The organism is Bradyrhizobium sp. KZN70725 (genome assembly GCF_055264925.1).
The window spans coordinates 56,620-111,172 of sequence record NZ_JBUYWT010000014.1 but is presented as its reverse complement, the minus strand read 5'-3'; the positions used below and the strand labels follow the sequence as shown (position 1 = coordinate 111,172).

57 protein-coding genes (2 of these 57 running past the window's edge) are annotated in these 54,553 nt (G+C 65.4%); 23 read left to right on the top strand and 34 right to left on the bottom strand.

What is annotated here, in order from left to right:
- A protein-coding gene (locus tag ACZBJS_RS16215; RefSeq protein WP_253588484.1) for an ABC transporter ATP-binding protein/permease crosses the window boundary here: on the bottom strand, nt 1–993 show its beginning. 1,032 nt of this gene lie to the left of the window's left edge; only the first 993 of its 2,025 coding nucleotides appear in the window; the start codon lies at nt 991–993; the stop codon falls past the left edge of the window.
- A 269-nt stretch (nt 994–1,262) separates the two neighbouring features.
- Nucleotides 1,263–3,407, bottom strand: a complete 2,145-nt coding sequence (locus ACZBJS_RS16210; RefSeq protein WP_316395372.1) for a hybrid sensor histidine kinase/response regulator — start codon at nt 3,405–3,407, stop codon at nt 1,263–1,265.
- Between the two features lie 333 nt (nt 3,408–3,740).
- Between ACZBJS_RS16210 and ACZBJS_RS16205 the strand changes: the two genes are divergently transcribed.
- The 3 genes from ACZBJS_RS16205 (at nt 3,741) to ACZBJS_RS16195 (ending at nt 8,781) form a co-directional block, all read left to right on the top strand.
- Nucleotides 3,741–4,028: a FeoA family protein gene (locus tag ACZBJS_RS16205; protein ID WP_057018132.1), complete on the top strand. Its 288-nt coding sequence runs from the start codon at nt 3,741–3,743 to the stop codon at nt 4,026–4,028.
- Nucleotides 4,025–5,899, top strand: a complete 1,875-nt coding sequence (feoB, locus tag ACZBJS_RS16200; protein WP_316395371.1) for a ferrous iron transporter B — start codon at nt 4,025–4,027, stop codon at nt 5,897–5,899. Before ACZBJS_RS16205 ends, feoB begins: the two co-directional genes overlap by 4 nt.
- A gap of 128 nt (nt 5,900–6,027) precedes the next feature.
- Complete coding sequence (locus tag ACZBJS_RS16195; protein ID WP_316395370.1) at nt 6,028–8,781, top strand: bifunctional acetate--CoA ligase family protein/GNAT family N-acetyltransferase; 2,754 nt, start codon at nt 6,028–6,030, stop codon at nt 8,779–8,781.
- 25 nt (nt 8,782–8,806) lie between these two features.
- Here the strand turns inward: ACZBJS_RS16195 and ACZBJS_RS16190 are convergent, their stop codons facing one another.
- From ACZBJS_RS16190 to ACZBJS_RS16170, 5 genes are all read right to left on the bottom strand, one after another.
- Nucleotides 8,807–9,592 carry a succinate dehydrogenase iron-sulfur subunit gene (locus ACZBJS_RS16190; RefSeq protein WP_028337893.1) on the bottom strand — a complete coding sequence of 262 codons (786 nt, stop codon included), beginning with the start codon at nt 9,590–9,592 and terminating at the stop codon, nt 8,807–8,809.
- A gap of 18 nt (nt 9,593–9,610) precedes the next feature.
- A complete protein-coding gene (sdhA, locus tag ACZBJS_RS16185) occupies nt 9,611–11,449 on the bottom strand; it encodes a succinate dehydrogenase flavoprotein subunit (protein ID WP_316395369.1) in 1,839 nt (612 codons plus the stop codon).
- 3 nt (nt 11,450–11,452) lie between these two features.
- Nucleotides 11,453–11,827, bottom strand: a complete 375-nt coding sequence (sdhD, locus tag ACZBJS_RS16180; RefSeq protein ID WP_316395425.1) for a succinate dehydrogenase, hydrophobic membrane anchor protein — start codon at nt 11,825–11,827, stop codon at nt 11,453–11,455.
- A gap of 14 nt (nt 11,828–11,841) precedes the next feature.
- Nucleotides 11,842–12,240 carry a succinate dehydrogenase, cytochrome b556 subunit gene (sdhC, locus tag ACZBJS_RS16175; RefSeq protein WP_028337891.1) on the bottom strand — a complete coding sequence of 133 codons (399 nt, stop codon included), beginning with the start codon at nt 12,238–12,240 and terminating at the stop codon, nt 11,842–11,844.
- 229 nt (nt 12,241–12,469) lie between these two features.
- On the bottom strand, nt 12,470–13,390 hold the full coding sequence (locus ACZBJS_RS16170; RefSeq protein ID WP_316395368.1) for a LysR family transcriptional regulator: 921 nt from the start codon (nt 13,388–13,390) through the stop codon (nt 12,470–12,472).
- Between the two features lie 104 nt (nt 13,391–13,494).
- Between ACZBJS_RS16170 and ACZBJS_RS16165 the strand changes: the two genes are divergently transcribed.
- Together ACZBJS_RS16165 and ACZBJS_RS16160 are read left to right on the top strand one after the other, a co-directional pair.
- A complete protein-coding gene (locus ACZBJS_RS16165) occupies nt 13,495–13,734 on the top strand; it encodes a hypothetical protein (RefSeq protein WP_076834686.1) in 240 nt (79 codons plus the stop codon).
- Nucleotides 13,735–13,747: 13 nt separating this feature from the next.
- Nucleotides 13,748–14,608 carry a sulfite exporter TauE/SafE family protein gene (locus tag ACZBJS_RS16160; RefSeq protein ID WP_316395367.1) on the top strand — a complete coding sequence of 287 codons (861 nt, stop codon included), beginning with the start codon at nt 13,748–13,750 and terminating at the stop codon, nt 14,606–14,608.
- Here ACZBJS_RS16160 and ACZBJS_RS16155 read toward each other — a convergent pair.
- Nucleotides 14,586–15,110 carry a DUF3658 domain-containing protein gene (locus ACZBJS_RS16155; RefSeq protein ID WP_316395366.1) on the bottom strand — a complete coding sequence of 175 codons (525 nt, stop codon included), beginning with the start codon at nt 15,108–15,110 and terminating at the stop codon, nt 14,586–14,588. The two genes, ACZBJS_RS16160 and ACZBJS_RS16155, sit on opposite strands and share 23 nt — an antisense overlap.
- Nucleotides 15,111–15,136: 26 nt before the next feature.
- Nucleotides 15,137–16,666: a malonate--CoA ligase gene (locus ACZBJS_RS16150; RefSeq protein ID WP_316395365.1), complete on the bottom strand. Its 1,530-nt coding sequence runs from the start codon at nt 16,664–16,666 to the stop codon at nt 15,137–15,139.
- Between the two features lie 86 nt (nt 16,667–16,752).
- Here ACZBJS_RS16150 and ACZBJS_RS16145 point away from each other — a divergent pair, with 86 nt between their 5' ends.
- Complete coding sequence (locus tag ACZBJS_RS16145) at nt 16,753–17,514, top strand: SDR family oxidoreductase (protein WP_229192485.1); 762 nt, start codon at nt 16,753–16,755, stop codon at nt 17,512–17,514.
- Between the two features lie 257 nt (nt 17,515–17,771).
- Here ACZBJS_RS16145 and ACZBJS_RS16140 read toward each other — a convergent pair whose 3' ends face one another.
- Nucleotides 17,772–19,172, bottom strand: a complete 1,401-nt coding sequence (locus ACZBJS_RS16140) for an MFS transporter (protein ID WP_316395364.1) — start codon at nt 19,170–19,172, stop codon at nt 17,772–17,774.
- Nucleotides 19,173–19,497: 325 nt separating this feature from the next.
- On the opposite strand from ACZBJS_RS16140, the gene ACZBJS_RS16135 reads away from it, so the two are divergent.
- From ACZBJS_RS16135 to ACZBJS_RS16125, 3 genes are all read left to right on the top strand, one after another.
- A complete protein-coding gene (locus tag ACZBJS_RS16135) occupies nt 19,498–20,052 on the top strand; it encodes a fasciclin domain-containing protein (RefSeq protein ID WP_057020966.1) in 555 nt (184 codons plus the stop codon).
- Between the two features lie 180 nt (nt 20,053–20,232).
- Entirely contained in the window at nt 20,233–20,865 is a 633-nt protein-coding gene (locus ACZBJS_RS16130; protein WP_076834681.1) for a cytochrome b/b6 domain-containing protein, read from the top strand.
- A 10-nt stretch (nt 20,866–20,875) separates the two neighbouring features.
- Nucleotides 20,876–21,661 carry a molybdopterin-binding protein gene (locus tag ACZBJS_RS16125; protein WP_057020964.1) on the top strand — a complete coding sequence of 262 codons (786 nt, stop codon included), beginning with the start codon at nt 20,876–20,878 and terminating at the stop codon, nt 21,659–21,661.
- A 113-nt stretch (nt 21,662–21,774) separates the two neighbouring features.
- Here the strand turns inward: ACZBJS_RS16125 and ACZBJS_RS16120 are convergent, their stop codons facing one another.
- Both ACZBJS_RS16120 and ACZBJS_RS16115 read right to left on the bottom strand, forming a co-directional pair.
- On the bottom strand, nt 21,775–22,983 hold the full coding sequence (locus tag ACZBJS_RS16120; protein ID WP_316395363.1) for a YbfB/YjiJ family MFS transporter: 1,209 nt from the start codon (nt 22,981–22,983) through the stop codon (nt 21,775–21,777).
- Between the two features lie 89 nt (nt 22,984–23,072).
- Nucleotides 23,073–23,936: an EamA family transporter gene (locus tag ACZBJS_RS16115; protein ID WP_316395362.1), complete on the bottom strand. Its 864-nt coding sequence runs from the start codon at nt 23,934–23,936 to the stop codon at nt 23,073–23,075.
- A gap of 262 nt (nt 23,937–24,198) precedes the next feature.
- On the opposite strand from ACZBJS_RS16115, the gene leuB reads away from it, so the two are divergent.
- Nucleotides 24,199–25,311: a 3-isopropylmalate dehydrogenase gene (gene leuB, locus ACZBJS_RS16110; RefSeq protein WP_092086966.1), complete on the top strand. Its 1,113-nt coding sequence runs from the start codon at nt 24,199–24,201 to the stop codon at nt 25,309–25,311.
- Between the two features lie 176 nt (nt 25,312–25,487).
- On the opposite strand, the gene ACZBJS_RS16105 is transcribed toward leuB, so the two are convergent.
- Nucleotides 25,488–25,892, bottom strand: a complete 405-nt coding sequence (locus ACZBJS_RS16105; protein WP_057020960.1) for a hypothetical protein — start codon at nt 25,890–25,892, stop codon at nt 25,488–25,490.
- A 176-nt stretch (nt 25,893–26,068) separates the two neighbouring features.
- On the bottom strand, nt 26,069–26,863 hold the full coding sequence (locus ACZBJS_RS16100; protein WP_316395361.1) for a hypothetical protein: 795 nt from the start codon (nt 26,861–26,863) through the stop codon (nt 26,069–26,071).
- A gap of 116 nt (nt 26,864–26,979) precedes the next feature.
- Between ACZBJS_RS16100 and ACZBJS_RS16095 the strand changes: the two genes are divergently transcribed.
- The gene (locus tag ACZBJS_RS16095; RefSeq protein WP_316395360.1) at nt 26,980–28,014 is read left to right on the top strand and encodes an aspartate-semialdehyde dehydrogenase; all 1,035 of its coding nucleotides are present in this window, start codon (nt 26,980–26,982) and stop codon (nt 28,012–28,014) included.
- Between the two features lie 37 nt (nt 28,015–28,051).
- Nucleotides 28,052–28,612, top strand: coding sequence for a TIGR00645 family protein (locus ACZBJS_RS16090; RefSeq protein WP_316395359.1), 561 nt, complete (start codon nt 28,052–28,054; stop codon nt 28,610–28,612).
- Nucleotide 28,613: 1 nt separating this feature from the next.
- Here the strand turns inward: ACZBJS_RS16090 and ACZBJS_RS16085 are convergent, their stop codons facing one another.
- Complete coding sequence (locus tag ACZBJS_RS16085; protein ID WP_168858194.1) at nt 28,614–29,270, bottom strand: carbonic anhydrase; 657 nt, start codon at nt 29,268–29,270, stop codon at nt 28,614–28,616.
- A gap of 143 nt (nt 29,271–29,413) precedes the next feature.
- On the opposite strand from ACZBJS_RS16085, the gene ACZBJS_RS16080 reads away from it, so the two are divergent.
- Complete coding sequence (locus ACZBJS_RS16080; protein WP_229192521.1) at nt 29,414–30,292, top strand: HpcH/HpaI aldolase/citrate lyase family protein; 879 nt, start codon at nt 29,414–29,416, stop codon at nt 30,290–30,292.
- 169 nt (nt 30,293–30,461) lie between these two features.
- Here the strand turns inward: ACZBJS_RS16080 and ACZBJS_RS16075 are convergent, their stop codons facing one another.
- From ACZBJS_RS16075 to ACZBJS_RS16065, 3 genes are all read right to left on the bottom strand, one after another.
- The gene (locus ACZBJS_RS16075) at nt 30,462–31,250 is read right to left on the bottom strand and encodes a hypothetical protein (RefSeq protein ID WP_316395358.1); all 789 of its coding nucleotides are present in this window, start codon (nt 31,248–31,250) and stop codon (nt 30,462–30,464) included.
- A 93-nt stretch (nt 31,251–31,343) separates the two neighbouring features.
- Entirely contained in the window at nt 31,344–31,946 is a 603-nt protein-coding gene (leuD, locus tag ACZBJS_RS16070) for a 3-isopropylmalate dehydratase small subunit (protein ID WP_028336269.1), read from the bottom strand.
- Between the two features lie 87 nt (nt 31,947–32,033).
- Entirely contained in the window at nt 32,034–32,432 is a 399-nt protein-coding gene (locus ACZBJS_RS16065) for a metallopeptidase family protein (RefSeq protein ID WP_016847635.1), read from the bottom strand.
- Between the two features lie 115 nt (nt 32,433–32,547).
- On the opposite strand from ACZBJS_RS16065, the gene ACZBJS_RS16060 reads away from it, so the two are divergent.
- From ACZBJS_RS16060 to ACZBJS_RS16050, 3 genes are all read left to right on the top strand, one after another.
- Nucleotides 32,548–32,874 carry a hypothetical protein gene (locus ACZBJS_RS16060; RefSeq protein WP_057020952.1) on the top strand — a complete coding sequence of 109 codons (327 nt, stop codon included), beginning with the start codon at nt 32,548–32,550 and terminating at the stop codon, nt 32,872–32,874.
- Between the two features lie 553 nt (nt 32,875–33,427).
- Complete coding sequence (locus ACZBJS_RS16055) at nt 33,428–33,661, top strand: Slp family lipoprotein (protein WP_057020951.1); 234 nt, start codon at nt 33,428–33,430, stop codon at nt 33,659–33,661.
- A gap of 127 nt (nt 33,662–33,788) precedes the next feature.
- Nucleotides 33,789–34,124, top strand: a complete 336-nt coding sequence (locus ACZBJS_RS16050; RefSeq protein WP_063790190.1) for a hypothetical protein — start codon at nt 33,789–33,791, stop codon at nt 34,122–34,124.
- 75 nt (nt 34,125–34,199) lie between these two features.
- Here the strand turns inward: ACZBJS_RS16050 and ACZBJS_RS16045 are convergent, their stop codons facing one another.
- Nucleotides 34,200–34,493: a DUF1330 domain-containing protein gene (locus tag ACZBJS_RS16045; protein ID WP_225163585.1), complete on the bottom strand. Its 294-nt coding sequence runs from the start codon at nt 34,491–34,493 to the stop codon at nt 34,200–34,202.
- 158 nt (nt 34,494–34,651) lie between these two features.
- Here ACZBJS_RS16045 and ACZBJS_RS16040 point away from each other — a divergent pair, with 158 nt between their 5' ends.
- Complete coding sequence (locus tag ACZBJS_RS16040) at nt 34,652–35,218, top strand: hypothetical protein (protein ID WP_316395357.1); 567 nt, start codon at nt 34,652–34,654, stop codon at nt 35,216–35,218.
- Between the two features lie 125 nt (nt 35,219–35,343).
- Here ACZBJS_RS16040 and ACZBJS_RS16035 read toward each other — a convergent pair whose 3' ends face one another.
- The 7 genes from ACZBJS_RS16035 to ACZBJS_RS16005 all read right to left on the bottom strand — a co-directional run bounded on the left by ACZBJS_RS16035 (nt 35,344) and on the right by ACZBJS_RS16005 (nt 41,167).
- The gene (locus ACZBJS_RS16035; protein ID WP_016847629.1) at nt 35,344–35,553 is read right to left on the bottom strand and encodes a hypothetical protein; all 210 of its coding nucleotides are present in this window, start codon (nt 35,551–35,553) and stop codon (nt 35,344–35,346) included.
- Nucleotides 35,554–35,724: 171 nt separating this feature from the next.
- Nucleotides 35,725–37,131: a 3-isopropylmalate dehydratase large subunit gene (gene leuC / locus ACZBJS_RS16030; protein ID WP_316395356.1), complete on the bottom strand. Its 1,407-nt coding sequence runs from the start codon at nt 37,129–37,131 to the stop codon at nt 35,725–35,727.
- Between the two features lie 359 nt (nt 37,132–37,490).
- Nucleotides 37,491–37,871, bottom strand: a complete 381-nt coding sequence (rplS, locus tag ACZBJS_RS16025) for a 50S ribosomal protein L19 (RefSeq protein WP_018269387.1) — start codon at nt 37,869–37,871, stop codon at nt 37,491–37,493.
- A gap of 109 nt (nt 37,872–37,980) precedes the next feature.
- Nucleotides 37,981–38,742 carry a tRNA (guanosine(37)-N1)-methyltransferase TrmD gene (gene trmD / locus ACZBJS_RS16020; protein ID WP_316395355.1) on the bottom strand — a complete coding sequence of 254 codons (762 nt, stop codon included), beginning with the start codon at nt 38,740–38,742 and terminating at the stop codon, nt 37,981–37,983.
- A gap of 9 nt (nt 38,743–38,751) precedes the next feature.
- Nucleotides 38,752–39,498: a zinc-binding dehydrogenase gene (locus ACZBJS_RS16015; protein WP_316395354.1), complete on the bottom strand. Its 747-nt coding sequence runs from the start codon at nt 39,496–39,498 to the stop codon at nt 38,752–38,754.
- Nucleotides 39,495–39,833 (bottom strand): alcohol dehydrogenase catalytic domain-containing protein, encoded by a 339-nt coding sequence (locus tag ACZBJS_RS16010; protein ID WP_316395353.1) that lies wholly within the window; start codon nt 39,831–39,833, stop codon nt 39,495–39,497. The genes ACZBJS_RS16015 and ACZBJS_RS16010 overlap by 4 nt, the downstream gene beginning before the upstream one ends.
- Nucleotides 39,834–39,967: 134 nt before the next feature.
- Nucleotides 39,968–41,167: an MFS transporter gene (locus ACZBJS_RS16005; protein ID WP_253638300.1), complete on the bottom strand. Its 1,200-nt coding sequence runs from the start codon at nt 41,165–41,167 to the stop codon at nt 39,968–39,970.
- A 172-nt stretch (nt 41,168–41,339) separates the two neighbouring features.
- Here ACZBJS_RS16005 and gcvA point away from each other — a divergent pair, with 172 nt between their 5' ends.
- Nucleotides 41,340–42,251 carry a transcriptional regulator GcvA gene (gene gcvA / locus ACZBJS_RS16000; RefSeq protein WP_316395352.1) on the top strand — a complete coding sequence of 304 codons (912 nt, stop codon included), beginning with the start codon at nt 41,340–41,342 and terminating at the stop codon, nt 42,249–42,251.
- 13 nt (nt 42,252–42,264) lie between these two features.
- Here gcvA and rimM read toward each other — a convergent pair whose 3' ends face one another.
- The 3 genes from rimM to ffh all read right to left on the bottom strand — a co-directional run bounded on the left by rimM (nt 42,265) and on the right by ffh (nt 44,770).
- Nucleotides 42,265–42,786, bottom strand: coding sequence for a ribosome maturation factor RimM (gene rimM / locus ACZBJS_RS15995; RefSeq protein ID WP_057020943.1), 522 nt, complete (start codon nt 42,784–42,786; stop codon nt 42,265–42,267).
- A gap of 18 nt (nt 42,787–42,804) precedes the next feature.
- Complete coding sequence (rpsP, locus tag ACZBJS_RS15990; RefSeq protein ID WP_016847621.1) at nt 42,805–43,137, bottom strand: 30S ribosomal protein S16; 333 nt, start codon at nt 43,135–43,137, stop codon at nt 42,805–42,807.
- An 85-nt stretch (nt 43,138–43,222) separates the two neighbouring features.
- On the bottom strand, nt 43,223–44,770 hold the full coding sequence (ffh, locus tag ACZBJS_RS15985; protein ID WP_018269389.1) for a signal recognition particle protein: 1,548 nt from the start codon (nt 44,768–44,770) through the stop codon (nt 43,223–43,225).
- 426 nt (nt 44,771–45,196) lie between these two features.
- On the opposite strand from ffh, the gene ACZBJS_RS15980 reads away from it, so the two are divergent.
- The gene (locus ACZBJS_RS15980; protein WP_463438864.1) at nt 45,197–46,261 is read left to right on the top strand and encodes an MBL fold metallo-hydrolase; all 1,065 of its coding nucleotides are present in this window, start codon (nt 45,197–45,199) and stop codon (nt 46,259–46,261) included.
- A 145-nt stretch (nt 46,262–46,406) separates the two neighbouring features.
- Here the strand turns inward: ACZBJS_RS15980 and ACZBJS_RS15975 are convergent, their stop codons facing one another.
- Nucleotides 46,407–47,147, bottom strand: a complete 741-nt coding sequence (locus ACZBJS_RS15975; RefSeq protein WP_316395350.1) for an SIMPL domain-containing protein — start codon at nt 47,145–47,147, stop codon at nt 46,407–46,409.
- A 5-nt stretch (nt 47,148–47,152) separates the two neighbouring features.
- Complete coding sequence (locus tag ACZBJS_RS15970) at nt 47,153–47,857, bottom strand: GyrI-like domain-containing protein (protein ID WP_316395349.1); 705 nt, start codon at nt 47,855–47,857, stop codon at nt 47,153–47,155.
- Between the two features lie 183 nt (nt 47,858–48,040).
- Between ACZBJS_RS15970 and dapF the strand changes: the two genes are divergently transcribed.
- Both dapF and mtaB read left to right on the top strand, forming a co-directional pair.
- Nucleotides 48,041–48,925 (top strand): diaminopimelate epimerase, encoded by an 885-nt coding sequence (gene dapF, locus ACZBJS_RS15965; RefSeq protein WP_316395348.1) that lies wholly within the window; start codon nt 48,041–48,043, stop codon nt 48,923–48,925.
- 18 nt (nt 48,926–48,943) lie between these two features.
- A complete protein-coding gene (gene mtaB, locus ACZBJS_RS15960) occupies nt 48,944–50,218 on the top strand; it encodes a tRNA (N(6)-L-threonylcarbamoyladenosine(37)-C(2))-methylthiotransferase MtaB (RefSeq protein ID WP_316395347.1) in 1,275 nt (424 codons plus the stop codon).
- 256 nt (nt 50,219–50,474) lie between these two features.
- Here mtaB and ACZBJS_RS15955 read toward each other — a convergent pair whose 3' ends face one another.
- Together ACZBJS_RS15955 and ACZBJS_RS15950 are read right to left on the bottom strand one after the other, a co-directional pair.
- Nucleotides 50,475–51,614 carry a DUF2336 domain-containing protein gene (locus ACZBJS_RS15955; RefSeq protein ID WP_057020939.1) on the bottom strand — a complete coding sequence of 380 codons (1,140 nt, stop codon included), beginning with the start codon at nt 51,612–51,614 and terminating at the stop codon, nt 50,475–50,477.
- 204 nt (nt 51,615–51,818) lie between these two features.
- Complete coding sequence (locus tag ACZBJS_RS15950) at nt 51,819–52,520, bottom strand: RluA family pseudouridine synthase (protein ID WP_057020938.1); 702 nt, start codon at nt 52,518–52,520, stop codon at nt 51,819–51,821.
- Nucleotides 52,521–52,569: 49 nt separating this feature from the next.
- Between ACZBJS_RS15950 and ftsY the strand changes: the two genes are divergently transcribed.
- Together ftsY and ACZBJS_RS15940 are read left to right on the top strand one after the other, a co-directional pair.
- A complete protein-coding gene (gene ftsY, locus ACZBJS_RS15945) occupies nt 52,570–53,517 on the top strand; it encodes a signal recognition particle-docking protein FtsY (RefSeq protein ID WP_038384709.1) in 948 nt (315 codons plus the stop codon).
- Nucleotides 53,518–53,599: 82 nt separating this feature from the next.
- Nucleotides 53,600–54,202: a septation protein A gene (locus ACZBJS_RS15940; RefSeq protein WP_057020937.1), complete on the top strand. Its 603-nt coding sequence runs from the start codon at nt 53,600–53,602 to the stop codon at nt 54,200–54,202.
- 217 nt (nt 54,203–54,419) lie between these two features.
- Here ACZBJS_RS15940 and ACZBJS_RS15935 read toward each other — a convergent pair whose 3' ends face one another.
- Nucleotides 54,420–54,553, bottom strand: the end of a protein-coding gene (locus tag ACZBJS_RS15935; protein ID WP_057020936.1) for a DsbE family thiol:disulfide interchange protein. Its footprint extends 460 nt past the window's final position; only the last 134 of its 594 coding nucleotides appear in the window; the start codon falls outside the window, past its right edge; the stop codon is at nt 54,420–54,422.

Sequence of the window (54,553 nt, the reverse complement as noted above, 5' to 3'; positions counted from 1 at the left end):
GTCGATGCCGTCGCGCTCCTCGGTTTCGCCGCCGAGCAGCGCGATGCTTTCGCCATTCTCCCGCACGCGGGTCAGTATGTAGCGGAATTCCGCTTCCGCCTGGTTCTTGTCCTCGGAGATCTGCACGAAGCTGCGGCCGATCGCCGTGATCGAGCCCGACGCGATCGCAGCATAGATGATCGCGGCAATGACCAGGAAGCCCGGGATGCTGATCGACGAGCCGCCGAGCGTCACCGTCAGCGCGCCGCCGATGGTCCAGAGCACGACGATGAAGGTAACGGCCGAGAGCAGCGCCGACGTCACGCCGGCGATGAAGTCGACCGGAGAATCGGTCGCGATCCGCAGATCCTCCGCGATCCGGTACTCCGGATTCTTGTGATCGCCGTCGACGAGGTTGAGCTGGTAGTAGCGGCCGTTCGTCAGCCAGCGCGACACGACGGCGTTGGTCAGCCAGGCGCGCCAGCGCCGCTGGATACCCATGCGGCCGAACACCTGGGCGACCCCCAGCAGCACGCTGCCGATCGCCAGCGGAAAGAAGATGGCCGTCAGGTGGAAGACACTGGCCGCGTCGCGCTTTTCGATCGCATCGAAGATCGCGCGATTCCAGACATTGATGCCGTACTGAACGGCGACATTGGCGACGATCAGCAGCAGCAGGCCGATCGTGAACAGCCACGCCAGCCGGTCGCCGCTCCGGCCCCAATAGCCGCGCGCGCTGATCCAGAACCGAGTCAGCAAATAGTCCTTGCGCGCCTGTTCGGCTTCTTCGGCGGACAATTCGGGATCGGGTTCGACGATTTCCGGCGGCGGCGGTTCGACATCCTCGCCGCCTTCGGCAATCACCTCGACGAATTCCGACTTCTCATCCCCTTCGCTTGCCGCGGGATCCTTGCGCTCTTGACCGGCCGCCTTTGCGCTCGCTTTCCGAGACGATGAAGTCCTGGCCGACGACGGCCCGTCCGACGATTTGGATTTTGCCTCAGCTTTGCCCATGGCACGATAACGCCAGGCAAATTACCCGGTTCCGCACTGGGACCGGCGGTCAGTCGCGCGGATTGCAACGACTTCAGGGGCTGAGGCCCGCGCATGCGGGCGATCCAGTACGCCGCGACCTCTTGATTCAAGCACAGCCGTCTCTGGGACACTGGATCACCCGCGGTTGATGACAGCGATATTCGATATCTTGAAACGAGACCTATCCTCATCGTCGTCCTGGCTTTCGCCAGGACGACAACGTGCTTGAGATGTGCCGCGCAACTACCTCACTCCGCCGGCGCCTGATCGCGCTTCAGCCGGCGCGAGCGCGTTGCTTTGTGCAGCACGCGCGCGAGCTGCTCGGCCGAATAGGGCTTCTGCAGCAGCTCGAAGCCGCCGCTGCCCTGCTGCGACAGCACCTGGCTGTAGCCGGAGGCGAGCACGATCGGCAGATCGAGGCGCTGCCGGCGGATCTCTTCCGCAAGCTCGATGCCGCTCATGCCGGGCATCACGACGTCGGTGAACACCAGGTCGAACCGGTCGGCGTCGACGGCGAGCTCCTCCAGCGCGTGGGTGGCGTTGTCCACCAGCACGCAGGTGCAGCCGAGCTGGGTCAGCGTGTCGGCGGCAAACTTTCCGACCTCGGCATTGTCCTCGACGATCAGGACCGATGCGTTGGTCCGATCGACCGAGGGCGCGTCCTCGGTGCGCTGCGCTCGCGCGCCATGCCCGCCGACGACGCGCGGCAGATACAGCGTGAATGTCGCACCCTTGCCGACTTCGCTGGTGACGGTCACCTCGCCGCCGGACTGCTTGGCGAAGCCGAACACCTGCGACAGGCCAAGGCCGGTGCCGTGACCGACCTCCTTGGTGGTGTAAAACGGCTCGAAGATGCGGCCGAACAGCTCCTGTGGAATTCCGACGCCGGTGTCGGTCACCGACACCGCGACGTGGCCGGGCGAGTTCGGCGGCGTGCTGGTCGCGGACGGCAGTCTGTCCACGGCGCGGACCGCGATCGTGAGCCGGCCGACGCCGTCCATGGCGTCGCGCGCGTTCACCGCCATGTTGATGATGGCGGTCTCGAACTGGCCGGCATCGGCGTTGACGAGACAGGTCTCGTCCGGCACCTGCGCTGTGATCTCGATGCGCGCGCCGATCAGGGTTGCGATCATCTCGCTCAGGGTGCGGACATTCTGGCAGGCGTCGAACACCTCGGGCTTGAGGGTTTGCCGCCGCGCGAATGCAAGCAGCTGGTTGGTCAGCTTGGCGGCACGGTTCACGGTGTTGGAGATCGCATCGATGTAGCGCTGCCGCCGCGGCTCCGGCAGGTCCGGCCGCCGCAACATGTCGACCGACGCGCGGATCACGGTGAGCAGGTTGTTGAAGTCGTGCGCGACGCCGCCGGTGAGCTGCCCGAGTGCCTCGAGCCGCTGGCCGTGCCGCAATGCCTCCTCGGCCTCGATGCGCCGGTTGGCCTCCTCCTGCAGGCGCTGGGTTCGTCGGAAGGCGAGTGCGAGCAGGCCGAACAGCAGGGCGGTGGCCGGGATCCCGAAGATCAGGTGCTGGGCCATGGTCGACATCCAGCGCGACTGGATCGCCGAGGTTTCAAGGCCGGCACTGACATAGACCGGGTATTCCGCCAGCCGCTGATAGCGCATGCGCCGCTCGATGCCGTCGGCTGGGGATTGGATCGTCATCGTCCCGGCCTCGGGATTGGCGACGATCTGCCGCCCGAGCGGGCCGCTCGGCTCGAACCGGACATCGTGGCCAACGGCAGGGAAATGCGCCAGCACGGCGCCGTCGGTCCGGATCAGCGCCAGGAAGCTGCCCGGCTCGCGGCCGATCCTGGCGTAGAAATTCTCGAAATATTCCGGAAGCACGGAGGCCTGGATCACGCCGGCAAAGCTGCCGTCGTCGCCGTTGCGGCGCCGGCCGACGCTGAAGAACCGCGAGCCCTGATAGGGCGGCCGCGGCGTCAGCACCTCGCCGATATAGGTGCCGATGTCGCCCTGGGCATGGATCCGGAAGTAATCCCGGTCCGAGAAGTCGACGTCGGGGGCCGGCTGCACCAGGCTGTTGACGAGGGCACGGCCGTTGGCATCGAACACCCAGACCGATTTCACCTGGGGAAGCGCCATGGCGACCTGCCGCAGCCGCTCGTGCAGGCTCTTCTCGCGCGCGCCGATATCGGCATCGCCCATGCCGCGGACGACCTCGGTGACCTCGGCTAGGCCCCGATCGATGGTCTCGAACACCTTCAGCGCATGCTCATGGGCGACATCGAGCGTGCGCTGGATCTCCCGGTCGGCGGCCTCGCTGATCGAGATCCAGGACATTGCGGAGGCAAAAACGAACAGCGCCAGCGGAAGGGCCAGCGCGGCGGCCATCATCCATTGCAGCAGTCTCAGCGAATTGCGTTGTGCGGTCTGCACGGGCGCTCCGGCTCCGCGCGGACCATAACGCAAACCGTTGCGCGGGAGGAAGCGAAACGGCGCCGCCGGGCGCGGCGCGGACGCCCGTTCGCCATTCCGCGACCCGTCAAGGTTACCGGAGGCCAACCCGGATCGATCAATTCGCAGCCGGCTCGCGTCCGGGGCAGCACGGGGCGGCTGCGGCGCGGCGGCATCACGACCTCGTTAGCGCCTCGCCGGCAGTCAAGCGGAAAATCGGCCTGGATGGCGCTTCCGGGCGCTGTTTTTAGGAGTTCTAAAACCTCTCATGGGCAAACGCTTGACCCTGTGACTACCTGCTGAAAAACAGGCCGCATGACAGGCGATCCAAACAGCTCCCGGGATGATTTGCAGGACGTCCGGCTCGGACATGCGGATCGCGGTTTTGTCGGAAAGATCATCAGGCTCGATGCGCTCGTGACGGGCTCATCGCTGTCTCCGCAGGAGCTGGAGCAGCGCCTGGTCGAGATGGGATTTGTCGAGGGCGCGCGCGTGGAAATCCTGCATGAAGGCACGATCCGAAAGGACCCGATCGCGGTGCGCGTCGACAACATCACGATCGCGCTGCGCCGGAGCGAAGCCATGGCTGTGATCGTCGAATGACCGCTGCATCCCTGCGCCTGGCGCTGGTCGGCGCGCCGAACACCGGCAAGACGTCGCTGTTCAACAGCCTGACCGGCAGCCGTCAGAAGGTCGCCAACTATCCGGGCGTCACGGTCGAGCGCAAGTCCGGCGGCTTCGTCACGCCCGAGGGCCGCAGCGTGACCGTGCTCGACCTGCCCGGCACCTATTCGTTGCGCGGCCGCAGCCCGGACGAGGAGATCACCCGCGACATCGTGCTGGGCCGCTTCGACGGCGAGGCGGTGCCCGACCTCGTGCTCTGCGTCGCGGACGCCACCAATCTGCGGCTGACCCTGCGGCTGGTGCTCGAGCTGAAGCGCGTCGGCCGGCCGATGATGCTCGTGCTCAACATGATCGATATCGCCAAGCGCCGCGGCGTCACGATCGACATCGACCGGATGTCGCAGGAGCTGGGACTGCCGATCGTGACCTCGGTCGCGGTCCGCAAGGGCGGCATCGATGAGCTCCTGAAGCGGACCGACGAATTCCTCTCCAAGTCGCATGAGGCGGCGGCCAGCGAATGGACGACGCCGACGATCGCCGACCTCAAGGTGGCGCAGCGCGAGGCGGACCGCATCATCGCGGCGGCGGTGACGCTGCCGACCAAGCCCGACACGCTGACCAACCGGATCGATTCCGTGGTGCTGCATCCGGTCTGGGGTCTCGTGATCCTGGCCGTGATCCTGTTCGTGATGTTCCAGGCGGTGTTCACCTGGGCGCAGCCCGCGATGGAGTTCCTGTCGGACAGCTTCGCCGCGCTCGGGCAGCTGATCCACAATTTGCTGCCCGAAAGCTGGAGCCTGTTGCAGAGCTTCCTGCAGAACGGCGTGATCTCCGGCGTCGGCAGCGTGATCGTGTTCCTGCCGCAGATCATCATCATCTTCCTGTTCATCCTGCTGTTGGAAGATTTCGGCTACATGGCGCGCGCCGCGTTCCTGATGGACCGCATCATGGGCGGCGCCGGGCTGCATGGCCGCGCCTTCATTCCGCTGTTGTCGAGCTTTGCCTGCGCCATTCCCGGCATCATGGCGACGCGCGTCATCGACAACCGCCGCGACCGCCTGACCACGATCCTGATCGCGCCGCTGATGACGTGCTCGGCGCGCATTCCGGTCTACACGCTGATTATCTCCGCTTTCGTTCCAGCGACCACGCTGTGGGGTTTCGTCAATCTGCAGGGACTCGTGATGTTCGGCCTCTACGCCGCCGGCATCACCAGCGCGCTGACGGTGTCGGCGATCGCGAAATTCTTCTTGTGGCGCGATCACGCGCCGGCACCGTTCATGCTGGAATTGCCCGACTACAAGATGCCGCGGCCGAAGAGCATCGCGATCGGCGTGTTCACCCGCGCCAAGATGTTCCTGTACCGGGCCGGCACCACGATCCTCTCGATGATGGTGCTGATCTGGTTCCTGGCCTCGTTCCCGCAGGCGCCGGCCGGCGCCGAGGGGCCGGCGATCAACTACAGCTTTGCCGCGATGATCGGCCATGCGCTCGAGCCGCTGCTGCGGCCGATCGGCTTCAACTGGCAGATCGCGGTGGCGCTGATCCCCGGCATGGCGGCGCGCGAGGTCGCGGTCGCGGCGCTCGGCACGGTCTATTCGATCGAGGGCGGCAAGGAGGCGGCGGACCAGATCGGCCAGGTGCTGGCGCAGAAATGGACGCTGGCGACCGCGCTCTCGCTGCTGGTCTGGTACATCTTCGCCCCGCAATGCGCCTCGACGCTCGCGGTGATCCGCCGCGAGACCGGCGGCGCGAAGTGGATGGTGGTGACGTTCATCTACATGCTCGCGCTGGCCTATGTCGCGAGCTTCCTGACCTTCAATCTCGCGCAGGCGCTCGGCCTGCATTGATCGGCAACGCGGTTTCATCATCTCTATTCGAAACTGCGACAGGTGCACGCAGCCAAGCGAAGCGGTAGAGTTGGTCGAGGGCGCGTGAAGCGGCAGGCGCCTCCGCGTGTTCCCTGCGAGACCCTGCAATGTCGACGTACGGCCTGGAGCGGCTATTTTCGCCTCGAAGCATCGCAATCGTCGGCGGCAGCCCGCGTCCGTCGTCGCTCGGCGCGGCGGTGCTCAGGAACATCAGAGCGAGCGGCTTCACCGGCCGCGTCGGCGTCGTCAATCGGAACTATTCTGACGTCGATGGTACCCCGACCGTCCCCGACCTGAAATCGCTGCCATTCGTTCCGGATCTCGTCGTCATCAGCGCACCGGCGGCGGCGGTTCCCGAAATCGTCGCGGAGGCGGCTTCGGCCGGCGTTGCCGGTGCGGCAATCCTGTCGGCCGGTCTTGGCCATGGCGCGGGCTCGCTCGCGGAGACTGCGGGGCAGATGGCGCGACGGCATGGCATGCGCCTGATCGGGCCGAATTGCCTCGGCGTCATGGTGCCGCGCGCCAAGCTCAATGCGAGCTTCGCCTCGCATCAGCCGTCCGACGGGCACGTTGCTCTGATCTCGCAGTCCGGCGCGGTCGCGTCGGCGATGATCGAATGGGCGGCGGAGCGGCGGCTCGGCTTCTCCGGCATCGCGTCGATCGGCGACCAGCTCGATGTCGACGTCGCCGACCTCCTGGATTATTTCGCGCTCGACGACCACACCAGCGCGATCCTGATCTATCTCGAAGCCGTCAAGGACGCGCGCAAGTTCATGTCGGCGGCGCGCGCCGCGGCGCGGCTGAAGCCGGTCGTCATCGTCAAGTCGGGACGGATGGAGCAGGGCGCCAAGGCCGCCGCGACCCACACCGGCGCGCTGGCCGGCTCCGATGCGGTCTACGACGCCGCATTCCGTCGCGCCGGCATGCTGCGCGTCTACGACCTGCGTCAGCTGTTCGATTGCGCCGAACTGCTTGGCCGCGGCTTCGTTCCGCGCGGCAACCGACTGGCGATCCTGACCAATGGCGGCGGGCTCGGCATCCTCGCGACCGACCGGCTGGCCGAGCTCGGCGGCGTTCCTGCGACACTGACGGCGGAGACCATCGAACGGCTCGACAAGGTGCTGCCGCCGGGCTGGTCCTATGCCAATCCGGTCGACATCGCGGGCGATGCCGATGCCGATCGCTACGTGGTGGCGCTCAGCGCACTGCTCGATGATGCGAACAGCGATGCGGTGCTGGTCGCGAATGTGGAAACCGCGGTTGCGCCGGCCCAAGGAATTGCAGAGGCGGTGGCGCAATGCGTCCGCGACCGCAGGACGAAGCGGAGTGCGGTCGCCGCACTGGTGCTCGCGGCCTGGGTCGGCGCCGACGAGCGCACCGGCGCGATCTTCGAGGCGGCACGGATTCCGCACTTCCCGACCGAGGACGATGCGGTGCGCGCCTTCATGTATCTGGTGCGCTATCGCGAGGCCTCGACCGCGCTCGCCGCAACCCCGCCTGGCGTCGCATCGGTGTTCACGCCGGAGACGGCGGCGGCGCGCCACGTCGTCGTGAACGCGCTGTCGGAAGGGCGCGCCTGGCTCGATCCGGCCGAGATCGTCGCTCTGTTCGCGGCCTATCGTATTCCGATCGCGACGACGCTCGTCGCCAACAGTGCCGAGGACGCTGCCGAGAAGGCGGCGCCGTTCCTTGCCGAGGGACATGCGATCGTGGTCAGGGTGTTCTCGCGCGACATCCGGCACGCCTCCGACGTCGGCGGCGTGATCCTCGACCTGCGCACCAAGGACAGCGTCGTTGAAGCTGCGCGGACGGTCATGGCGCGGGCACGAAGTGCGCGGCCCGACGCCACCCTGCAGGGTGTGACGATCCAGCCGATGATCGTGCGGCGCGCGGCGCGCGAACTGATCCTCGGCATCGCCGACGATCCGACTTTCGGTCCGGTGATCGTGTTCGGGCGTGGCGGCCCCGCGGTCGAGGTGATCAACGACAAGGCGCTGGCGCTGCCGCCGCTCGACATGAATCTCGCCCGCGAGTTGATCGGACGCACCCGCGTCTCGCGGCTGCTCGGCGGCTATGGCGATGTGCCGGCGGTCCCGGCCGATGTGGTGCCGCTCACCCTCGTCAAGCTGGCGCAGATGGCGGCCGACATTTCCGAGGTCGCCGAGCTCGACATCAACCCGATGCTGGCGGACGAGAGCGGCGTGCTCGCGCTCGATGCGCGGGTCGCGATCCGCAAGCCGGCGCGGCTGTTTGCCGGCCAAACGCGGCTCGCGGTGCGGCCCTATCCGTCGCAATGGGAAGGTGAGCTTGCGCTGCGCGACGGCTCGCGTGTCACGGTACGCCCGATGCGGCCGGAAGACGAGCCGATGGTCAGCGAGTTCTTCAAGCGCGTCACCGCCGAAGACCTCAGGCTGCGCTTCTTCCATGCGATGAAGGAATTCTCGCACGCCTTCATCGCGCGCCTGACCCAGCTCGACTATGCGCGGGCGATGGCGTTTGTGGCGCTCGATCCGAACACCGGCGAGATGATGGGTGCGGTCCGGCTGCATTCGGACTCGCTGTACGAGAATGCCGAATACGCGATCCTGCTGCAGTCCGATCTCAAGGGCAAAGGGCTCGGCTGGGCGCTGATGCAGCTCCTGATCCACTATGCGCGGTCGGAGGGATTGAAGCGTCTGTCCGGCCAGGTGCTGACCGAGAACACCACGATGATCGGGATGTGCCGCGATCTCGGCTTCACCGTGACGATGGATCCGGACGATCACAGCATCGTCGATGTCGTACTCGACCTCGATCGATCCGGCGTCGATGCGGTCGGCGCCGATATCCTGATCCGGCCCGCTGCGGCTGGCCGCCGATAACAGCGCCAGCCGCGGCTGCAACGGATCAGATTTGGCGTTCGACCAGCTTGAACTTGAGCTCGGCGATCGCTTCGGAGGGGTTGAGGCCCTTCGGACACGCCTTGGCGCAGTTCATGATGGTGTGGCAGCGATAGAGGCGGAACGGATCCTCGAGATTGTCGAGCCGCTCGCCGGTCGCTTCGTCGCGGGAGTCGGTGACCCAGCGGTTTGCCTGCAGCAGCGCGGCGGGGCCGAGGAAGCGCTCGCTGTTCCACCAGTAGCTCGGGCATGAGGTCGAGCAGCAGGCGCACAGGATGCACTCGTAGAGGCCGTCGAGCTTCTCGCGGTCCTCGTGGCTCTGCCTCCACTCCTTCTGCGGCGTCGGCGTCGTGGTCTTCAACCACGGCTCGATCGAGGCATATTGGGCGTAGAAATTGGTCAGGTCCGGGACCAGGTCCTTCACCACCGGCTGGTGCGGCAGCGGATTGACCTTCACCGCACCGCCCGCGCCGACGTCGTGCATCGACTTGGTGCAGGCCAGCGTGTTCTGGCCGTCGATGTTCATCGCGCAGGAGCCGCAGACGCCTTCGCGGCAGGAGCGGCGGAAGGTCAGCGTCGGGTCGATGTGGTTCTTGATCCAGATCAGGCCGTCCAGCACCATCGGACCGCAATCATTGGTGTCGACATGATAGGTGTCGACGCTCGGATTCTTGCCGTCGTCCGGGTTCCAGCGATACACCCGAAATTCGCGCGTCTCGGTGGCGCCGGCCGGCTTCGGCCAGGTCTTGCCGCCGGAAATCTTCGAATTCTTCGGAAGTGCGAATTCAACCATGCTTGCTCGCCTTCGTTCTCAGTAGACCCGCGCCTTCGGCGGGATGTACTGCACGTCATTGGTCATCGTGTAGCTGTGCACCGGACGGTACTCGATCGCGGTCTTGCCGGCCGGATCGATCCAGGTCAGCGTGTGCTTCATCCAGTCCTTGTCGTTGCGGTCCGGGAAGTCCTCGCGCGCATGCGCGCCGCGGCTTTCGGTGCGGTTGGCCGCCGAATCCATCGTCACGACCGCCTGCACGATCAGATTGTCGAATTCCAGCGTCTCGACCAGGTCGGAATTCCACACCAGCGAGCGGTCCGACACCGAGATGTCGCCGACGCCGCCATAGACCTTGTGGATCAGGTTCTGGCCTTCCTGCAGCACGTCGCCGGTGCGGAACACCGCGCAATTGTTCTGCATCACATGCTGCATGCTGTCGCGCAGCTTCGCGGTCGGCGTGCCGCCGGAGGCATGGCGGAAATGATCGAGCCGGCCGAGCGCGAGGTCGGCGGAATCCTTCGGCAGCTCCGGCTGCTTGGCGTTCGCGGTCAGCTTGTCGGCAAGGCGCATCGCCGCGGCGCGGCCGAACACCACGAGGTCGATCAGCGAGTTGGAGCCGAGGCGGTTGGCGCCGTGCACCGAGACGCAGGCCGCTTCGCCGATCGCCATCAGGCCCGGCACCACCGAATTGTCGTCGCCATTGCGCTTGGTCAGCACCTCGGCGTGATAATTCGTGGCGATGCCGCCCATGTTGTAGTGCACGGTCGGCACGATCGGGATCGGCTCGCGGGTGACGTCGACATTGGCGAAGATCTTGGCCGATTCGGAGATGCCCGGCAGCCGCTCATGCAGCACCTTCGGATCGAGGTGGTCGAGGTGCAGGAAGATGTGGTCCTTCTTCTTGCCGACGCCGCGGCCTTCGCGGATCTCGATCGTCATCGCGCGCGAGACGACGTCGCGCGAAGCGAGGTCCTTGGCCGACGGCGCATAGCGCTCCATAAAGCGCTCGCCCTCGGAGTTGACGAGATAGCCGCCTTCGCCGCGGGCGCCTTCGGTGACGAGGCAGCCCGAGCCGTAGATGCCGGTCGGATGGAATTGGACGAATTCCAGGTCCTGCAGCGGCAGGCCGGCGCGCAGCACCATGCCGCCGCCGTCGCCGGTGCAGGTGTGCGCCGATGTGCAGGAGGCGTAGGCGCGACCATAGCCGCCGGTCGCCAGGATCGTGGTCTGGGCGCGGAAGCGATGCAGCGTGCCGTCATCGAGCTTGAGCGCGATGACGCCGCGGCAGACGCCCTGATCGTCCATGATCAGGTCAATGGCGAAGAACTCGATGAAGAACTCGGCCGAGTGGCGCAGCGACTGGCCGTACATCGTGTGCAGCATGGCGTGGCCGGTGCGGTCGGCGGCGGCGCAGGTGCGCTGTGCCTGGCTCTTGCCGAAGTCGATGGTCATGCCGCCGAACGGGCGCTGATAGATCTTGCCGTCCTCGGTGCGCGAGAACGGAACGCCCCAGTGCTCGAGCTCGTAGACCGCGTCGGGCGCGTTGCGCACCATGTATTCGATCGCGTCCTGGTCGCCGAGCCAGTCCGACCCCTTCACGGTGTCGTACATGTGCCAGCGCCAGTCGTCCTGATGCATGTTGCCGAGCGAGGCCGAGATGCCGCCCTGCGCCGCCACCGTGTGCGAGCGGGTCGGGAACACCTTGGTGATGCATGCGGTGCGCAGCCCGGCTTCCGAACAGCCGACCACTGCGCGCAGGCCCGCGCCGCCGGCGCCGACCACGACGACGTCGTAGGTGTGGTCCTGGATCGGGTAGGCCTTGCCGTTCGTGGCCGGGCCACCGTTGGTGGCCTTGCCGTTTCCTTCACCGGCCATGGATCAAACTCCCGACGACAATTTGAGGATTGCGTAGATCGAGGCCAATGCGACCGCGACGCAGAAGAAGTTGTTCGCCATCACGCTGGCGATCTTCAGCTTCTCGTTATGGATGTAGTCCTCGATCACGACCTGCATGCCGATCTTCATGTGCCAGGTGCTGGCGACGATGAAGAGCAGCAGGATCATGGCGATCGGGATCGAGCCGAGGATCTGCGCCGCGCCGGCATGGTTGCGGCCGATCAGCGTGATCACCACGACGATCACGGGAACGATCAGCAGCGTCATCGCAACCGCGGTGAGGCGCTGGCGCCAGAAATCGCCCGTGCCGGTGTGCGCGGAGCCGAGGCCGCGGACGCGCTCCAGCGGCGTGCGCATCGAGGAGGGGCCGCTCATCGTCCACCTCCCACGGCGTAGGCAATGATCCAGACCAAAACGGTCAACGCGATGCCGGCGACCAGCGCGCCCCAGGTCAGGGCTTCGCGCTCATTGGCCTTGAAGCCGTAGCCGAGGTCCCAGACGAAATGCCGGATGCCGCTGCAGAGATGGTGCATCAGCGCCCATGTGTAGCCGAACACGATCAGCTTGCCGATCGCGCTGCCGGTGAAGGCCTGGACGTTGGCGTAAGCCGAGGGGCCGGAAGCGGCGGCGATCAGCCACCAGGCCAGCAGCAGCGTGCCGAAATAGAGGGCCAGACCCGTGGCGCGGTGGACGATGGACAGCGCCATCGTCAGCGTCCACCGGTAGGTCTGCAAATGGGGTGAAAGCGGTCGTTCGATCCTGGCGGTCATCGGCGGGCTTTATGTTGTGAGGGACCGCGGCCGGCCCATCGGGGAACGCGGTAGAGGAGTTCTATTTACGGAGTCGGATCACCCCGCGCAACGGCCAAATAGCCTTCGGTCGAACCGAAGTTCATTGTTAGAGTTGCCGAATTCTGGTTGATCCGCAGTGTGGTATACCAGATGCAAGGTTGAGCGAACCAAGTAGTGAATTGAGATGTTCGAGGATCGATTGGCGCGCTCAGCTGCCCGCAAACGGGGGGCGCAAGGCGTCGATTTTGCCCCAGCGTTCCACCAGATAATCGACAAATGCCCTGATCTTAGGCGATGCGAGACGTGACGGCTGAAGCATCAGATGTAGCGGCGTCGGCGCCGGCTCATGGTCGATCAACAGGCGCGTCAGGCGACCGTCGGCGAGCTCGGACTGCACTTGCCAGGACGGCACGCGGACGATGCCGGCGCCCTCCCGCGCCGCGCTGACCAGCGCGTCGAGGCTATTCATCCAGAGCCGACCGGATATGCGGATTTTGCGACCCGTCTTGCTGCCGTCGGCAAAGCGCCACTCCGCGCTGCCGGGCGAATCGGAAAACACCAGGCAGTCATGCCCGGCAAGATCAACCGGTGTCTGCGGCGCGCCGCGCCGGGCCAGGTAGTCCGGCGACGCGCACACAATCATCTGCAGATCGGTGAGCTTGCGCGCTACCAGCTGCGAGTCGCGCAAGCGGCCGATGCGTATAGCCAGATGGATATCCTCCTCGACCATGTCGACGGCGCGGTCGACCAGAAGAAGGTCGACGGACAGCGCCGGATGGCGGCGCAGAAACTCGACCAGCAGCGGCGCGATCACGAGCCGTCCGATCAGACTCGGCGAGCTGACGCGGATCCGTCCCGATGGCTGATGCGGGTCGCGCGCCAGCGCCGCCTCGATCTCCCTGACTTCGCCGAGGATCGATTTCGCGCGCTCGTAGAGGATGCGTCCGTCGTCGGTCAGCGCGAGCTGGCGGGTGGTGCGCAGCAGCAGGCGAGTGCCGAAATGCTCCTCGAGCGCGCTGATCTGCCGGCTCACCGAGGTCAGCGAGCTCGGCAGCGAGCGCGCGGCCGCCGACAGGCTGCCGCTCTCGACCGCGCGGACAAAGGCCGCCATCGCCGCAAGCCGGTCCAAGCCCGATCCTTCCGCATTTCGCAAGAGAGCCTGCTCATCTGCAGCAATACCCCCGTCTTCCAGAAGGGTCTAGCCTGACGGCTCCACGATTTGAGGAGTTCGACATGGCCTCAACGTCCATCCGTCCAAATTCGCTCGAGCGGCGCGGACGTGCCGGCGCCGACGATCCGGCCATCCTGCTTGTTTTCTCCTGCGTCGGACTGTTAATCGACGTGCTGACGTTGCCGATGCAGGGCGCGACGTCCTCGATCCCACTCCGCTTTGCCTTGATTGCGGTCGCTGCTCCCGTGGCAGCGCTGGTCGCACTGTGGTTGGCCGACCGCACCGAGGCAGGCGCCTCCTGACGATGCGAAGGACATGATGGCCGGCCTCGATCCCAAGGAATTGCTCGAACTTGCGCTGCTGCTGATTGCGGTCGGGGCGCTGTCCGGCTTTCTCGCCGGCCTGTTCGGCATCGGCGGCGGCGCGATCCTGGTGCCGGTGTTCTACGAATGCTTCCGGCTGGCGGGCGTGCCGCTCGAGGTGCGGATGCCGCTGTGTATCGGCACCTCGCTCGCGATCATCATCCCGACCTCGCTGAGCTCGTTCCGCGCCCATTATCGCCGCGGCGCGGTCGATATGGAGATCCTGAAGCGCTGGTGGCTGCCGATCGTGATCGGCGTCGCCGCCGGCAGCGTCACCGCGCGGTTCGCGCCGGAGCGGCTGTTCAAGATCGTGTTCGTGATGGTGGCGTGGTCGGCGGCCGCGCGCCTGCTGCTGGCGCGCGAGACCTGGAAGTTCGGCGACGACGTGCCGAAGGGCTTCCTGATGCGCGTCTATGGCTTCTTCGTCGGCCTGCTCTCGACGCTGATGGGCATCGGCGGCGGCCTGTTCGCCAATTTGCTGATGACCTTCTACGGCCGGCCGATCCATCAGGCAGTCGCGACGTCTTCGGCGCTCGCGGTGCTGATCTCGATCCCCGGTGCGCTGGGTTACGTCTATGCCGGTTGGCCCGCCGCCGCGCGCTTCCCCGACGTCACCGCGTTGCAGCTGCCGTTCGCGCTCGGCTACGTTTCGCTGATCGGTGCGCTGCTGGTAATGCCCACCACGCTCGTCACCGCGCCGCTCGGCGTCAAGGTCGCGCACGCGCTGTCGAAGCGGGCGCTGGAGGTGGCGTTCGGGGCCTATCTCTTCATTGTCGGCGGACGGTTCGTGATCAGCCTCGTCGGAGGGCACTGATCGGCTCGTCCTTCAGCCGTACTTCGCTGTGACCCGACCGTCGGAGGTCTCCGACACCCTCGATCCGATCGGCGTGGGACAGGAATCGCAAGCGTGCTCCGATCATTTCAGGAGCTATTGGCAATTTCAGTTTCTCGCAGTCTGCCATCGCGACCCCTATAATCATCGCGACCTTTTGCCATCGCGATGTCAGGGCCGACATGATGATGTCGTCGAGCGCAGCTTCCGTAGCGTCGCGGGGGAGACGCACGTCGCTCCACTTCAGTTCGGAGGTCGGGGGAGGCAGTTCTTCATGAAGCTCCAGCTTCATCAGGTCGCGAAACTGTTCGTAGAGCGGTAGCATCACCTGCCATTTCAGCTCGAGCAGGAGGTCATAAAGCGGGCCATCCAATTCAAGTCGCTCCTGTTTTCCGAGCTCCGCAATCGCGACTCGAGCCTTCTTCATCGCCTCGTGCGCGATGACGAGTTGATCGTTAATCTGGATAGCCTGCTCCCGCTCCATCTACCCCTCACGACGTTCTTGCGGCTTCATCCCTTTGCGTAGATATCCTTATACGTATCGCGCAAAATATTCTTCTGCACCTTGCCCATCGCGTTGCGCGGCAATTCCTCGACGACGAAGACGCGCTTCGGCATCTTGAACTTCGCCAGCCGTCCGTCGAGCGCCTTCAGCACCGCGGCCTCGCTGACATCGGCGCCCTTGGCGCAGACCAGAACGGCGGTGACGCCTTCGCCGAAATCGGCATGCGGCACGCCGATCACGGCTGACTCGATCACGCCGGGCATGGCGTCGATCTCGCTCTCGATCTCCTTCGGATAGACATTGAAGCCGCCCGAGATCACAAGATCCTTGCCGCGGCCGAGGATGTGGACATAGCCCTTGTCGTCGATCTTGCCGAGGTCGCCGGTGATGAAGAAGCCGTCGGCGCGGAATTCGGCCTTGGTCTTCTCCGGCATCCGCCAGTAGCCCTGGAACACGTTCGGGCCGTTGACCTCGATCATGCCGATGGTCTCCCGCGGAAGCTCCTTGCCGGTCTCGGGATCGGTGACCCGCACCGAAACGCCGGGCAGCGCGACGCCGACCGCGCCGGGCACGCGGTCGCCGTCATAGGGGTTGCTCGTGTTCATGTTGGTCTCGGTCATGCCGTAGCGCTCGAGCACGGCGTGGCCGGTGCGATCAGACCATTCGCGATGGGTGTCGGCGAGCAGCGGCGCCGAGCCCGAGATGAACAGCCGCATGTGCCCGGTGGCGTCCTTGTTCAGGCCGGGATTCTGCAGCAGGCGGGTATAGAAGGTAGGCACGCCCATCATCACGGTGGCGCGCGCCATCAGCTTGATGATCACGTCCGGGTCGAACTTCGGCAGGAAGATCATCGAGGCGCGCGCAAACAGCGTCACGTTGCTGGCCACGAACAGGCCGTGGGTGTGATAGATCGGCAGCGCGTGGATCAGCACGTCCTTGTCGGTGAAGCGCCAGTAGTCGACCAGCGAGTACGAGTTCGAGGCCAGATTGTCGTGCGACAGCATCGCGCCCTTGGAGCGGCCGGTGGTGCCCGACGTGTAGAGGATCGCGGCGAGATCATTGTTGCCGCGCGGCACGGTGGCGAATTCCTTCGCCGCCTGGTCGGCGGCCTCGGTCAGCGAGCCGTTGCCGTTGGCACCGAGCGTCTCGACCTTGGCGCCTACCTTGGCGGCGATCGCCTTGATGCCGTCCTGCTTGGAAGGATCGCAGACCACCAGCGCCGGCTCGGCGTCGGTGATGAAGTATTCGAGCTCGTTCAGTGTATAGGCGGTGTTGAGCGGCAGATAGGCGCCGCCGGCGCGCACGGTGGCGAGATACAGCACCAGGGCCGAAACCGACTTCTCGGTCTGCGCCGCGACGCGGTCGCCCGGCTTGACGCCGCGCTCGACCAGCACGTTCGCCATCTGGCCGGCGCGCGCGATCAGATCGCCATAGGAGATGCGGCTGCCGTCGAGCTGCTCGATCGCGAGCCGGCTGGGGTCGTCGAGGCCGTCGAACAGGCGGGAAAACAGGTTGGCGTTGGTGGTCGTGTTCATGCAAAGATTCCCCGAGGGGCGAAGGGCCGGAAGAGTTCGGCTGGATTAGCAAAAACGCCCTTCAGAAAGCAACGGAGACAGTTTGCATGACAAATAATGGGAAACGCGTGGCCTGGGTCACCGGCGGCGGCACTGGAATCGGCGAATCCGGGGCGGAATTCCTGGCTGCGGACGGCTGGACGGTGGTGGTCTCCGGCCGCCGCAAGGAAGAGCTCGACCGCGTGGTGGCCAACATCACCAAAAAGGGCGGCAAGGCCGAGGCGATCCCGCTCGATGTCAGCAACAAGGCCGACGTCAACAAGGCCGCCGAGACGATCGTCGGCAAGCACGGCCGCATCGACCTCCTGGTCAACAGCGCCGGCATCAATGTGCCGAAGCGCAGCTGGGCCGACATGGAACTGGAAGGCTGGGACAAGCTCGTCGAGGTCAACCTCAACGGCGTGCTCTACTGCATGCGCGCGGTGCTGCCGACGATGCGCAAGCAGAAGGACGGCTGCATCATCAACGTCGCCTCCTGGGCCGGCCGCCACGTCTCGAAGATGCCGGGCCCGGCCTACACCACGACCAAGCACGCGGTGCTGGCGCTGACCCATTCCTTCAACATGGACGAATGCGTCAACGGCCTGCGCGCTTGCTGCCTGTCGCCGGGCGAGGTCGCGACCCCAATCCTGAAGCAGCGGCCGGTGGTGCCGAGCGAAGCCGAGCAGGCCAAGATGCTGCAGCCCGAGGATTGCGGCCGCACCATCGCCTTCGTCGCCAGCATGCCGGCACGGGTGTGCATGAACGAGATCCTGATCAGCCCGACCCACAACCGCGGCTTCATCCAGACGCCGGCGAACCGGGATTAGATGAGGACCGTCTTCTCCTTCCCCCTGAAAGGGGGAAGGCCGGGATGGGGGTCAGCCGCAGGCTATGCTGTATGCGGAGAGCGCTGATCCCCACCCGCTTTGCTCTGCGAGCAAAGCGACCTCCCCTTTTCAAGGGGAGGTTGGAGCTCCGTAGCCCGGATGGAGCGAAGCGTAATCCGACGGTCTGCCCGCGGAGAGGCTGGTTCCGGATCTCGCTGCGCTTGATCCGGGCTACAAACGACGGAGTCCCGCGCGACTCACTCGATGATCTCGTTCAGCTCTTTCCCGGTATGCTCCGGCACGAACAGGAACACGCCGATCGCCATCGCGATCATCAGCACCGGGATGCAGAGGAACGACAGCGCGAACGAGCCGGTGTGCTGCTGAAGCGCGATCGAGACGAAGGGAAACAGCACGAAGCCGACGAAATAGGCGATCGCCCAGACCACGCCGTTGGCGGCGCCGCGGATGCGGGTCGGGAAGATCTCAGCGGTCAGCGTCGTGCTCGGCCCCCAGAAGCCGAGGAAGCCGAGACACCAGGCGAGCCCGAACGTCCATAGCAGCACGCGGTCTTCGGAATAGACCCAGAGCGTCATGAAGATCGCACCCTCGATCAGGGTGATGATGAAGGTGCGGCGGCGGCCGATCTTGTCGATCAGCCAGCCCACCAAGCACAGTCCAAGGAAGCCGCAGAGCCCGTAGAACACGTAGAACAGGCTGTACTCGGCGGTCGACCAGTGCTTCTCGGTCGACAGATACAGCGGCATCCAGGCGCCGACCGTGCCGTAGATGCAGGTCGAGGCGCAGGCGACGAACAGCGCAACAAGCGTGGCGGGCAGCACGTCGGGCATGAACACCTGGCGGATGCCGACCGACTTGGCCTTGCCGAACCAGGCGCTGTCCTCGGCGCTGACCGTGCCGCCGCGCGCCAGCGTCTCCGAGATGCGCCGCTTGCGGTCCTGCGCGCGCACCCAATAGGGCGATTCCGGGCAGGTGGAGCGGATATAGATCGCAAGCAGCGCGATCACGCCGGGCACCATCACTGCGATGCGCCAGCCGAGATTGGCAGCCACGAGCCCGGTGATTGCGCCGGCGAGCGTGGCGCCGAGGCACCAGGCCGAGCGGGTGATGCTGATGACGCGGCCGCGCAGCCGGGCCGGCCAGGTCTCCGCGACCAGCATCGAGCCCAGCGACCATTCGCCGTTGAGCGCGAAGAACAATAGCGAGCGCGCGATCACGAACACCGCGAAGGTCGGCGACATCGCCGCGACCGGCATCAGGAGCGAGAACAGCGCGATATTGACGGCGAGCAGCGTGCGGCGACCGTAGCGGTCGGCGAGCCATGGCCAGAAGTAAAGCCCCGCGATGCCGACGAACAGCGCGATCTGCATGCCGGAGCGGTACTCCGGCAGGCTCAGCGAAAATTCCTTGATCACCATCGGCGAGATCAGCGCGAAGATCACGCCGTCCATGCCGTCGAAGCCCCAGCCGAGCGCGTTGGCGGTGGCGATGTGCCAATGCGTTTTCGTGATCTCGGTTGTGTCCGCAACCGCGCGGTAGTTGGCGTATTGCAGGTGCTTCTGCTCGAGCGGACCGATGTCGATACTTGCATCGTTCACCGCAGGTGCGGCGTGGCCGTCAGCCGTGATGCTGCTCATGATGCCTCCCCGCGGCCGCTTTCTGCGAAGCTGTGCCGCAACCTCAAGCTGAACCAATCAGCTGACTGCGGCAAGCAAATTGCTCGCGGCAGCGCACGCGTCCATTCCGCTGAATGGAATGCATGCCGGGCGCGCGAGGCGTCGCGTGTACGCAGCGCGCGCCGGCCGGTTTCAACAATCACAAAGAATTATTTCCGGAAACCGTCCGGAAAGCCTGCCGTAGCTCAGCCAACGACGACGCACTGATCAACCAGCACGCGCCGTTGTTGCCCCTTCAACGCCGGCGAAGCCTCGCCGGTCGGCCTACTCATCGGGAGATGAAACCATGTCGAAGCGTATTGCCTATCTCGCCGCCGCCGCCTTCAGCGCGCTTGCGATCACCGCCACTGTCGTGGCGCCGGTCCGTGCCGAGGAAAAGACCGTGATGGTCGGCGGCGCCGCGATGTTCCCGTCGAAGAACATCGTGCAGAACGCCGTCAACTCGAAGGATCACACCACGCTCGTCGCCGCAGTGAAGGCTGCGGGCCTGGTCGGCACGCTGGAAGGCAAGGGCCCGTTCACGGTGTTCGCGCCGACCAATGCCGCGTTCGGCAAGCTGCCGGCCGGAACCGTCGACACCCTCGTCAAGCCCGAGAACAAGGCGACGCTGACCAAGATCCTCACCTACCATGTGGTGCCGGGCAAGCTCGAGGCCTCCGACCTCACCGACGGCAAGAAGCTGAAGACCGCCGAGGGCGAGGAGCTGACCGTCAAGAAGCAGGACGGCAAGGTCTGGATCGTCGATGCCAAGGGCGGCAGCTCGATGGTGACGATTTCCAACGTCAACCAGTCGAACGGCGTCATCCATGTAGTCGATACCGTGCTGATGCCGGCGACGTAACACCTGGCGGCCTGCTTTAGTCCCTCAAAGGACCCGCGACATAGCGAGCCGGCGCCTCGCCCGGCTCGCATTTTTGTGACCATGTGAAGCAGCCTATATCAAACTGATGATGCCTGACCCCGTAACGGAACGCCGGTTCCGGGCGTATAACCTGGTAACGATCACGAGCAGAGACATCCCATGACGAGCCTTGCCGTCAGCGACCACCAGGCAGAGACCGCGACGCCCGCGAAGGCGATCCAGCCGGTCTGGGTGCGCATGGTGCACTGGATCAACGCCTTCGCGATGATCCTGATGATCATGTCCGGCTGGCAGATCTACAACGCCTCGCCGCTATTTAGCTTCACCTTCTCGCGGAGCATTACGCTCGGCGGCTGGCTCGGCGGTGCGCTGCTCTGGCATTTCGCCGCGATGTGGCTGTTGATGGCCAACGGCTTGGTCTATCTGGCGCTGGGTTTCGCCACCGGCCGCTTCCGCAAGAAGCTGCTGCCGATCACCCCCGGCGGCGTGATTGCCGACACCAAGGCGGCGCTGGCCTTCAAGCTGTCGCATGACGATCTCAGCAAATACAATTCGGTGCAGAAGCTGCTCTATGCCGGCATCATCGTGGTCGGCGTCGTCATCGTGCTGTCCGGCCTGTCGATGTGGAAGCCGGTGCAGCTGCATTGGCTGGTGTCGCTGTTCGGCGGCTACGATTTCGCCCGCTACGTTCACTTCACCTGCATGGCGCTGATCGTCGCCTTCCTGGTGATCCATGTCGCGCTCGCGCTGCTGGTGCCGAAGAGCCTGCGCGCCATGATCATCGGACGCTAGGGAGGTAGTCATGGGTCGTCTCCGCAAGCTCCTGATCCCCGGTGTCGACAAGAAGCTGCTCGTGCGCGATGCGGTGAAGACGATGCCGGAGCTGACGCGCCGCCGCTTCATCACGGCGGGCACCAGCCTCGGCGCGCTGACGCTGCTCACCGGCTGCGATGTGGTCGATTCGTCGTCAGCCGAGGAAATGCTGAAGCAGGTCTCGAAGTTCAACGATGCGGTGCAGGCCTGGATGTTCAATCCGGATGCGCTGGCGCCGACCTTCCCCGAGAGCATGATCACCAAGCCGTTCCCGTTCAACGCCTATTACGATCTCGACGACGCGCCTGAGATTGCGGCAGCGGACTGGAAGCTCGAGGTGCGCGGGCTGGTCGAGAACAAGAAGTCGTGGACGCTCGACGAATTGTACAAGCTGCCGCAGGTCAAGCAGGTGACGCGGCATATCTGCGTCGAAGGCTGGAGCGCGATCGGCAGCTGGACCGGTACACCCTTGCGCGATTTCCTCAAGCTGGTCGGCGCCGACACCCGTGCCAAATATGTCTGGTTCCAGTGCGCCGACAAGGACGGCTACAACTCGCCGCTCGACATGCGCTCGGCGCTGCACCCGCAGACCCAGATGACGTTCAAATTCGGCGACGAGATCCTGCCGCGCGCCTACGGCTTTCCGATGAAGATCCGGGTCCCGACCAAGCTCGGCTTCAAGAACCCGAAATACGTGCTCTCGATGGAAGTCACCAACGACTACAAGGGCGGCTACTGGGAAGACCAGGGCTACAATTCGTTCAGCGGAAGCTAACTCGCTGTCGTCCCGGCCTAATGCGCAATTGCGCACGGGAGCAGGGACCCATACTCCGCGGCCGAGGGAATAGGCAGGCTGGGAGACGCTCCCTCCATCGCAACCGCTTGTGGTTATGGGTCCCGGCCTTCGCCGGGACGACGCTGGGAGGGGATCTTCCTCTGAAACGCCGACAGCAGCGCGCCGAGCGCGAGCATCGCGGCCGACACGTTCAACGCAAATGACAGGCTGCCGACAGCGTCGGTGATGGCGCCGACCACGATCGGTCCGAGCGTCTGGCCGATGCCGAAGGCGATGGTCATCGCCGCGATCGCGGTCGGCCAGGATTGCGGCGGGTAGTTGAAGCGCACGAAGGCGGTGGTCGAGCCGACCACGGCGAAGAAGGCGACGCCGAACACCAGCGCCGAGATCGCCAGCAGCAGCGGCGAATGCCCGAAGATCGGCAGGCTGGCGCCGAGGGCGTTGACGCCGAGGATGATGGTGGTGGCGAGCCCGCCGCGGTCGAGCGCCAGCACCCGCCCCCAGACCCAGGGCGTCACGAATGCGCTGACGCCGATCAGGCTCCAGAACGCGCTCTGTGCAGCCGCGCCGCCGCCGCCGTCCCGGACATAGGCGATCATGAAGGTCATGTAAGCGATGTAACCGGCGCCGAACAGGAAGTAGGCGGCGAGGTAGATCAGGACCGGCATGACAGCGAATTGGGTCCGCACGATGCCGCCGGCGGCGGTGTTGGCGTGGAGCGGCGCCAGCATCAGCGGCACGGTCATGATCGCGGAAAGCAGCGTCATCGCCCACCACACGATCCACCACGAGCCGGCGCCGAAGCCCTGCAGCACGAAGGGCGCGATCAAGCCCGATGCGAGGATGCCGACGCCCGGCCCGGCATAGAACAGGCTGAGCAGGAAGTTCGCGCGTTCGGGTCGCGATTGCGCGATGGTCGCCGCAAGCGCGCCGCCGCCGACAAAGCCGATCGCGGCGGCGAAGCCGACCAGCAGGCGGGCAAAGCTCAGCACCGCGAAATTGCCCGAGAGGGCGCAAAGCGCCAGCGACAGCGCGCAGGCCAGCGTCGACCAGCGCACCGATGCGGCAAGTCCGAAGCGCTCAATCAGCCGCGAGGCGAGCAGCGCACCGACCAGATAGCCGGCGGCATTGATCGTGTTCATGAAGCCGGCGGCCGAATAGGACCAGGCCAGCTGCTCGCGCATGTCGGGCAGCACCAGCGAATAGGCAAACCGGCCGATGCCGAGACCGACCGTCGGTGCGAGCGACAGAATAAGGATCAGCCGCGCGGGATGCGGGTAGGACGGGGCGGGGGCTCTCACAATTCACTCCGGCAATGCGGCCATTGTGACAGGCCGCGGCGGCGCTGCCCAGCGCCGATGCCCGCAACACTGTCTTGCGTATCAGGCAATCAGGCGATCAGGACCAGCGCGACGCCGATCACGGTCAGCAGGGTTCCGCCGACGATCCGCGCCGTGATCTCGACATGCTTGAGCATCATCGCGCTCATCACCACGGTGACCAGCGGGTAGATAGCGGCGAGCGGCGCCACCAGCGTGATCGGGCCGTTGCGGACCGCGGCGAACAGGCTGAGCGCGCTGAGCCCGTTGCTGATCCCGGTCAGCGCGAACCAGAACCGGCCCTCGCGCGGCGCCTGCACCATGAAGCTGCCCTTGCGGACCCGTTGCACGGTCAGCACCACCAGCGAGGACATGACGTAGCCGACCAGGCAGGCCCATAGCGGGCTCGGCCAGATCGCAAGGCCGAGCTTGGCGATCGGCGGCACGATGCCGCGCACCAGCGCGCTCGCGAGCGGCAGCAGCAGCGCCCAGCTGCGCCAATGGCCGAGGTCGCGCGGCCTCGTCACGGTGATGATGGCGGCGCCCGCGACCGCGACGACGAGGCCGATGAGCTGCTGCGGCAGCAAGGGCTCGTGCAGCAGCACCACGGCGGCGGTCACCGCAAACAGCGGCGCCAGATTGCCCAGCGTCGAGGTGATGACCGGTCCCAGCGCCCGGTTTGACGCAAAGGTCAGGAGCGTCAGCGAGGCCGGGAAGAACAGCCCGATCGCCATGAAGATCGGCAGCGCACGCCAGACCACCGGCTCGCCATGCAGGATCAGCGGCGACAGCACCAGGAATAGCAGGGTGAAAGTGGGCACGCTGATCGCGGCGCCCGACAGCGGCTCGACGGTGCGCAGGCCAAGCTGCGCCAGCACCACCCCGGCGCCGAGGAAAATCGCCGAGGCGAAGGCGTAGACGATGGCTGCGGTCATGAGGTCCGTCTTGTTGGCTTCTAGAGGCGCGGGTTGCCCGTTGGGACCATTCTGGGCCGATCCGAGGTGCCTTGCCAATCCGGCTCCGGCGCTTTAGCACTCCGGCCGGATTTCCCCCGCTCGTCATGCCCGGGCTCGACCCGGGCATCCATCCATCTTCAGAGGCCTTTCGAAGCGGGATGGATTGCCGGGTCATCTGTGCGAGGACGCGCTTCGCGCTCTTGCCCGGCAACGACAACAACGATTAGCTCGAGGTAACACCATGGCGACCCATAAACTGCTGCTTCTCCCCGGCGACGGCATCGGCCCCGAAGTGATGGCCGAGGTGCAGCGCCTGATCGACTGGCTGAATGCGCAGGGCATCGCGAAGTTCGAGACCGAGCAGGGCCTGGTCGGCGGCTCCGCCTATGACGCCCACAAGGTGTCGATCTCCGAGGGCGACATGGCCAAGGCGACGGCGGCGGACGCCGTGATCTTCGGCGCGGTCGGCGGCCCGAAGTGGGACAGCGTGCCCTATGAGGTCCGTCCCGAGGCCGGCCTGCTGCGGCTGCGCAAGGATCTCGGCCTGTTCGCCAATCTGCGCCCGGCGGTGTGCTACCCGGCGCTCGCCGAGGCCTCGAGCCTGAAGCGCGACGTGGTTGAGGGTCTCGATATCATGATCGTCCGCGAGCTCACCGGCGGCGTCTATTTCGGCGAACCGAAGACCATCACCGATCTCGGCAACGGCCAGAAGCGCGCGGTCGACACCCAAGTCTACGACACCTACGAGATCGAGCGCATCGGCCGCGTCGCCTTCGACCTGGCGCGCAAGCGCCGCAACAAGGTGACGTCGATGGAGAAGCGCAACGTCATGAAGTCGGGCGTGCTCTGGAACGAGGTCATGACCCAGGTCCACGCGCGCGAATACAAGGACGTCACGCTCGAGCACCAGCTCGCCGATTCCGGCGGCATGAACCTCGTCAAGGCGCCGAAGCAGTTCGACGTCATCGTGACCGACAATCTGTTCGGCGACATGCTGTCCGACATCGCGGCGATGCTGACCGGCTCGCTCGGCATGCTGCCATCGGCCTCGCTCGGCGAAGTCGACTCGAAGACGAAGAAGCGGCGCTCGCTGTTCGAGCCGGTGCACGGCTCGGCGCCCGATATCGCTGGCCGAGGCCTCGCCAACCCGATCGCGATGATCTCGTCGTTCGGCATGGCGCTGCGCTATTCCTTCGACATGGGCGAGCTCGCCGACAAGGTCGATGCCGCGATCGCGGCCGTGCTCGCCAGCGGCCTGCGCACCGCCGACATCAAGTCGGAAGGCACCACGCCGGCCAGCACGAGCCAGATGGGCGAGGCGATCCTGAAGGAATTGCAGAAGCTGCACGCGTGACGGCTCTGCCGTCATTCCGGGGCGATGCGTAGCATCGAACTATGGTGTGCGCTTGCGCACCTGAGAATCTCGAGATTCCGGGTTCATCGCTGCGCGATGCCCCGGAATGACAGCACCAAAAATGAAAATGCCCGGCCGGAGCCGGGCATTTTCGTATCGGCTGCTCGCCGAAATTCTCAGTACAGCGGGAAATTCCGCGGATAGCCGCCGAGATCGGCCGGCGGGCTGAGCGGCTGGCGATCGATCGGGCGGTTGTTGTTCTCACGCGCGAACGAGGGATAACCGATCTCCGGCGGATAGGCGTAGTCGTTGAACTTGCGGTCGCCCGGCAGCACTTCGGTGCCGGCGTCGAGCCACGAGCGCGTGGTGACGTAAACGCGGGTGCGCGGACCCTGCTGATAGACCCGGTTCGGACCCTGCGCGCCGTAGTAGCGGCGGCCATCGCGGTCATACTGCTCCTGCTGCTTGCGCGTGCTCGGGCTCTGCGCGCTGGCTGCGGTCATGCCGAACGCGGTTGCGGTGACGGCAGCCGCGGCAAGCAACACCACGAGCTTGTTCGCGGCAGGGAATTCTAGGGTCATCGCATCCTCGTCATTACGGCCCCGTCGGGGCTGGCGCGTCCGCCAAAATCACTCGGAACACATTGTAGCCATGGTGGGGAGGCCGTCACTAGGTCAATTGCGCCACACCGGCCGAGATAATGAGTGTCCAAGCGCAAAAGTTTCATGAAAACCAGTGCTTTGCCACGGTCTCGCCATCAAAGGGCGCCGCGCAGGCGCGGGTTCTCGCTGCCCATGACCCAGTCGGCCGACAGGGCCGGCGCGCCGGAGGTAACGCAGTCGGTGCGCTTGAGCTCGGCATGCGCGAACAGGGCGGCGAGCCGCGGATCGTTGCCCGCGGCCAGCAGGGTCAGGCGGTTCAGCATGCAGATGATCGCGGCGCGCCGGGCCGGCAGGCTGGCGCCCTGGCAGGTCCAGCCGGAGATCCGGAGGTCAGGCGCGTCGGCCTGCTTGAGGAAGCCGAGGCAGGCGCGGTCGCCGTCCTGCCGCGCCGGGCGCAGCAAGGTGACGCTGCCGAACTTGCTGTCGACGATGCCGGCAGCCTCGAACTCGCGGACGCCGCCCGGGTGGAGTCGCCCGGCAATCTCGGTGACCGCAGGCCCCATGGCCTCGCCGCCGGGGCGATAGATCTCCAGCTCGGCGACTGTTGCACCGTTGGCATCGGCCCAACGGAAGGCGTCCTTGCGGCCGCCCTCGGGGTGCCGGAAGATCTCGTAAGTCTCTGTTTTATCTCGCAGATCGAGCCGGCTTACGGCAAAGGCCGGCGCCGTGCGGCCGGCCGGGCTCCAGCCTGCGGCGGCAGGGGCCGCCATCGCCGTTGCGTCGGGCAGTTGCTTCCATAGATAGTTGCCGAGGACGACGAACAGCGCGAGCACGGCGACATAGGCGAACAGCCGGGAGAGCGTGGCGTACACCTCGTCGACGAAGCTCGTCAGTGTTGACGGAATTCTCGTATGATGGGGCGCGGCCGGATCGGCCCGAAATAAACGCATCAAAACGCTCAAAAACTACGCAACGTTGTCTTGACGGGGTTTCTCGCATAGAAGCGCTGCCTCTTCCCTTTCCGCAGCTTGCGGGGGAACGGGCATTTTTCGTCGGAGAGTGAACGATGGGTTACAAAGTCGCGGTGGTCGGAGCGACCGGCAATGTCGGGCGCGAAATGCTCAACATTCTCGACGAGCGCAAATTCCCCGCCGACGAGGTCGTCGTGCTGGCCTCGCGCCGCAGCGTCGGCATCGAGGTCTCCTATGGCGACCGCACGCTGAAGGTGAAGGCGCTCGAGCACTATGACTTCTCCGACATCGACATCTGCCTGATGTCGGCCGGCGGCTCGGTCTCCAAGGAATGGTCGCCCAAGATCGGCGCCGCCGGCGCGGTCGTGATCGACAACTCCTCGGCCTGGCGCATGGACCCGGATGTGCCGCTGATCGTGCCCGAAGTGAACGCGGATGCGACCGCCGGCTTCACCAAGAAGAACATCATCGCCAACCCTAACTGCTCGACCGCGCAGCTCGTCGTCGCGCTGAAGCCGCTGCACGACAAGGCGACGATCACGCGCGTCGTGGTCTCGACCTATCAATCGGTGTCGGGCGCCGGCAAGGACGCGATGGACGAATTGTTCTCGCAGACCAAGGCCGTCTACACCAACGACGAGCTGGTCAATAAGAAGTTTCCGAAGCGCATCGCCTTCAACGTCATTCCTCAGATCGACGTCTTCATGGAAGACGGCTACACCAAGGAAGAGTGGAAGATGATGGCGGAGACCAAGAAGATCCTCGATCCGAAGATCAAGCTCGCCGCCACCTGCGTACGCGTGCCGGTCTTCGTCGGTCACTCCGAAGCCGTCAATGTCGAGTTCGCCAATCCGATCACGGCGGACGAGGCGCGCGACATCCTGCGCCGCGCGCCGGGCTGCCTCGTGATCGACAAGCACGAGCCGGGCGGCTACGTCACGCCCTATGAGGCTGCCGGGGAGGACGCGACCTATATCAGCCGCATCCGCGAGGACGCGACGGTGGAGAACGGCCTGTCGTTCTGGTGCGTGTCGGACAACCTGCGCAAGGGCGCGGCGCTCAATGCCGTGCAGATCGCCGAAGTCCTGATCAACCGCAAGCTGATCACCGCCAAGCAGCAGGCTGCATAGCACCGAGCGCGGTTAGCGGCGTCAGGAAGCGCGTGGCATGGCGGAAGCGGAACAACCGGGGACCTATCGGCCCAATCCGACGCTGAAGCGGGTTGAACGTCGTTTCGAGAACCTGCTGTTCAACAGCCGTTGGCTGATGGCGCCGTTCTATTTCGGTCTCGTCATCAGCCTCGCAGCATTGCTGTTCAAGTTCTGCATGGAGCTGTGGCACTTCATCCTGCATGTGCCGGATGCCAAGGAATCCGACTTCATTCTCGGCGTGCTGGCGCTGATCGACATCTCGCTGACCGGCAATCTGATCCTGATCGTGGTGTTCTCAGGCTACGAGAACTTCGTCTCGAAGATCGATCCGGAAGGGCATCCGGATTGGCCGGACTGGATGACCAAGGTCGATTTCGGTGGCCTGAAGCAAAAACTGCTGGCGTCGATCGTCGCGATCTCGGCGATTCAGGTGCTGAAGGCGTTCATGAACCTCGATACCGCGTTCGACCCCAGCAAGCTCGCCTGGCTGGTCGGCGTGCACCTGGTATTCGTGGTGTCGTCCTTCATGCTCGCGATCTCCGACCGCTGGGGCAGCGGCCATCACGGCAACGAGTAGATTACTGGTCTGATTTCAGCTCGTCGCGGACGCTGATGAATTCCTTCGCGACCCGGTCGAGCACGAACAGCGAGCCCTCGGCGACGCCGAAATAGGCACCGTGCAGCTGCATCTCGCCGCTCTCGACGCGTTCGCGCACGAATGGGAACGTCATCAGGTTCTCCAGCGAGCGGAACACCGCGGCCTTCTCGATGCGGACGACGAAGTCCTGCATGGTCTCATGCTCGCGCTGCTCGACGATTTCGCCGGGCTTGATGAACATCTGCATCCATTTGCCGATGAAGTCGCCGGGCGTGAGCGGCTTGATCTTGTCGACGAAGGCGCGGATGCCGCCGCACTGCGCGTGGCCCAGCACCACGATGTTCTTCACCTTCAAAACGGTCACGGCATATTCCAGCGCGGCCGAGACGCCGTGGGCGTTGCTGTCGGGCTGATAGACCGGAACCAGATTGGCGATGTTGCGGACCACGAACAACTCGCCGGGTCCGGCGTCGAAGATCACCTCCGGCGAGACGCGGGAGTCGCAACAGCCGATCACCATGGTCTCGGGAAACTGGCCGCGCTCCGAGAGATCCTGGTAGCGCGACTGCTCGGTCGGCAGCCGCTGGGTCGCGAACGTCCGGTAGCCGTCGATCAACTGCTTCGGAAAGAATTTCATGGCCTCTGGCTAACCACATGCGGGTAACGGGAACAAGACTTTCGGCGTGTGGCCTGAGATGATACGGCAGCGTTGAAGAATGGTTCCCGCCCGATGCCTAAACAATGGCCACCGGCGGAGCCCGAGCCTCCAGGAGAATGTCGATGACCCGTCCGCGCCGCAGCTTGTTGTTCATGCCGGGATCGAATGCACGGGCGCTGGAAAAGGCCCGGACGCTGCCGGCGGACGGCATTATCCTCGACCTGGAGGATTCCGTTGCCCCCGACGCCAAGGCCACAGCCCGGGAGCAGATCGCCACGGCGGTCGCGGCCAAGGGCTTTGGCAAGCGCGAGGTGCTGATCCGCATCAACGCGCTCGACACTCCCTGGTGGGTCGACGACATCGGCATGGCCGGCAAGTCGCAGCCGGACGGGATCCTGGTTCCCAAGATCTCGACCGTCGACGATCTCAACGCCGTCGCCGATCGCCTCAGCGACATCAATGCGCCTGCCTCGATCCGGGTCTGGGCGATGATCGAAACCGCGCGCGCGGTGCTCGACGCCGACAAGCTGGCCGCGGCATCGAAGGATTCCGAAACCCGGCTCGCCGGCTTCGTGTTCGGGCCGAACGACATTGCCCGCGAAACCCGGATCCGGATGAAGCCGGGCCGCGCGGCGATGATTCCGATGATCACGCATTGCATCCTGGCGACCCGCGCGCACGGGCTCGAGATCCTCGACGGGCCCTACAGCGACATCAGCAATGTCGACGGCTTCGCGGAGGAATGCGCGCAGGGCCGCGATCTCGGCTTCGACGGCAAGACGCTGATCCATCCGAGCCACATCGATGCCTGCAACGCGATCTTCACGCCGCCCGAGGCCGAGGTCGCCGAGGCGCGCAAGATCATTGCCGCTTTCGAGAAGCCGGAGAACGCCTCGCGCGGCGCGATCCAGCTCGACGGCCGCATGGTCGAGCGCCTGCACGCCGAGATGGCCAGGCGCACGATCGCGATCGCCGATGCGATCGCCGCGATGGGGCATTAGCCCAGCGAAGCGTCTTCCTTCTCCCCCCTGTGGGAGAAGGTGGCGCGAAGCGCCGGATGAGGGGTTGTCTCCGCTTCTGGGATTCTCCCGTGGGAGAGAACCCCTCACCCGGCTTCGCTTCGCGAAGCCGCCCTCTCCCACAAGGGGAGAGGGTGCAGCGGTGTTTGCGTTACGCTCCAAATCTCTCCGCCGCCCACGCGTAGAGGCTGCCCGGGATCGGCGCCTCCTTGCCGCGCCCTTTCGGCGAGATGTGCAGGCCGATGATCCCGGGATCGTTCAGGTAGCGCGAAAAATCCGACGGCTCGAAGAACAGCTTCGGCTCGGCATGCACGGCGTAGAATGATCGCTTCGGCAGCGCGTGCTGCAATTCGCCTGCGCGGCGCGCCAGCGCGGTGAGCGCCGCCGGGCCGTAGATCGCGACACGGATGTCGGCGAGGCGATTGGACTTGCCGCGCAGCCGGCGCATCGCGAAGGTCAGGCGATGGCGCAGCGCCAGCCAGTCCGGGATCAGCTCGTCCTGCTGCATCAGCGCCTCGAACGCGCGCACGATTGGATCGTCGGTCGGCAGATACAGCACGGAGTTGCCGAGCTGCCGCGGCCGCTCCCAGGCAAAATAGGGCTTGGCCGGATCGAGCTCGACGCCCTTCAGCAGCAGCACGTCAGCGTCGAGCCAGAGACCGGCGCGCCGCGCCATCAGCCGCATGCGGAAGAAGTCGCTGAACTGCAGCATGGTCCAGTCGCGCCACGAGCCGTCGGGCTCCGCCGGGCGCAGCTTCTCCGCGAACGAATGCGGCAGCACGGCTTCGGCTTCGGCATTGCCGATACCGTCGGGCAGGCCGGGAATCGGATCGAAACTGTAGACGGTGACCTTGTGCCCCGCCGCCGCCTGCGAGCGCAGGCAGGTCTGGCGCAGCGCGTCCATCGAGCCGTGCCAGAAGGTGACGATATCATGCAGCATGCGCGTCAGCTATCAGCGGGTTTGCGGCGAGCGAATTCGGCAAAGAAAAGCCCCGGCGCCTGACGGCACCGGGGCACGATGATGCGCTGAGCCTCAAGCCCAGGCGCGTTCCCTAAGCTTCGTCTCGTAGCTGTCGATCGACGATTTCTTTTCCATCGTCAGGCCGATGTCGTCGAGGCCGTTGATCAGGCAGTGCTTGCGGAACGGGTCGATCTCGAACTTGACCTTGCCGCCGTCGGGACCGCGGATCTCCTGGTTGGGGAGGTCGATGGTCAGCGTCGCGTTGGCGCCGCGCTCGGCGTCGTCGAATAGCTTGTCGAGGTCCTCCTGCGACACGCGGATCGGCAGGATGCCGTTCTTGAAGCAGTTGTTGTAGAAGATGTCGCCAAACGAGGTCGAGATCACGCAGCGGATGCCGAAGTCGAGCAGTGCCCAGGGCGCGTGCTCGCGGCTCGAGCCGCAGCCGAAATTGTCGCCGGCGACCAGCACCTTCGCGTTGCGATAGGCGGGCTGGTTGAGGACGAAATCCGGGTTCTCGCTGCCGTCATCCTTGTAGCGCTGCTCGGAGAAAAGCCCCTTGCCAAGGCCGGTGCGCTTGATGGTCTTGAGGTATTGCTTCGGAATGATCATGTCGGTGTCGACATTGATGATCTTCAGCGGCGCCGCGACGCCTTCCAGCGTGGTGAACTTGTCCATCGGTGCTCTTCCCGGGCAAAAAATAGCGGATATCGGCCGGATGTTTATCGCGAATGTGACAGCGGTAAAAGGGCCATTTCTGCAGGGCTAGCCCGCATCGGCCTCAATCGCCTCCATATCGGCGTCGGAGAGGCCGAAATGGTGCCCGATCTCATGGATCAGCACGTGGCGAACGATGTGGCCGAGGGTCTCGTCGTGCTCCGCCCAGTAATCCAGGATCGGCCGGCGGTACAGCCAGACCAGGTTGGGCAGCCGGGCCACGTCGCTATGGCTCTGCTGCGGCAGGCCGATGCCCTGAAACAGGCCGAGCAGGTCGAACTCGCTCTCGGCCTGCATCTCGTCGAGCACCTCGTCGGTCGGAAAGTCGTCGACGCGGATGATCAGGCCCTCGCAGAGGGCCCGGAACGTCTTGGGCAGGCGCTCGAAAACCTCGTGCGCCATGGCCTCCATCTCGGCCAGCGAGGGGGCTTTTTCTGTGGTCCACATGACACTCCTTTAGCGCGAGTGCTATCGGCGGCGCCAGCGCAGTTGACCTTGGCGGCGCAATGGGAGACCGTGCCGCCCACGAACGGGGCTCAAGAATCGAGCTTGGGTGGGCGTAATGAAACGGATCGTGGCGACAGCGCTGTTGGCTGTAGCAGTCGGGCTCTCGCTCCCGGCGACAAAGGCGCAGGCACAGAGCGCGGCGGCTGAGGCGCGCGTCGGCGAGGCGGCACCGGTCGCGCGCACGCGCGTCGTCGAGCGCCGCCGGCTGAAGCGCGTGCCGATCTACCGGTCCCGGCCCGATCATTGGGAACCCGATGTCATCCCGCGCTACAACCCCGGTCCGAACGCCGTGCGCGACTGCACCGCGACCTATGTGCAGGAGCACCGGCCGAGCGGTACCGTGATCACGCCGCGCATGAACTGCTTCTGGCGGCCGGGCTAGTTACGCGTATGTCGGCGCGTTGCGCCGATCATCGCAACAGCCGCGATCAAACCTGTCGCCCATAAACCGCCGCCGCCATCAGCATCCGCGTGCGATGGCTTGCGGTGCCGATGTCGTCGCCCGGTCCTTGGCGGCGAGCGCGACATCGCCGAGCATGATGGAACAGCTGAGCGCCGCGAGGGCTGTTCGAAGCAGCCACCTGCGTGCGCGTTTGTGTCATGGCAATCCTGCAACGGACAGAACGCGAGATACGACCATCGTCTATGTCGTTTGCACACCAACGCGAAAAATCGCGCGCAGTGCCGGAACCTGAAGCGCGCCGGCAGCATTCATGTTCGTGGCGCAGTCATTCACTTCCCATTCACGTCGTCCGCATTCTGCTAGCGATCTGCGTCGCGGCAACGGCGTCGATTCGAAAGCTGAAGCGTTTTCCAGCGGAGCCTGTCCCGCGCGTGATGCGGGACGGACACCGGTTCGCGTGAGGAAAACGCGTCAAGCAGAAGTTCAAGTCGTCGCTGCAAGACGTGACATCAAAGGATCAAGGAGACAATTCATGAAGGCGATGAAGGTTCTGGGGCTCGCGGCTGTCGGTGCCGTGTTGGTGTTGGCGGCGCCGGCCGAGCGTGCAAGCGCGATGTCGCTCGCCACGCCGGGCACAGCCGCCACGGTTCAGGACAACGCGAACCAGGCGACCACGCAGGTACGCTGGGGTGGGCGCGGGTGGCATCGTGGCTGGCATCGCGGACATCACCGCGGCTGGGGGCATCGTCGCCACTGGCGCCGTTGATCGCGCGGCGTATTAGCGCAGTTGAGACACAGGCCCGTGAGCAGCGGGCCTGTTGTCGTTCTCAGCCATCAAACCGGCAGATTCGCCCACGCGAGATGATATCCATCGCAATCTGCAGGAGTTGATCATGATGAGATGGATCGGTGTCGCGGCTGTCGCTTGTACATTCGCGTTGACGGCGCCGGCATCGGCAACCGCCGCGGCATCAGCCCAGCCGCAGGCCGCGGCACCGCAGCGGCAAGTAGGCAAGGCAACGGATATCAGCGCGCAGCGCTATCATCATTACCATCGTCGCCACTATCACTACGGCTACCGTCCTTATTACCGGCCGTACTACCGGCCCTATTCCTATTATCGGCCGTACGGCTCCTATTATTACGGGCGGCCCTATTACTATCGGCCGTACCCCTATGCTGCGCCGGCGCCATTCACCTTCGGCTTCGGGTTCGGCCCGTTCTGGTGATGCACGCAGTCGCGCCGTGCGCGACATCAGCCGTGCAACAAGAGAGCAGCTCCGATCGGAGCTGCTCCGTCCGTCTCAGGGCGCGAAGCCCTTCGCCAGCAGCACAATGCCCTGCGCACCCGCCTTGCGATCCCTGGAGATCTCGACATATTCGGGCGACTCCGACCAGGCACGGAATGCGGCTTCGTCAGGGAATGACATCAGCACCAGCTTGTCGCGATCCCAGCTGCCCTCGATCACCGCGGGCTGTTCGTCGGCCGACAGCAGGCGTCCGTTGAACTTCCTGAATACGTCGAAGAAGCGCGCCTGATACCGATCATAGGCGGCGCGATCGGTCATCTTGAGTTGCACGATCACATAGACAGTCACTGACGTTTCTCCCGGACGTTTCGCCGCAGCGTTTTGCGCGTTCATGGCGCATTCACTCAGCGATTTCTAGCGTCATGCCGGGAGCGACTGCAATGAACGCAATGAAACCGGCTGCCATGCAGCTTGGTGCTCGTTGCCGTTGTCAGGGAGGTTCAGAGATGAGGGAGAGCTATTTGCGGCGCGGATTGGTGCGCCGTCTCGGCGTTGCGGCGGCCGCTGTCTTCGCATTGTCGGTTGCTTCGCAGCAGCGCGCCGAAGCGCTGTCGCTGGCGAGCCCGGCCGCCGCGCTCGCGGCAAGGTCTGCGGCCGATGCCATGACGACCCAGGTCCGGCACGGCGGTGGCGGCCACGGCGGCGGAGGTTTTCATGGTGGCGGCTTCCGCGGTGGTGGATTCCACGGCGGCGGATTTCACGGCCGCGGCTTCCGTGGTGGCGGCTTCCGCGCCGCGCCGGCGTTCCATGGCGGCTATCGCTATGGCGGCTTCCATCGCCATTATGGTGGCTACCACCGCTTCTACGGCGGCGGTTACCGCTACGGCTATCGGCCCTATTACCGCCGGCACTTCCATCACCGGCGCTTCTTCTACGGATCGTCCTACTATTACCCGGCCTACTACCATCACCGCCGTTGCCGGGTGGTCTGGACCTATTACGGACCGCGCCGGATCTGCCGGCCGTGGTGGCACCACCGCCACTACTGGCGGCCGTATCGCGTCTATTGGTAAAGTTTGAAATGACAGCGGGCGCCTCACGGCGCCCGTCTTGTTGGGTCCCTCTCTTCGCGCGCTGGAGCGTGTTCGAACGAAGTGGGCGCCGCTTCGCGTGAAGAAAACGCGTCAGGAAAGGGGCGTTAGTCCCAGTTCTTCAGCTTCCAGGACTTTATCTTCCACGGCGTCAGGTTTTCCATCCGCCATTGCGTCCAGCGCTCCGGCGGCCAGTGGCTGAGGCGCGAGGTTTCCTTCACCTCGGGAAGCGGATCGATGATGCGCGCCACGGCACGACGGCGCTTCTGGCGCGTCGCGTCGCTGATCATGTCGACGAATTCGGGTTTATCGGCCACGGCACGCGCTCCTTGCGAAGGCTTGTTTTCGCAAGGAGGCAGTTTGCGTGCGCCCCGTTAACGAGCCGTTTCCGAAACGGCTCGAGCTTGAGACGAAGCAATAGCGTTTTCGAGCGAAGTGGCCCCGGTTCGCGTGAAGAAAACGCGTCAAAAAAGAATCTGGCGCGTACCTTACCGCCAGTCGCGGACGTCGACGAAGTGTCCGGCGATCGCGGCGGCCGCGGCCATCGCGGGCGACACCAGATGGGTGCGGCCCTTGAAGCCCTGGCGGCCCTCGAAATTGCGGTTCGAGGTCGAGGCGCAGCGCTCTTCCGGCTTCAGCTTGTCCGGGTTCATCGCAAGGCACATCGAGCAGCCTGGCTCGCGCCAGTCGAAGCCGGCCGCAATGAAGATCTTGTCGAGGCCTTCGGCTTCCGCCTGCTCCTTCACGATGCCGGAGCCCGGCACGATCATCGCGTTGACATTGCCGTTGACGGTTTTGCCCTCGGCGATCTTCGCGGCGGCACGCAGGTCCTCGATACGGCCGTTGGTGCAGGAACCGATGAAGACACGGTCGAGCTTGATATCGGTGATCTTCGTACCGGCGGCCAGGCCCATATATTTCAGCGCGCGATGCTTGGAGATGCGCTTGGCCTCATCGGCGATCTTGTCGGGATCGGGTACGAAGCCGGTCACCGAGATGACGTCCTCAGGGCTCGTGCCCCAGGTGACGATCGGCGGCAGCTTGGCCGCATCGAGCCGGATCTCGTGGTCGAAATGCGCGCCCTCGTCGGAGCGCAGCGTCTCCCAGTAGCGCATCGCGGCGTCCCAGGCGGCGCCCTTCGGCGCCTTCGGGCGGCCGCGCAGGAAGTCGAACGCCTTCTGGTCGGGCGCGACCAGGCCGGCGCGTGCGCCGCCTTCGATCGACATGTTGCAGACCGTCATGCGGCCTTCCATCGAGAGCGCACGGATCGCCTCGCCGGCATATTCCAGCACGTAGCCGGTGCCGCCGGCGGTGCCGATCTCGCCGATGATCGCCAGGATGATGTCCTTGCCGGTCACGCCTTCGGGCAATTTGCCGTCGACGATCGCGCGCATGTTCTTGGCCTTCTTCTGGATCAGCGTCTGCGTCGCCAGCACGTGCTCGACTTCGGAGGTGCCGATGCCGTGCGCGAGCGCGCCGAACGCGCCATGCGTCGAGGTGTGGCTGTCACCGCAGACGATGGTGGTGCCGGGCAGCGTAAAACCCTGCTCCGGGCCGATGACGTGAACGATGCCCTGGCGCTTGTCGAACTCGTTGTAATACTCGATGCCGAATTCCTTGGCGTTCTCGGCCATCACCCGCATCTGCTCGATGCTTTCAGGGTCGGGGTTCGGCTTCGAACGGTCGGTGGTCGGGATGTTGTGGTCGACGACGGCGAGCGTCTTCTCGGGCGCGTGCACCTTGCGGCCGGCTGCGCGCAGCCCTTCGAACGCCTGCGGCGAGGTCACCTCGTGCACCAGGTGGCGATCGATATAGAGCAGGCAGGTGCCGTCGTCGGCCTCGTGGACCAGATGGTCGTTCCAGATCTTGTCGTACAGCGTGGTCGGTTTGGACATGAGCTTCAGCTCCAGAAGAAATTCAGTGGTGGGATGACATGAGCGCGTCTTAAGCGCGCGATCAGGCGAAAGCGTCCAGGCAGCGTTACGCTGCGCGTCTAAGCTCAGACGTTGCCGACGTCGCAAAGCGACCGAAGAAGCGGCCGGGCAGCCGCGAGCGATCGTCGATCACGACGCGCTTGCAGGTCTGACTTGGACAGCGCTTGCTTGCTTGATCCGGAACCATTCTAAATTTCTAACACAGGGCTCGCGCCCACGACAATCGATCCATGCGCGGGCCTGCACGTCAGATAGGTATGCCGCAACAAAAAAGCGCGGGGCAGGCCCCGCGCTTTTGGTCACATCCCCTGAGGGAAACGTTACTCGCCAACGGCGGTCTGGCGGTCCTGCTTCTCGACGATGCGGGCCGACTTGCCGCGCAGGTTGCGCAGATAATAAAGCTTGGCGCGACGAACCTTGCCGCGACGCACGACCTTGATCGAGTCGATCATCGGCGACATCACCGGGAAGACGCGCTCGACGCCTTCGCCGTAGGAGATCTTGCGCACGGTGAAGCTCTCGTTGAGGCCCTGACCGGAACGACCGATGCAAACGCCCTCATAGGCCTGCACGCGGGTACGCTCGCCTTCGACCACCTTCACGTTGACGATGACGGTGTCGCCGGGGCCGAATTCCGGGATATCCTTGGTGGCGGCGAGCTTGTCGAACTGCTCTTTTTCGAGCTGCTGAATAAGGTTCATTGAAATCTCCATCGGCGGCGCGCCCAGCCTTTCGCGGGCTGCGCAAACGTCCATCTATCCTGCGCGGGTGCGGATTTGGCCGCCCGTATAAGGCAAAGCGCAGGGTTTGTCACCCGTCTGTCTTGTTTTTTGTCCCTCGCGGAGCGGCTTTTTGGCCGGCCTTGCGGGCCCAGAGATCGGGCCGCCGGGCCGCCGTCAGGGCCTCGGATTGGGCCAGCCGCCAGGCCGCGACCTTGGCGTGATCGCCGGAAATCAGGATTTCCGGGATTTGGCGGCCCTCGAACTCCTGCGGGCGGGTGTATTGCGGGTATTCCAGTAGTCCTTCGGAAAAGCTTTCCTCGGTTCCCGAGGCCTGCTTGCCCATCACCCCCGGCAGCAGGCGGACGCAGGCGTCGATCAGGGCCATCGCGGCGATTTCGCCGCCGGACAGCACATAATCGCCGATCGAGACCTCCTCGAGGCCCCGCGCCTCGATCACCCGCTGGTCGATGCCCTCGAAGCGGCCGCAGACGATGAGGGGGCCGGGGCCGGCCGCAAGCTCCGCGACCTGGGCCTGGCTCAATGGCCGACCCCGCGGGCTCATCAGCAGGCGCGGGCGGTCAGGCACGATATCGGCGGCGTCGATCGCCGCCGCCAGCACATCGGCCCGCAGCACCATGCCCGGACCGCCGCCGGCCGGCGTGTCGTCGACGCTGCGGTGCTTGTCGGTCGCCGAGGCCCGGATGTCGCGCGCTTCCAGCGCCCAGAGTCCGCCAGCCAGCGCCTTGCCGGCGAGGCTCACGCCGAGCGGCCCCGGAAACATGTCCGGGAACAGGGTCAGCACGGTGGCGCGCCATGGTGTCGCCTGGGCTGTGGTGTCTTGCGATGTCATGGCCTCTGGTTACGGCACCACGGCCGTGAGGTCGAGGCTCTGCATCATGGCGGCCGCGTCCACCGCGCGGCGGAAGTCGGCAAGCTTGAAGGTCGCGACATTGATCTTGCGCAGGTCCAGCAGGCCTTCGGCGGCGAGGCCGGCGAGCTGGCCTGGTGCCGTGCGGTCGTACATGAACTGCCCGACCACCTCCCAGTCATTGGCCAGCATCTCGCGGAACGAGAGTTCGAGCGGCACCTCGGCGCTGCCCATCAGCACCATCCGGCCGCCACGCCTGAGCGCGCGCAGGGAGGACAGCGTGGTCGAGGTGCTCTTGGCGGCGCCGAGCAGATCGAGCGCGACATCGGCGCTGCCGCCAGCGGCGCGGCGGATGACCGCAAGGTCGGCTGCGGCATCGCCGCTGACGACGGCGGGAATGACGCGCGGGCCGAACGCGTCGCGCAACTGCTCGAGCGCGGCCTCCTTGCGGCCGACGGCGACGACGCGGCCCGCGCCCATCGCGACCGCGAGCATCACGCCGCCCGAACCGAAATAGCCGGTCGCGCCGTTGACAATGATGGTCTGCCCGCCGCGCAGGCCGGAGCGCTGCAAGCCGCCGAACGGCACGATCAGTTTTGCGAGCCCGATCAGCTCGGTCGCCCGCTTATCGTCGAGATTGGCAAGTGGCGTAACGCAGGCGGCCGGCCAGTGCGCGATCTCCGCGAATACGCCGTCGCGCCAGCGCGCCTGCAATGCGAGCGCCTCCGGCGTCGTCACCGTGGCGGTAGGCCGATCAGGATCTGCGGCGGATCGCGATCCGGCACGTCGCCGCGCAGATGCGGGCTCAGGAACACGCGGTCACCGCTTTGCACGTGCGTGACGTTGTCGCCGGCGGCGACGACGCGCGCGATCGCGTTGGTGCCCGGCACGAACGGCATTGGTGGCAGGCTGTAGGGCAGTGCGCCGGACAGCAGCCTGTTGGTGTAGGACAGCACCATGCCGGCTTCGATCCGCACCACGACGCCATCGGGCGCGGGCATCGGCGTCGTGACATCCTCGAAGCGCAGATCGTTGTGGCCGTGCAGCCGCCAGGCCTTGTGCGTGCTTGTCATTGGGATGCTCCGTGAGACCATTGCTTAAGTAGCCCGGATGGAGCGAAGCGCAATCCGGGAATCACGCAAGCAATGACGAGCGGCCCCGGATTGCGCTGCGCTTCATCCGGGCTACGGGCTAACCCACGTTATGGTCACGCCGTCGTCGGATCGTCAGCGAGATGCCGCGCGAGCGCGACGGCAAGCGGACAGATCGCCAGCGCCGTGAGCGCGGTTGCTGCGGTCGCGAGCGACGGGCCGAGCGCGTCGCCAAGCAGGCCGTAGATAACAGGCGCGACGGCGCCCGATCCGATGGTACCCGTGTAGAACAGCGCGAAGGCGCGCTCGGTCTGGTGTGCCGGCGTGAGCTCGGGCACTGTGCCGTAGAGCACCGAGGAGGTGCCGTTGAGCATCACGCCGAGCAGCGGCAGCAGCACGATGGCCGGCGCCAGCGGCAACACCAGCACGGCCACGATCAGCGCCGCCGTACCACCTTCGGTGATCAGCACCGTGCGCAGCGTCCCGACCCGCGCGCCGAGCCATCCGCAGGTGAATTTTCCCGCCGCGCCGCCGATGAAGACCAGCGCCAGCGCAAGGCCGTTGGTCGGCAGCGAGGCGCCCTTGTCGCGCAACAGGAACGGCAGGAAGGTGAGAAAGCCCATCCTGACCGCGGTGTCGAGAATTCCGATCGCGAGCAGCCAGTGAAAGCCGCGGCCTGTGCTGGCGCCGCGCGATGCTGATGCCGCCTTGTGCTCGGCGCCCTTGCCGACGGCCGGCATCCAGAGCGCAATGCAGACCGCGACGAGCAAGCCTGCGAGAGCGAGCACGAGCAGCGCGTGCCGCCACGACATGATCACCAGCAGGATCGAGGTCAGGGCCGGGATCGCCGCCTTGCCGAGATCGCCCGAGAAATTGTAGATGCCGAGCGGCCCGCGCGCCGCCGCGCCATAGGCGCGCGACACTGCGGCCGATGCGATCGGATGCTGCGTGCTCGAGCCCGCGCCGGAGAGCGCGAGCGCCAGGCCGAGGCCAATGACACCGCCGGAGAATCCAGCAAACGCGTAGCCGAGCGCCGACAGCGCCGTGCCCGCGATCAGGATGATCTTGCCGTCGATCCGCTCCGCGATGCGTCCGACCGGAATCTGCAGCCCGGCCATGGCGCCGGCATAGAGCCCGCGCAGCAGCGCCAGCAGGCCGTAGCTCAGCGCGAATTCGGCCTGCCAGACCGGCAGCAGCACGTAGATGACGTCGGTGTAGCCGTCGTGGAGCGCGTGGTTGAGCCCGGTCACGGTCAGGGTGCGGGTTGACCGGGCACGGTCGGGCCGCGCCGTGCCAGTTTCGGCCGACACGCTCATTGCCGCCCTCCTGTGCAAGAAAATCTAAAGTTGGGGCGGGCGGGCATCAGGCGGGGACCTCAGAAAAGAAAGCCGTACAAGTAGCTTGCATGGCAGTATGCGCCGCCAAGGCTGTTGTCACAAATCAGTAATAATCGGATCATGCGTTAGAAAATCTTGTATTGAGGGGTCAATGTTCGTCCCACGCCGCAGCCTGCCACCGCTCAATGCGGTCCGCGCCTTCGAGGCCGCCGCACGGCTCGGCAGCTTCAAGGAGGCCGCCGCCGAGCTCAGCGTGACCCATGGCGCGGTCAGTCAGCAGATCCGCCTGCTCGAGGAATGGCTGGGGGCGCCGTCGCTGTTTCGGCGATCGGTGCGGCGCGTGGTGCTGACGCCGGCAGGCGCGGCATTGCTGGCAGAGTTCGCGCCCGCGCTCGACCGGATTTCCGCCGCCGTGCAGCAGCATCGCGAGCGGCGCGGCGATCTGGCGGTCGCGGTGTTGCGCGTCAATGCACTCGCGACCTTCAGCCTCCGCTGGCTGCTGCCGCGGATGAGCCGGTTTCGCGCCGAGCATCCCGATATCGAGGTGCGCCTGAGCACGTCGAACGATCCGGTGGATGCGTTGTCTGAATCATTCGACGTCGTGATCCGCGGTGGCCCCGACACCTTCCACGGCTTCTCGTCACGCTTCCTGGTGTCGGAGCGGAGATTGCCGGTATGCAGTCCGTCGCTATTGGCGCAGCTGCCGCTCAATGAGATCGCGGACCTCTCCAGGCACACGCTGCTGCATGTCACGTCGATGCCGCGGCTGTGGCGCGACTGGCTCACCGAGGCCGGGCAATCCGCGCTGGAGCCGGCGGCCGCGCTGACCTTCGATCACTTCTATCTGACGATCCAGGCCGCGCTCGATGGTCTCGGCGTCGCGATGGGACCGACCGCGCTGATCGCGGACGATCTCGCGGCCGGGCGCCTGGTGACGCCGTTTCCGGATGTCAGCCTGCCGGCGCGGAGCTACTTCGCTTACTTCCCGGCGGGGCGCAGCAACGATCCGCACAGCGCGGTGTTCTGCGACTGGCTCGAGCAGCAGGGCCGGATGACGCGTTGAAGATTATTTTCGATCAGGCCGCCGACGGATCGTCGCCGTCGATTTCCTTGGGCAGGTCGATCACCACGCGGCCGCCGTCGAGATCGACAGTCGGCACCACGGCATTGGTGAACGGCAGCAGCATCGTCGCGCCCTGCGGCGGGGCGATCTCGATGATGTCGCCGGCGCCGAAATTATGGATCGCGATCACCTTGCCGAGCGGCTGCTCCGTCGTCGTCACCGCGGCGAGCCCGATCAGATCGGTGTGGTAGTATTCGCCGTCGTCGGTGTCCGGCAGCCGGTCGCGCGGAACGTAGAGCTCGAGCCCGTTGAGCCGTTCGGCATCATCGCGGCTGGCGACGCCCTTCAGCGTCACCACCAGATGGTCTTTGGCCTCACGCAGATGCGTGACCTCGAACTGGCGCGTGCCGTCCTTGGTCATCAGCGGACCGTAGTCCTTCACGGCCAGCGGATCTTCGGTGAAGGTCCAAAGCCTGACGGCGCCGCGCACGCCATGCGCAGCGCCGATACGGGCGACACAGACCGGTGCAGCCACCGTGGTCGCCGTTCAGCCTTAAGCCTTGGCGGCGGCTTCGGCCTGCGCCTTGCGCTCCTTGCGCGGCACGGCCTTTTCCGGGTTGTTGCGCGGCGCGCGCTTCTTGACGCCGGCGGCGTCGAGGAAGCGGGTCACGCGATCCGACGGCTGCGCGCCCTTGGCGAGCCAGGCCTTCACCTTGTCCATGTCGAGCTTCAGGCGCGACTCGTTGTCCTTCGGCAGCAACGGGTTGAAGTGGCCGAGACGCTCGATGAAGCGGCCATCGCGCGGGAAGCGCGAGTCGGCGACGACGACGTGATAGACGGGACGCTTCTTGGTGCCTGCGCGAGCGAGGCGGATAACAACGGACATTCAGTTCTCCTTCAAAGGTCGATGTGTTCGATTGATTGGCATTCCGCGTCGCGCCGGCCGTATACGAGCCGTCGCGACGAATTCCTCATTTCTTCTTGCCCGGGAAACCGCCGAGGCCCGGCAGCATCGGCTTGCCGGAAAGGCCGGTTAGGCCCGGCACGTTCGGCAAGCCGCCGCGCAGCCCGGCCGGCAAATCCTTCGGCAGATTGGGCAGGCCGCCGCCGGCGCCGCCCTGCATCTTCTCGGCGAGCGCCTTCATCTCCTCGGCCGAGGGCGGCTTCATGCCGCCGCCGAATCCCATCGCCTGCGCGATGCCGGCGAGCGGGCCGCGTTTGCCGCTGCCCATGGCCTTCATCATGTCGGCCATGTTCCGGTGCATCTTCAGCAGCTTGTTGACGTGCTCGACGCTCTGGCCAGCGCCTGCCGCGATGCGCTTCTTGCGGCTCGCCTTCAGGATGTCCGGGTTCTTGCGCTCCTGCCGCGTCATCGAGTCGATGATCGCGACCTGGCGCTTCAGGATCTTGTCGTCGATGCCGGCCGCCGCGATCTGGTTCTTCATCTTGGAGATGCCGGGCATCATGCCCATCAGGCCGCCGATGCCGCCCATATTCGCCATCTGCTGCAGCTGCTCGCGCATGTCGTTGAGGTCGAACTGACCCTTGCGCATGCGTTCGGCGGTGCGCGCGGCCTTCTCGGCGTCGATATTGGCGGCGGCCTTCTCGACCAGCGAGACCACGTCGCCCATGCCGAGGATGCGGCCGGCGATGCGGTTCGGATGGAAGTCTTCCAGCGCGTCGGTCTTTTCGCCGGTGCCGATCAGCTTGATCGGCTTGCCGGTGACCGCGCGCATCGACAGCGCGGCGCCGCCGCGGCCGTCGCCGTCAACGCGCGTCAGCACGATGCCGGTGAGGCCGACGCGCTCGTCGAACGAGCGCGCGAGGTTGACCGCGTCCTGGCCGGTGAGGCTATCCGCGACCAGCAGCACTTCGTGCGGATTGGCGGCGGCTTTGATCTCGGCCGCCTCCTTCATCATGTCTTCGTCGAGCGTGGTGCGGCCGGCGGTGTCGAGCAGCACGACGTCGTAGCCGCCGAGCTTGCCGGCCTCCAACGCGCGCCTTGCGATCTGCGGCGGCATCTGGCCGGCGACGATCGGCAGCGTCGGAATGTCGAGGTCGCGGCCGAGCACCGCGAGCTGTTCCATCGCCGCCGGGCGGTAGACGTCGAGCGAGGCCATCAGCACCTTGCGCTTGTCGCGCTGGACCATGCGGCGCGCGAGCTTTGCGGTGGTGGTGGTCTTACCGGAGCCTTGCAGACCGACCATCATGATCGGCACCGGCGGCACCGAGTTGATATCGATGGTCTGGCCGTCGGAACCGAGTGTGGCGACGAGCTCGTCATGGACGATCTTCACCACCATCTGGCCCGGCGTCACCGACTTGACGACGGTGGCGCCGATCGCCTGCTCGCGGACCCGGTCGATGAAGCTACGGACCACCTCGAGCGCGACGTCGGCCTCGAGCAGCGCGCGGCGCACCTCGCGCATTGCGGCATCGACGTCCTTTTCGGTCAGCGCACCGCGCCCCGTCAGACGATCGAGAATGCCACCAAGCCGTTCCGACAGATTGTCGAACAATGCCGTTGTCCTCTTTTACCTCTCCCCGTCTGCGGGGAGAGGTCGCCACGCACTTGCGCGGCGGGTGAGGGGGTACAGGGCTATCCACACGCACAGTGCGCGGAGAGAGCCCCTCACCCCGACCCTCTCCCCGCAAGAGCGGGGCGAGGGAGAAGGAAATCCAAACACTTTCGCGCCCGAGGGCGCATCGCGCTGTCGGGCGTTGGCCTCTGGCCTCCAGGACCAGTCGGCGGGTCGAAAAGACGGAGCTTTCCGAGAAAGTAGCCGCGTTAAACGCCGCCGGGGCGGCAAAGTCAAGGAAAGTTTCGCTGAAATCCGCTCAGCTTGGACAGTAAGGTACTGAAATCACGTCGATTTGCCCTATTAGTTCCGAATTCGCCGCTGCCACCCATATAACCGGAGCCTGCCTCCTATTCCGGAACCCGCGTGCTGATCACCCGCCGCCGCCTTCTTGCAACCTTGACCGGAGCCGCCGCCGCAATCGGCGTGCCCTCGATCTGGATGACTACCATGAAAACCTACGACGGCCCCGTGTCCGATCATTTCGACGGCCTGCACTTCTTCGATCCGGACGGCTCGCCGCCGAAATCGCTTGGTGAGGTGCTGCGCTGGCAGTTCGGGGGCGGCCGGAAGCGCGCGGTCTGGCCGGAATGGGCGCCGAGCCCCCATGCCGATACGCCGCCGCCCCGCGTCGAAGGCGACAAGGTGCGGCTCTGCTTTGTCGGCCATGCCAGCTGGCTGATCCAGACCGCGGGCCTCAACATCCTGTTCGATCCGGTCTGGTCGATGCGGGCCTCGCCGTTCAGCTTCGCCGGGCCGAAGCGGCACAACGATCCCGGCATCGCATTCGATAAACTGCCCAGGATCGATGTCGTGCTGGTGTCGCACGGCCACTACGACCATCTCGACGTCGCGACGCTGTCGAAGCTCGCGGGGGCATTTGGTCCTCGCGTGATCACGCCGCTCGGCAACGACGTCACGATGCGGGCATCCGATGCCGCGATCAAAGCCGAGGCGTTCGACTGGCATCAGCGCGCCGAGCTCGGCAATGGCCTTGCCGCGACACTGGTGCCGACGCGGCACTGGTCGGCGCGCGGCCTGTTCGATCGCAACAAGGCGCTGTGGGCGAGTTTTGTTTTGGAGACGCCGGCCGGCAAGCTCTACATCGTCGGCGATTCCGGCTACGGGGACGGGGGGCATTTCCGCCGGGTGGCCGAGGCGCACGGCCCGCTCAGGCTCGCGATCCTGCCGATCGGCGCCTATGAGCCGCGCTGGTTCATGCGCGACCAGCACATGAACCCGGAGGATGCGGTGAAGGCGCTGGCCGATTGTGGCGCCGCCCAGGCGCTGGCGCATCACCACGGCACATTCCAGTTGACCGACGAGGCGATCGACGCGCCCGCGATCGCGCTTGGCGAAGCGCTCGATGCGGCGAGCGTGCCGCGCGAGAAGTTTGTCGCGTTGAAGCCCGGGCAGGTGTTCGAAATCTAAATGCTGTCGTCCCGGCGAAGGCCGGGACCCATTACCCCAAATATTAATTGTTGCGCGACGCTGGGGCCACGATTCCGTTCACAACTAAACTCGGTGGTAATGGGTCCCGGCCTTCGCCGGGACGACGTCAATTGGCTGCCTTGAATTACTTCTCCTTGATCGCCCAGGAGACGCTGACATTGACCGTCAGTGTTTCCTCGCCTTGCGCCACCGGCGTCGGCGCGGCGAAGCCGGCCGTTGCCATCTTGGGACGGAACACCGGGACCGGCGCCGAGCCGACCTCCGCGATATTCAACGGCGCGCCGAGCGTGACGCCGGCGGCCTTGGCGTAGATCTCGGCCTTGCGGCGGGCGTCGGCGATCGCCTTCTCGCGCGCCTCGTCGAGCAGCTTCGAGGCCTGCGACACCGAGAAATTGAGCCCGCCGATATCGTTGGCGCCGGCACCGACCAGCACGTCGATGACGCTGGCGACCTTGCTCACATCGTGCAGCCTGATCGTGACGCGATTGCTCGCATGGTAGCTGACGATGCTGGGCGGGGCGTTCGGCGACGACGGCCCACGATTGGCGAATTGCGGCTGCAGCGACAGCCGCGAGGTCTGAAAGTCCTTCTCCGCGACCCCGGCGCCCTTCAGCGCGGCCAGCACCTTGCCCATCGTCACATTGTTGGCTTCGGCGGCTTCGCGTGCGGTCTTGGCGTCGGTGGTGACGCCGGCGTCGAGCTGCGCCTGGTCGGGCGGCGCCGACACGGTCGCCTCGCCGGTGACCGAAATCGCAGGCGGAAAGTCGTCATTCGCCAGTGCGGGCGCAGCCAGCAGCGTGGTCGCGATCAGGGTGGCGGCGAAGGAGAGGCCAACGGGGAGGCCAAGGAGAAGGCGATGGGTCATCTGGCTCACTTCAGGGGTACGTAGACGTTGATCACAAGCTTGTCCTCCGCGGTCTTCAGCGGATCGGTGATGTATTCCTCGACAAAGGTGTCCTTGGCTTCGAGCTTCTTGTCGTCGAGGTGGTTGGTGATCGCCTCATAGGTGTTGTCCATGTTGTCGTAGGAACCGCGATGGACGAACTTCAGCGCCTTGCCGTCGGGCGAATTGCCCATGCTCATGTTCTTGCCGAGGTTCTTGACGTCCTGATCGACCGGGATCTCGGCGATGAAGGTGAAGCCGGTGTCGTCGGTCGAGGTGTAGACGATCATCGGATTGCCCGATGCCTTGACGCCGTCCTTGTCGAGCAGCGCGGTGAGCTGCTTGAACGCCTCGATCAGGGCGTCGAAGGCGGAATCCCAATTGGCCGTGCCCTTCAGCATCACGACCTTTTTCGGCTCCAGCGTGAACGGCTCGCCGAAGGGATCGGCGGTCTGCACCGGGGCGGCCGGCGCCGGCGCCGGGGTCTGCGCTGCGGCCGGGCTGTCGGCCGGCGACTTGGTCTCGGCCGGCGGGGGCACCGGTGTCGCCGACGGTGCAGGCGCAGGGGTCGGGCTCGCTGCGGGAGCGGGCGAGGCTGACGGCGACTGGGCAGGGGCCGGGCTTGCCAGTGCGATCGCGGCCAAGGGCAGCAGCGCGACCAGGGCCGCGCGGAGCGTGTTGATACGGTTCATTGGTTTTTCTCCATCCCCTGCCTCGAACGGCCGCTCGATCTGTCCCGGCGCGCGGTCCGCGAGGTGCGATATTCCTAACACGCAAGTTCTGCATTCGTCCCATGACAGATGTGTCATGGGGCCATTCAGGCTGGCTAACTGGCCACCACTCGCCATATAACCGGGCAGAATTTGGGAAAATCGATGAGCGCGCTCGCCAATCACGCATTCGCCAAGATGAACGGCATCGGCAACGAGATCGTCGTCGTCGACCTGCGCGATTCAGCGGTACAAGGTCGGGCACAGGTGTCGGCGGCGGAGGCGCGCGCCGTGGCTTCGCCGGCGGGCGTGCCCTATGACCAGCTGATGGTGCTGCAGCCGCCTCGGCTCGACGGCACCGAAGCGTTCATCTCGATCTACAACAATGACGGCTCGGAGGCCGGGGCCTGCGGCAACGGCATGCGCTGCGTGGTGCGGCGGATTTTCGAGAAGACCGGCCAGACATCAGCGACGTTCCAGACCCGCGCCGGCCTGCTCAATTGCTGGCAGGGGCCGGCGCCCGATCTCTACACCGTCGACATGGGCGCGCCGAGGTTCGGCTGGCAGGACATTCCGCTGGCTGAGGAATTTCGCGACACCCGCTACATCGAGCTGCAGGTCGGGCCGATCGACAATCCGGTGTTGCATTCGCCCTCGGTGGTCTCGATGGGCAATCCGCATGCGATCTTCTGGGTCGATGACGTCAATGCCTACGATCTCGAACGTTTCGGCCCGCTTTTGGAAAACCACCCGATCTTTCCGGAACGCGCCAACATCACCCTCGCCCATATCGTCGATCGCGACCACATCACGATCCGCACCTGGGAACGCGGCGCCGGCCTCACCAGAGCGTGCGGCTCGGCGGCCTGCGCGACAGCGGTCGCGGCGGCGCGGCTCAAGCGTGCCAATCGCAGCGTCGAGATCACACTGCCCGGCGGCAAGCTCGGCATCGAATGGCGCGAGCGCGACGATCACGTGCTGATGACCGGCACCGCCGATTTCGAATATGAGGGCCGCTTCGATCCGGCGCTGTTCGCCAGCGTTGCTTGATCGGGCGTGAGATCGGTTATGGGCGTCGATGTCGTCACCTTTGGCTGCCGCCTCAACGCATTTGAGTCCGAGGTGATTCGCCGCGAAGCCGAGCAGGCGGGGCTTTGCGACACCATCGTCATCAACAGCTGCGCCGTCACCAACGAGGCGGTGGCGCAGGCGCGGCAGTCGATCCGCAAGCTGAAACGCGAACGCCCGCATGCGCGCATCGTCGTCACCGGCTGTGCGGCGCAGACGCAAAGCCGGATGTTCGCCGAGATGGCCGAGGTCGATCGCGTCGTCGGCAATGACGAGAAGATGCGTGGCGACGCCTGGCAGGCCACGCGCGCCGCGTTCGAGGCGCCGTTCGGCATCGACACAAGCGAGAAGGTCGCCGTCGCCGACATCATGGCGGTGACCGAGATGGCGCCGCATCTGCTCGACGGCTTCGAGCGCGGCCTGCCTCGCGTATTCGTGCAGGTGCAGAACGGCTGCGACCATCGCTGCACCTTCTGTATCATCCCCTACGGACGCGGCAATTCGCGCTCGGTGCCGATGGGCGCGGTGGTCGATCAGGTCCGCGCGCTGGTCGAGCGCGGCCATGCCGAGATCGTGCTGACCGGCGTCGATCTCACGAGCTATGGCGCCGACCTGCCGGGCGCGCCGAAACTCGGCCAGTTGACCCGGCAGATCCTGCGCCATGTGCCCGAGCTGAAGCGGCTGCGCATCTCGTCGATCGATTCGATCGAGGCGGATCGCGACCTGCTCGATGTCATCGCCGACGATGCGCGGCTGATGCCGCATCTGCATCTGTCGTTGCAGTCCGGCGATGACATGATCCTGAAGCGGATGAAGCGCCGACATTCACGCCGGGACGCGATCGATTTCTGCGCGCAGGTCCGCCGGCTGCGGCCGGACATCGCTCTCGGCGCCGACATCATCGCGGGCTTCCCGACCGAATCCGAAGAGATGTTCGCGCGTTCGCTCGATCTGGTCGCGGAATGCGATCTCACCTTCCTGCACGTGTTTCCCTATTCGCGGCGTCCGGGCACGCCCGCCGCACGGATGCCGCAGGTCGATGGCGGCGCGATCAAGGAGCGCGCCAGGCGGCTGCGCGCGGCCGGCGAAGCCGCGCTGCTGCGCCGGCTTGATGCGGAAGTCGGCGCGACGCGCGAGGTGCTGATCGAGAGCGGCACGCAGGGCCGCACCGAGCACTTCCTGCCGGTCGCGATCGAGAGAGATGTGCCGGGCATGGTGCGCGCGATGACTATCCGCGGCCATGACGGTGCGCGGCTCATTGCATCGGGCCGCTGAGAAAGTTCGCTCCCATTGTCGTCCCGGCGCAGGGACCCATTACCCCAGATCTCAATTGCTGCGCGACGCTGGGGCCGCGATCTCGCACGGTCGCCGAATGCGGTGGTTATGGGTCCAGGCTTTCGCCACGACGACGAATGTGGGGAGCCGCGCATGGCGGGTCCGGAGCAGCGGATCACCTGCATTTCGCATGTGATGATACTGAACGAGCTATTTGACAGGTTGAATCTCTACATGCGCATCGTGCATGACGCACTCAGTGCGTGCGCCCGCCCAGCCTTGCCGGCTGCGACGCGCGAACCTGCCAGAACCGCAGCAGGCGATCGGCGTTTTCGCGGGTCAATTTCGTGAACTGGCTCTTCGCATGGGCGAGTTCGACCGGTCCCATGGAGCCGGTGGTATAGCGACATTCCATCACGGCGGCGGCGGTATCCCAACTCAGGCCTGCCGCCCGGCACGGCACCAGCAGGCCCTCACTGCGCAGGCTTTGCATCAGGGAGCGGATCACCTCGATGTTCGACTGCGCAAGATACGCCAGCGCAACGATGGTCTCTTCATATTTTCGCTGCCTGGCGAAACCGAGCAGTGAGGCTTCGTTGAGCTCGCCGTCGTCCTTCAGCTTCGCGACGTGGTGCTTGGCCGCGGTGAAGTCGCGGACTTGCGACATGTCGCGCTCGACGCCGGCGGCGACCGCTGCGATCGCATGCCGGATTTCTTCGAACAGATAGGGCGGGGCGCGTTCCAGCAGACGGCCGCGAACCTCTTCCGTCGCGCGGCGCAGGAGCTGAAGGCGGAGCTCCGACGGCAGGTCGGCGCGAATGCCGGTCTCGACCGCAAGGACCGGATCGTGCTCGGCCTGCGCGAGGATGACGGCAAATCCGCCCGGCGATACTTTGGCGCCGGGATTGGTGACCAGGCGGTGGCTCACGCTCGCAAAGCGACGCGCCAGAAGCGCGTCAGTGACGACCTCCTTCAGCCACCAGCGGCCGGAGACGGCGAGCAGATGCTGCTCGCTCTTGGTCCGTGCGATCTCGACCAAATCGTCCGCGCTGAGCCGCGACGATTCCTGCAGGATCGGCCGCGCGATCCTGATCTCGTCATTGCTGGCGAGACGGCGAATGATCGCGGGCGGTGCCTGGGCGACCGGTGCGAGCTGCTCGCTGATGTCGGTGAGCGCCATCCGGGCGCTGATGTCAGCGAGCGCGCGCAACTCGATGGTCTTCACCAGACGCTCGAGCACGTTGTCGAACAGCTCGATCTGTTCGCTGTTGAACTTGCCGGCGGATGCGAGGAAGAGGCTGGTGACGCGCCTTGCCGTGGCCAGGCATTTATCGGCGGAGCCGGCGCGTATCGCAGCCTCGACCTCGTCGACAATTGCTTGTCCATCATTCAGCATTGCTCGTCCTGAGCCGTCGCAGCGCGCTTTTCTAAGCTGCCTTCAGGACTAGCGGATGGGCCTGAATGTTCCGTAAAGGATAATTCTCCGTAAAATCACGGAGGCTAAAGCGCGATGAGGTTGGGCTGGATCGTCATCGCGCTTTAGCTCTTTGTTTGAGCATAATCTTTTCGGAAAACCGCTTCGCACTTTTCCGGATCATGCTTAGTCGCCGTTCCAGCCGCAGGCCCTGAGCCGCTCCCGCATGTGTTCGGGTGCCGGCGCGACCACATGCACCGGGTCCTTGTTCCTGGAGATCGGGATGCCGATCTCGCGGGAATGCAGATGCAGGGTCGGCTCACCGAAGCGCGGACCATTGCCATAGATATTGTCGCCGACGATCGGCCAGCCCATCGCCGCCGAATGCACCCGCAGCTGATGGGTGCGGCCGGTGACCGGCTCCATCGCGAGCCAGGTGAGGCCATCGCCACGCCCCAGCACCTTCCAGTTGGTGATCGCCTTCTGGCCATCCGGGTCCGGCTTCTGCCACCAGCCGCGCTCGGCGTTGAGCCGGCCGAGCGGCATGTCGATGGTGCCTTCATCCTCGGCAGGGCCGCCCTCGACCACGGTCCAATAGGTCTTCGAGATCTTGCTGTGCTTGAACAACAGCCCGAGCGAGGCGGTTGCCTTGCGGTGACGTCCCAGGACGAGGCAGCCCGAGGTGTCCTTGTCCAGCCGATGCGCCAGCACCGGCGGCCGCGGCAGGCCGAACCGCAGCGCTTCGAACGAGGCCTCCAGATTGGGGCCGCCCTTGGGACCGCGATGCACCGGCAGGCCGGCCGGCTTGTCGATCACCAGCATCAGGCCGTCGCGGTGGAGCACCCGGCCCAGGATTTCTTCCGCGGTTAGTTGGGGAACATCGATCAATTCGTCGAGACTTTCGTTTATGGGCCGAAACGGCTAACACGTCCGCGCCATGAACGATACCACTGCGGGAACTCCAAAACAGAGCTGGTGGCAGCGGCTGAAGGGCGGCCTGAAGCGGACCTCGAGTTCGATCGGGACCGCGGTCGCCGACCTCGTCACCAAGCGCAAGCTCGATTCGGCCATGCTCGATGACATCGAGGATGTGCTGCTGCGCGCCGATCTCGGTACCGATGTCGCGGTCCGCATTGCGGAGGCTGTCGGCAAGGGGCGCTACGACAAGGCGATCTCGGCCGACGAGGTCAAGGACGTCGTCGCGACCGAGGTCGAGAAGGTGCTGTCGCCGGTGGCGAAGCCGCTCGAGATCGATACCGCGAAGCAGCCGTTCGTCATCTTGGTGGTCGGCGTCAACGGCTCCGGCAAGACCACGACGATCGGCAAGCTGGCCGCGAAATTCTCCGCCGAGGGCCGCAAGGTCATGCTGGCCGCCGGCGACACCTTCCGCGCCGCGGCGATCGAGCAGCTCAAGGTCTGGGGCGAGCGCACCAAGTCGCCGGTCATATCAGGCGCCCAGGGCTCGGATTCGGCGAGCCTTGCCTTCAGCGCGCTGACCGCGGCCAAGGAGCAGCAGCGCGACGTGCTGCTGATCGACACCGCCGGCCGCCTGCAGAACAAGTCCGAACTGATGAACGAGCTGGAAAAGGTCGTGCGCGTCATCAGGAAGGTCGATGCGTCGGCGCCGCACGCGGTGCTGCTCGTGCTCGACGCCACGGTGGGACAAAATGCGTTGTCGCAAGTCGAGGCGTTTCATCGTACGGCAGGCGTCACGGGGCTCGTGATGACCAAGCTTGACGGCACGGCGCGCGGCGGCATCCTTGTCGCGCTGTCGGAGAAGCACAAGCTGCCGGTGCATTTCATCGGCGTCGGCGAAGGCGTCGAGGACCTCGCGCCCTTCGCGGCGAAGGATTTTGCCAAGGCAATTGCTGGAATCGAGGCATGACCCCGACCCGAAGGGCCGCGTTAGCGCAAAGTGGACACCGGTTTTCGGATCGGGTCATGCCTCAAATCAAAGTAGAGAGTTGATGGACAAGACCCAGCCGCATCCGCTGTTCAAGCTGGCGACCGAACTCGGGCCACTGCTCGTGTTCTTTATCGCCAACGCCAAGTACCATCTGTTCGTCGCGACCGGCGCGTTCATGGTGGCGATCGTGGCCGCGATGATCGCATCCTATGTGGTGACCAGGCACGTGCCGATCATGGCGCTGGTGACCGGCGCGATCGTCTTGGTGTTCGGCACGCTGACGCTGGTGCTGCACGACGAGACCTTCATCAAGGTCAAGCCGACCATCATCTACGGGCTGTTCGCGGCCGTGCTCGGCGGCGGGCTGTTGTTCGGCCGGTCCTTCATCGCCATCATGTTCGACCAGGTGTTCAACCTGACGCCGCAGGGCTGGCGCATCCTCACCCTGCGCTGGGCGCTGTTCTTCGCCGGCATGGCGGTGCTCAACGAGCTTGTCTGGCGCACGCAGACCACGGATTTCTGGGTGAACTTCAAGGTGTTCGGCGTGACGCCGCTGACCATGATCTTCGCCATCGCCCAGATGCCGCTGACCAAGCGCTATCACCTTGAGCCGGTCTCGCTGGAGGCGAGCGAGGCCGACGCGGGCGACGTGCGGAAGGGGTGATCAGCACTCTGCTCCCTCGCCCCGCTCTCTTGTCCGCCGAAGCCCGCCTTCGGGCGAAGGCGGATGCGGGGAGAGGGTTGGGGTGTCTCCACGGATAGGCTCGGAGTTTGTTACAAACACCGTCCAAAGCCCCTCACCCGAAATTCCCGCTTCGCGCGAATTTTCGACCTCTCCCCGTAAGGAACGGGGAGAGGTGAGGGCCAATAAGCCGCTGTCGCTAACTGCCCGCCGCGAGCGCCTTCTCGATCTCGGCCTTGAGCACGCGGTTGACGTTGTCCGGCGTCACCGGGCCGACCAGCTTGTAGACGATGGTGCCCTCGCGCCCGACCAGGAAGGTCTCGGGCACGCCAT

Coding starts and splice junctions, on each gene's coding strand:
- ACZBJS_RS16195 (WP_316395370.1), top strand. CDS start 6,028: ATGTCGACGTACGGCCTGGAGCGGCTATTTTCGCCTCGAAGCATCGCA.
- ACZBJS_RS16085 (WP_168858194.1), bottom strand. CDS start 29,270: ATGAAATTCTTTCCGAAGCAGTTGATCGACGGCTACCGGACGTTCGCG.
- ACZBJS_RS16205 (WP_057018132.1), top strand. CDS start 3,741: ATGACAGGCGATCCAAACAGCTCCCGGGATGATTTGCAGGACGTCCGG.
- ACZBJS_RS16090 (WP_316395359.1), top strand. CDS start 28,052: ATGGCGGAAGCGGAACAACCGGGGACCTATCGGCCCAATCCGACGCTG.
- ACZBJS_RS16005 (WP_253638300.1), bottom strand. CDS start 41,167: ATGAGCGTGTCGGCCGAAACTGGCACGGCGCGGCCCGACCGTGCCCGG.
- dapF (WP_316395348.1), top strand. CDS start 48,041: ATGAGCGCGCTCGCCAATCACGCATTCGCCAAGATGAACGGCATCGGC.
- ACZBJS_RS16140 (WP_316395364.1), bottom strand. CDS start 19,172: ATGAGCAGCATCACGGCTGACGGCCACGCCGCACCTGCGGTGAACGAT.
- rpsP (WP_016847621.1), bottom strand. CDS start 43,137: ATGTCCGTTGTTATCCGCCTCGCTCGCGCAGGCACCAAGAAGCGTCCC.
- ACZBJS_RS16075 (WP_316395358.1), bottom strand. CDS start 31,250: ATGCTGCATGATATCGTCACCTTCTGGCACGGCTCGATGGACGCGCTG.
- ACZBJS_RS16060 (WP_057020952.1), top strand. CDS start 32,548: ATGAAACGGATCGTGGCGACAGCGCTGTTGGCTGTAGCAGTCGGGCTC.
- ACZBJS_RS16150 (WP_316395365.1), bottom strand. CDS start 16,666: ATGAACACGACCACCAACGCCAACCTGTTTTCCCGCCTGTTCGACGGC.
- ACZBJS_RS16165 (WP_076834686.1), top strand. CDS start 13,495: ATGGCCTCAACGTCCATCCGTCCAAATTCGCTCGAGCGGCGCGGACGT.
- ACZBJS_RS16155 (WP_316395366.1), bottom strand. CDS start 15,110: ATGGAGCGGGAGCAGGCTATCCAGATTAACGATCAACTCGTCATCGCG.
- ACZBJS_RS16135 (WP_057020966.1), top strand. CDS start 19,498: ATGTCGAAGCGTATTGCCTATCTCGCCGCCGCCGCCTTCAGCGCGCTT.
- ACZBJS_RS16055 (WP_057020951.1), top strand. CDS start 33,428: ATGAAGGCGATGAAGGTTCTGGGGCTCGCGGCTGTCGGTGCCGTGTTG.
- sdhA (WP_316395369.1), bottom strand. CDS start 11,449: ATGGCCGGTGAAGGAAACGGCAAGGCCACCAACGGTGGCCCGGCCACG.
- ACZBJS_RS15955 (WP_057020939.1), bottom strand. CDS start 51,614: ATGCTGAATGATGGACAAGCAATTGTCGACGAGGTCGAGGCTGCGATA.
- ACZBJS_RS16040 (WP_316395357.1), top strand. CDS start 34,652: ATGAGGGAGAGCTATTTGCGGCGCGGATTGGTGCGCCGTCTCGGCGTT.
- leuB (WP_092086966.1), top strand. CDS start 24,199: ATGGCGACCCATAAACTGCTGCTTCTCCCCGGCGACGGCATCGGCCCC.
- rplS (WP_018269387.1), bottom strand. CDS start 37,871: ATGAACCTTATTCAGCAGCTCGAAAAAGAGCAGTTCGACAAGCTCGCC.
- sdhD (WP_316395425.1), bottom strand. CDS start 11,827: ATGCGCACGCCGCTGGAGCGCGTCCGCGGCCTCGGCTCCGCGCACACC.
- ACZBJS_RS16160 (WP_316395367.1), top strand. CDS start 13,748: ATGATGGCCGGCCTCGATCCCAAGGAATTGCTCGAACTTGCGCTGCTG.
- ACZBJS_RS16125 (WP_057020964.1), top strand. CDS start 20,876: ATGGGTCGTCTCCGCAAGCTCCTGATCCCCGGTGTCGACAAGAAGCTG.
- leuC (WP_316395356.1), bottom strand. CDS start 37,131: ATGTCCAAACCGACCACGCTGTACGACAAGATCTGGAACGACCATCTG.
- mtaB (WP_316395347.1), top strand. CDS start 48,944: ATGGGCGTCGATGTCGTCACCTTTGGCTGCCGCCTCAACGCATTTGAG.
- ftsY (WP_038384709.1), top strand. CDS start 52,570: ATGAACGATACCACTGCGGGAACTCCAAAACAGAGCTGGTGGCAGCGG.
- ACZBJS_RS16130 (WP_076834681.1), top strand. CDS start 20,233: ATGACGAGCCTTGCCGTCAGCGACCACCAGGCAGAGACCGCGACGCCC.
- ACZBJS_RS16010 (WP_316395353.1), bottom strand. CDS start 39,833: ATGACAAGCACGCACAAGGCCTGGCGGCTGCACGGCCACAACGATCTG.
- ACZBJS_RS16080 (WP_229192521.1), top strand. CDS start 29,414: ATGACCCGTCCGCGCCGCAGCTTGTTGTTCATGCCGGGATCGAATGCA.
- ACZBJS_RS16100 (WP_316395361.1), bottom strand. CDS start 26,863: ATGCGTTTATTTCGGGCCGATCCGGCCGCGCCCCATCATACGAGAATT.
- ACZBJS_RS16050 (WP_063790190.1), top strand. CDS start 33,789: ATGATGAGATGGATCGGTGTCGCGGCTGTCGCTTGTACATTCGCGTTG.
- ACZBJS_RS15940 (WP_057020937.1), top strand. CDS start 53,600: ATGGACAAGACCCAGCCGCATCCGCTGTTCAAGCTGGCGACCGAACTC.
- ACZBJS_RS16105 (WP_057020960.1), bottom strand. CDS start 25,892: ATGACCCTAGAATTCCCTGCCGCGAACAAGCTCGTGGTGTTGCTTGCC.
- ACZBJS_RS16145 (WP_229192485.1), top strand. CDS start 16,753: ATGACAAATAATGGGAAACGCGTGGCCTGGGTCACCGGCGGCGGCACT.
- ACZBJS_RS15970 (WP_316395349.1), bottom strand. CDS start 47,857: ATGAACCGTATCAACACGCTCCGCGCGGCCCTGGTCGCGCTGCTGCCC.
- ACZBJS_RS16095 (WP_316395360.1), top strand. CDS start 26,980: ATGGGTTACAAAGTCGCGGTGGTCGGAGCGACCGGCAATGTCGGGCGC.
- ACZBJS_RS16065 (WP_016847635.1), bottom strand. CDS start 32,432: ATGTGGACCACAGAAAAAGCCCCCTCGCTGGCCGAGATGGAGGCCATG.
- trmD (WP_316395355.1), bottom strand. CDS start 38,742: ATGACATCGCAAGACACCACAGCCCAGGCGACACCATGGCGCGCCACC.
- leuD (WP_028336269.1), bottom strand. CDS start 31,946: ATGGACAAGTTCACCACGCTGGAAGGCGTCGCGGCGCCGCTGAAGATC.
- ACZBJS_RS15975 (WP_316395350.1), bottom strand. CDS start 47,147: ATGACCCATCGCCTTCTCCTTGGCCTCCCCGTTGGCCTCTCCTTCGCC.
- ACZBJS_RS16115 (WP_316395362.1), bottom strand. CDS start 23,936: ATGACCGCAGCCATCGTCTACGCCTTCGCCTCGGCGATTTTCCTCGGC.
- ACZBJS_RS16190 (WP_028337893.1), bottom strand. CDS start 9,592: ATGGTTGAATTCGCACTTCCGAAGAATTCGAAGATTTCCGGCGGCAAG.
- gcvA (WP_316395352.1), top strand. CDS start 41,340: ATGTTCGTCCCACGCCGCAGCCTGCCACCGCTCAATGCGGTCCGCGCC.
- sdhC (WP_028337891.1), bottom strand. CDS start 12,240: ATGACCGCCAGGATCGAACGACCGCTTTCACCCCATTTGCAGACCTAC.
- feoB (WP_316395371.1), top strand. CDS start 4,025: ATGACCGCTGCATCCCTGCGCCTGGCGCTGGTCGGCGCGCCGAACACC.